This is a genomic window from Pseudoclavibacter sp. RFBB5 (genome assembly GCF_002931555.1).
Lineage (GTDB): Bacteria > Actinomycetota > Actinomycetes > Actinomycetales > Microbacteriaceae > Pseudoclavibacter.
On record NZ_PSTZ01000011.1, the window covers coordinates 55522 to 110921 of the forward strand.

General features: G+C 68.8%; 56 protein-coding genes and 1 pseudogene (2 of these 57 only partly in view). 29 read left to right on the top strand and 28 right to left on the bottom strand.

The annotated features are described in order from the left end of the window. Nucleotides 1-538, top strand: the 3' portion of a protein-coding gene (locus C5B97_RS16565) for an MFS transporter (RefSeq protein ID WP_104313117.1). Its footprint begins 704 nt before the window's first position; only the last 538 of its 1242 coding nucleotides appear in the window; the start codon falls outside the window, past its left edge; its stop codon occupies nt 536-538. A 30-nt stretch (nt 539-568) separates the two neighbouring features. Here C5B97_RS16565 and C5B97_RS16570 read toward each other — a convergent pair whose 3' ends face one another. Beyond that, complete coding sequence (locus C5B97_RS16570) at nt 569-2152, bottom strand: Mur ligase family protein (RefSeq protein ID WP_258068350.1); 1584 nt, start codon at nt 2150-2152, stop codon at nt 569-571. A gap of 242 nt (nt 2153-2394) precedes the next feature. Beyond that, nucleotides 2395-2697, bottom strand: a complete 303-nt coding sequence (locus C5B97_RS16575) for a DUF427 domain-containing protein (protein WP_104313119.1) — start codon at nt 2695-2697, stop codon at nt 2395-2397. A 193-nt stretch (nt 2698-2890) separates the two neighbouring features. On the opposite strand from C5B97_RS16575, the gene glgX reads away from it, so the two are divergent. After that, the gene (gene glgX, locus C5B97_RS16580) at nt 2891-4936 is read left to right on the top strand and encodes a glycogen debranching protein GlgX (RefSeq protein ID WP_104313121.1); all 2046 of its coding nucleotides are present in this window, start codon (nt 2891-2893) and stop codon (nt 4934-4936) included. 3 nt (nt 4937-4939) lie between these two features. Here glgX and C5B97_RS16585 read toward each other — a convergent pair whose 3' ends face one another. Together C5B97_RS16585 and C5B97_RS16590 are read right to left on the bottom strand one after the other, a co-directional pair. Then, the gene (locus C5B97_RS16585; RefSeq protein WP_258068329.1) at nt 4940-6004 is read right to left on the bottom strand and encodes a DUF418 domain-containing protein; all 1065 of its coding nucleotides are present in this window, start codon (nt 6002-6004) and stop codon (nt 4940-4942) included. A gap of 151 nt (nt 6005-6155) precedes the next feature. After that, nucleotides 6156-6455 carry a hypothetical protein gene (locus tag C5B97_RS16590; RefSeq protein ID WP_146080852.1) on the bottom strand — a complete coding sequence of 100 codons (300 nt, stop codon included), beginning with the start codon at nt 6453-6455 and terminating at the stop codon, nt 6156-6158. 130 nt (nt 6456-6585) lie between these two features. Between C5B97_RS16590 and C5B97_RS16595 the strand changes: the two genes are divergently transcribed. The 7 genes from C5B97_RS16595 to C5B97_RS16625 all read left to right on the top strand — a co-directional run bounded on the left by C5B97_RS16595 (nt 6586) and on the right by C5B97_RS16625 (nt 9772). Next, nucleotides 6586-7188: an alpha/beta hydrolase gene (locus C5B97_RS16595; protein ID WP_181027057.1), complete on the top strand. Its 603-nt coding sequence runs from the start codon at nt 6586-6588 to the stop codon at nt 7186-7188. Nucleotides 7189-7302: 114 nt separating this feature from the next. Beyond that, nucleotides 7303-7770, top strand: a complete 468-nt coding sequence (locus C5B97_RS16600; RefSeq protein ID WP_104313127.1) for an Asp23/Gls24 family envelope stress response protein — start codon at nt 7303-7305, stop codon at nt 7768-7770. Then, nucleotides 7767-7967 carry a DUF2273 domain-containing protein gene (locus tag C5B97_RS16605; protein WP_104313129.1) on the top strand — a complete coding sequence of 67 codons (201 nt, stop codon included), beginning with the start codon at nt 7767-7769 and terminating at the stop codon, nt 7965-7967. Before C5B97_RS16600 ends, C5B97_RS16605 begins: the two co-directional genes overlap by 4 nt. After that, nucleotides 7964-8344, top strand: coding sequence for a hypothetical protein (locus tag C5B97_RS16610; protein ID WP_104313131.1), 381 nt, complete (start codon nt 7964-7966; stop codon nt 8342-8344). Before C5B97_RS16605 ends, C5B97_RS16610 begins: the two co-directional genes overlap by 4 nt. Beyond that, on the top strand, nt 8341-8922 hold the full coding sequence (locus C5B97_RS16615) for a DUF6286 domain-containing protein (protein ID WP_104313133.1): 582 nt from the start codon (nt 8341-8343) through the stop codon (nt 8920-8922). Before C5B97_RS16610 ends, C5B97_RS16615 begins: the two co-directional genes overlap by 4 nt. Then, a complete protein-coding gene (locus C5B97_RS16620; protein ID WP_104313135.1) occupies nt 8919-9524 on the top strand; it encodes a hypothetical protein in 606 nt (201 codons plus the stop codon). The genes C5B97_RS16615 and C5B97_RS16620 overlap by 4 nt, the downstream gene beginning before the upstream one ends. A gap of 74 nt (nt 9525-9598) precedes the next feature. Beyond that, complete coding sequence (locus C5B97_RS16625) at nt 9599-9772, top strand: CsbD family protein (RefSeq protein ID WP_104313137.1); 174 nt, start codon at nt 9599-9601, stop codon at nt 9770-9772. 78 nt (nt 9773-9850) lie between these two features. On the opposite strand, the gene C5B97_RS16630 is transcribed toward C5B97_RS16625, so the two are convergent. Continuing rightward, nucleotides 9851-10330, bottom strand: coding sequence for a CinA family protein (locus tag C5B97_RS16630; RefSeq protein ID WP_104313139.1), 480 nt, complete (start codon nt 10328-10330; stop codon nt 9851-9853). Nucleotides 10331-10487: 157 nt separating this feature from the next. On the opposite strand from C5B97_RS16630, the pseudogene C5B97_RS18295 reads away from it, so the two are divergent. Continuing rightward, nucleotides 10488-10901 (top strand): annotated as a pseudogene (locus C5B97_RS18295) (XRE family transcriptional regulator); the annotation flags it as partial. A 47-nt stretch (nt 10902-10948) separates the two neighbouring features. Further along, a complete protein-coding gene (locus C5B97_RS16640) occupies nt 10949-13186 on the top strand; it encodes a beta-glucosidase (RefSeq protein WP_104313142.1) in 2238 nt (745 codons plus the stop codon). A gap of 76 nt (nt 13187-13262) precedes the next feature. Here C5B97_RS16640 and C5B97_RS16645 read toward each other — a convergent pair whose 3' ends face one another. Beyond that, nucleotides 13263-13865 carry a TetR/AcrR family transcriptional regulator gene (locus C5B97_RS16645; RefSeq protein ID WP_104313145.1) on the bottom strand — a complete coding sequence of 201 codons (603 nt, stop codon included), beginning with the start codon at nt 13863-13865 and terminating at the stop codon, nt 13263-13265. A 152-nt stretch (nt 13866-14017) separates the two neighbouring features. Here C5B97_RS16645 and C5B97_RS16650 point away from each other — a divergent pair, with 152 nt between their 5' ends. Beyond that, complete coding sequence (locus C5B97_RS16650) at nt 14018-14731, top strand: SDR family oxidoreductase (protein ID WP_104313147.1); 714 nt, start codon at nt 14018-14020, stop codon at nt 14729-14731. 90 nt (nt 14732-14821) lie between these two features. On the opposite strand, the gene C5B97_RS16655 is transcribed toward C5B97_RS16650, so the two are convergent. The 5 genes from C5B97_RS16655 to C5B97_RS16675 form a co-directional block, all read right to left on the bottom strand. Continuing rightward, nucleotides 14822-15682 carry an alpha/beta fold hydrolase gene (locus tag C5B97_RS16655; protein ID WP_104313149.1) on the bottom strand — a complete coding sequence of 287 codons (861 nt, stop codon included), beginning with the start codon at nt 15680-15682 and terminating at the stop codon, nt 14822-14824. A 46-nt stretch (nt 15683-15728) separates the two neighbouring features. Next, complete coding sequence (locus C5B97_RS16660) at nt 15729-16724, bottom strand: NADP-dependent oxidoreductase (RefSeq protein WP_104313152.1); 996 nt, start codon at nt 16722-16724, stop codon at nt 15729-15731. Between the two features lie 138 nt (nt 16725-16862). Beyond that, nucleotides 16863-17207 carry a hypothetical protein gene (locus C5B97_RS16665; RefSeq protein ID WP_146080853.1) on the bottom strand — a complete coding sequence of 115 codons (345 nt, stop codon included), beginning with the start codon at nt 17205-17207 and terminating at the stop codon, nt 16863-16865. A gap of 106 nt (nt 17208-17313) precedes the next feature. Continuing rightward, nucleotides 17314-17952, bottom strand: coding sequence for a hypothetical protein (locus C5B97_RS16670; RefSeq protein WP_146080854.1), 639 nt, complete (start codon nt 17950-17952; stop codon nt 17314-17316). Between the two features lie 74 nt (nt 17953-18026). Next, a complete protein-coding gene (locus C5B97_RS16675; protein WP_146080855.1) occupies nt 18027-18542 on the bottom strand; it encodes a hypothetical protein in 516 nt (171 codons plus the stop codon). A 90-nt stretch (nt 18543-18632) separates the two neighbouring features. Between C5B97_RS16675 and C5B97_RS16680 the strand changes: the two genes are divergently transcribed. After that, complete coding sequence (locus C5B97_RS16680; protein WP_104313160.1) at nt 18633-19568, top strand: SDR family oxidoreductase; 936 nt, start codon at nt 18633-18635, stop codon at nt 19566-19568. Nucleotides 19569-19577: 9 nt separating this feature from the next. Continuing rightward, entirely contained in the window at nt 19578-20423 is an 846-nt protein-coding gene (locus C5B97_RS16685; protein ID WP_104313162.1) for a helix-turn-helix transcriptional regulator, read from the top strand. Between the two features lie 33 nt (nt 20424-20456). Here C5B97_RS16685 and C5B97_RS16690 read toward each other — a convergent pair whose 3' ends face one another. Genes C5B97_RS16690 through C5B97_RS16715 form a run of 6 tightly spaced genes read right to left on the bottom strand, consistent with a single transcriptional unit; the run spans nt 20457 to nt 26250 of the window. Further along, nucleotides 20457-21107 (bottom strand): class II aldolase/adducin family protein, encoded by a 651-nt coding sequence (locus tag C5B97_RS16690; protein ID WP_104313164.1) that lies wholly within the window; start codon nt 21105-21107, stop codon nt 20457-20459. Next, entirely contained in the window at nt 21104-22354 is a 1251-nt protein-coding gene (gene otnK / locus C5B97_RS16695) for a 3-oxo-tetronate kinase (RefSeq protein ID WP_219819827.1), read from the bottom strand. The genes C5B97_RS16690 and otnK overlap by 4 nt, the downstream gene beginning before the upstream one ends. A gap of 2 nt (nt 22355-22356) precedes the next feature. Then, nucleotides 22357-23373: a TRAP transporter substrate-binding protein gene (locus tag C5B97_RS16700; protein WP_181027058.1), complete on the bottom strand. Its 1017-nt coding sequence runs from the start codon at nt 23371-23373 to the stop codon at nt 22357-22359. 44 nt (nt 23374-23417) lie between these two features. Further along, the gene (locus C5B97_RS16705; protein ID WP_104313168.1) at nt 23418-24674 is read right to left on the bottom strand and encodes a TRAP transporter large permease; all 1257 of its coding nucleotides are present in this window, start codon (nt 24672-24674) and stop codon (nt 23418-23420) included. Further along, nucleotides 24674-25255, bottom strand: coding sequence for a TRAP transporter small permease (locus tag C5B97_RS16710; RefSeq protein WP_104313170.1), 582 nt, complete (start codon nt 25253-25255; stop codon nt 24674-24676). Before C5B97_RS16710 ends, C5B97_RS16705 begins: the two co-directional genes overlap by 1 nt. Continuing rightward, nucleotides 25252-26250, bottom strand: a complete 999-nt coding sequence (locus C5B97_RS16715; protein WP_104313172.1) for a zinc-binding dehydrogenase — start codon at nt 26248-26250, stop codon at nt 25252-25254. Before C5B97_RS16715 ends, C5B97_RS16710 begins: the two co-directional genes overlap by 4 nt. Before the next feature lie 176 nt (nt 26251-26426). Here C5B97_RS16715 and C5B97_RS16720 point away from each other — a divergent pair, with 176 nt between their 5' ends. Then, nucleotides 26427-27170: a FadR/GntR family transcriptional regulator gene (locus tag C5B97_RS16720; protein WP_181027060.1), complete on the top strand. Its 744-nt coding sequence runs from the start codon at nt 26427-26429 to the stop codon at nt 27168-27170. Between the two features lie 114 nt (nt 27171-27284). Beyond that, nucleotides 27285-28055 carry an SDR family NAD(P)-dependent oxidoreductase gene (locus C5B97_RS16725; RefSeq protein WP_104313175.1) on the top strand — a complete coding sequence of 257 codons (771 nt, stop codon included), beginning with the start codon at nt 27285-27287 and terminating at the stop codon, nt 28053-28055. Nucleotides 28056-28236: 181 nt separating this feature from the next. On the opposite strand, the gene C5B97_RS16730 is transcribed toward C5B97_RS16725, so the two are convergent. The 5 genes from C5B97_RS16730 to dnaK form a co-directional block, all read right to left on the bottom strand. Continuing rightward, nucleotides 28237-28776: a hypothetical protein gene (locus tag C5B97_RS16730; RefSeq protein WP_104313177.1), complete on the bottom strand. Its 540-nt coding sequence runs from the start codon at nt 28774-28776 to the stop codon at nt 28237-28239. A gap of 19 nt (nt 28777-28795) precedes the next feature. After that, the gene (locus tag C5B97_RS16735) at nt 28796-29308 is read right to left on the bottom strand and encodes a heat shock protein transcriptional repressor HspR (RefSeq protein WP_104313179.1); all 513 of its coding nucleotides are present in this window, start codon (nt 29306-29308) and stop codon (nt 28796-28798) included. A gap of 8 nt (nt 29309-29316) precedes the next feature. After that, nucleotides 29317-30327 (bottom strand): DnaJ C-terminal domain-containing protein, encoded by a 1011-nt coding sequence (locus C5B97_RS16740; protein WP_104254235.1) that lies wholly within the window; start codon nt 30325-30327, stop codon nt 29317-29319. Between the two features lie 114 nt (nt 30328-30441). Then, on the bottom strand, nt 30442-31152 hold the full coding sequence (locus C5B97_RS16745; RefSeq protein ID WP_104313181.1) for a nucleotide exchange factor GrpE: 711 nt from the start codon (nt 31150-31152) through the stop codon (nt 30442-30444). Nucleotides 31153-31154: 2 nt separating this feature from the next. Then, nucleotides 31155-33020 (bottom strand): molecular chaperone DnaK, encoded by a 1866-nt coding sequence (gene dnaK / locus C5B97_RS16750; protein WP_104313183.1) that lies wholly within the window; start codon nt 33018-33020, stop codon nt 31155-31157. Between the two features lie 363 nt (nt 33021-33383). Here dnaK and C5B97_RS16755 point away from each other — a divergent pair, with 363 nt between their 5' ends. After that, entirely contained in the window at nt 33384-35009 is a 1626-nt protein-coding gene (locus tag C5B97_RS16755; protein WP_104313185.1) for an ABC transporter substrate-binding protein, read from the top strand. Nucleotides 35010-35139: 130 nt separating this feature from the next. On the opposite strand, the gene C5B97_RS16760 is transcribed toward C5B97_RS16755, so the two are convergent. Next, a complete protein-coding gene (locus C5B97_RS16760) occupies nt 35140-36003 on the bottom strand; it encodes a hypothetical protein (protein WP_146080856.1) in 864 nt (287 codons plus the stop codon). Nucleotides 36004-36175: 172 nt separating this feature from the next. On the opposite strand from C5B97_RS16760, the gene C5B97_RS16765 reads away from it, so the two are divergent. The 8 genes from C5B97_RS16765 to C5B97_RS16800 all read left to right on the top strand — a co-directional run bounded on the left by C5B97_RS16765 (nt 36176) and on the right by C5B97_RS16800 (nt 44971). After that, nucleotides 36176-37630 (top strand): MFS transporter, encoded by a 1455-nt coding sequence (locus C5B97_RS16765; protein WP_104313189.1) that lies wholly within the window; start codon nt 36176-36178, stop codon nt 37628-37630. Between the two features lie 77 nt (nt 37631-37707). Then, a complete protein-coding gene (locus C5B97_RS16770; protein WP_104313191.1) occupies nt 37708-38769 on the top strand; it encodes an aldo/keto reductase in 1062 nt (353 codons plus the stop codon). Between the two features lie 145 nt (nt 38770-38914). After that, nucleotides 38915-40294 (top strand): hemolysin family protein, encoded by a 1380-nt coding sequence (locus tag C5B97_RS16775; protein ID WP_104313193.1) that lies wholly within the window; start codon nt 38915-38917, stop codon nt 40292-40294. Then, nucleotides 40287-41330, top strand: a complete 1044-nt coding sequence (locus C5B97_RS16780; RefSeq protein ID WP_104313195.1) for a hemolysin family protein — start codon at nt 40287-40289, stop codon at nt 41328-41330. The genes C5B97_RS16775 and C5B97_RS16780 overlap by 8 nt, the downstream gene beginning before the upstream one ends. A gap of 123 nt (nt 41331-41453) precedes the next feature. After that, nucleotides 41454-42482 (top strand): CPBP family intramembrane glutamic endopeptidase, encoded by a 1029-nt coding sequence (locus C5B97_RS16785; protein WP_104313197.1) that lies wholly within the window; start codon nt 41454-41456, stop codon nt 42480-42482. Nucleotides 42483-42581: 99 nt separating this feature from the next. Further along, the gene (locus tag C5B97_RS16790; RefSeq protein ID WP_104313199.1) at nt 42582-43655 is read left to right on the top strand and encodes a YbdK family carboxylate-amine ligase; all 1074 of its coding nucleotides are present in this window, start codon (nt 42582-42584) and stop codon (nt 43653-43655) included. Between the two features lie 35 nt (nt 43656-43690). Continuing rightward, nucleotides 43691-44155 (top strand): DoxX family membrane protein, encoded by a 465-nt coding sequence (locus C5B97_RS16795; protein ID WP_104313201.1) that lies wholly within the window; start codon nt 43691-43693, stop codon nt 44153-44155. Between the two features lie 9 nt (nt 44156-44164). Beyond that, nucleotides 44165-44971 (top strand): IclR family transcriptional regulator, encoded by an 807-nt coding sequence (locus C5B97_RS16800; protein ID WP_104313203.1) that lies wholly within the window; start codon nt 44165-44167, stop codon nt 44969-44971. Between the two features lie 24 nt (nt 44972-44995). Here C5B97_RS16800 and C5B97_RS16805 read toward each other — a convergent pair whose 3' ends face one another. The 3 genes from C5B97_RS16805 to C5B97_RS16815 are packed head-to-tail and all read right to left on the bottom strand — an operon-like array spanning nt 44996 to nt 48692. After that, nucleotides 44996-45934, bottom strand: a complete 939-nt coding sequence (locus C5B97_RS16805; protein ID WP_104313205.1) for a hydroxymethylglutaryl-CoA lyase — start codon at nt 45932-45934, stop codon at nt 44996-44998. Next, nucleotides 45931-47202: a CaiB/BaiF CoA-transferase family protein gene (locus C5B97_RS16810; RefSeq protein WP_104313208.1), complete on the bottom strand. Its 1272-nt coding sequence runs from the start codon at nt 47200-47202 to the stop codon at nt 45931-45933. Before C5B97_RS16810 ends, C5B97_RS16805 begins: the two co-directional genes overlap by 4 nt. 41 nt (nt 47203-47243) lie before the next feature. Further along, nucleotides 47244-48692, bottom strand: coding sequence for a GntP family permease (locus C5B97_RS16815; protein ID WP_104313211.1), 1449 nt, complete (start codon nt 48690-48692; stop codon nt 47244-47246). 132 nt (nt 48693-48824) lie between these two features. Here C5B97_RS16815 and C5B97_RS16820 point away from each other — a divergent pair, with 132 nt between their 5' ends. Further along, a complete protein-coding gene (locus C5B97_RS16820) occupies nt 48825-49769 on the top strand; it encodes an NAD(P)-dependent oxidoreductase (protein WP_219819828.1) in 945 nt (314 codons plus the stop codon). 38 nt (nt 49770-49807) lie between these two features. Here the strand turns inward: C5B97_RS16820 and C5B97_RS16825 are convergent, their stop codons facing one another. Beyond that, nucleotides 49808-51475 (bottom strand): methyltransferase, encoded by a 1668-nt coding sequence (locus C5B97_RS16825; RefSeq protein ID WP_104313213.1) that lies wholly within the window; start codon nt 51473-51475, stop codon nt 49808-49810. Between the two features lie 3 nt (nt 51476-51478). Beyond that, nucleotides 51479-52567: an LLM class flavin-dependent oxidoreductase gene (locus C5B97_RS16830; protein ID WP_104313477.1), complete on the bottom strand. Its 1089-nt coding sequence runs from the start codon at nt 52565-52567 to the stop codon at nt 51479-51481. Between the two features lie 166 nt (nt 52568-52733). Here C5B97_RS16830 and C5B97_RS16835 point away from each other — a divergent pair, with 166 nt between their 5' ends. The 3 genes in view from C5B97_RS16835 to C5B97_RS16845 are tightly spaced (at most 50 nt apart) and all read left to right on the top strand, a layout consistent with a single transcriptional unit that may run on beyond the window. Then, entirely contained in the window at nt 52734-53816 is a 1083-nt protein-coding gene (locus C5B97_RS16835; RefSeq protein ID WP_104313215.1) for a serine protease, read from the top strand. Continuing rightward, on the top strand, nt 53816-54721 hold the full coding sequence (locus C5B97_RS16840; protein ID WP_104313217.1) for a hypothetical protein: 906 nt from the start codon (nt 53816-53818) through the stop codon (nt 54719-54721). The genes C5B97_RS16835 and C5B97_RS16840 overlap by 1 nt, the downstream gene beginning before the upstream one ends. Nucleotides 54722-54771: 50 nt before the next feature. After that, a protein-coding gene (locus tag C5B97_RS16845; RefSeq protein WP_104313220.1) for a DUF4333 domain-containing protein crosses the window boundary here: on the top strand, nt 54772-55400 show its 5' portion. Its footprint extends 370 nt past the window's final position; only the first 629 of its 999 coding nucleotides appear in the window; the start codon lies at nt 54772-54774; the stop codon falls past the right edge of the window.

Below are 55400 nucleotides of genomic sequence, written 5' to 3' on the forward strand. Positions count from 1 at the left end.
GCTCGCCCACAGCACCATCTACACCTACGTTGCTCCATATCTTCGCGAGACAGCGACCGGAATCACGCCGGACCTCATGCTGCTCGTCTATGGAGTCGCCTCGCTCGTCGGCGTGGCCGTGACGGGCCTGCTCCTCGACCGACACCCGCGGGCGCTGCTGCACCTGAGCGTCCTGGCCTTCGTCGCGGCGGGCGTGGTGCTGCTCGCGGGGCGGGCCTCGGTACCGGCGTTGCTTGCCGCCGCAGCCCTCTGGGGTGTCAGCTTCGGAGGTGCCTCGCCCCAGCTCCAGAGCGCGCTCACTCGCGCCGGTGGAGAGAACTCCGACGTCGCGAACTCCTTCCTCCCCGTCGCCTTCAACCTCGCGATCTTCGGAGCGGGGATACTGGGCGCCGGACTGCTGGGGGCGTACGGCGCGATGTCGCTTCCCGGCGCGATGATCGTTCTCGGCGCGGTTGCCCTGATCTTGACGTTCTCGGGCCGGCGCTCGGCCTTCTTGCCGTCGACGCCTCGATCAGGCGGGATCCGAGATGCGAGGTGATCGGGCAAACGTCTCGGCGATGCCCGAGCGTCAGCTCACGGTCGGCCAGCCAGCATCGTCGAGCGCCCGCCGTGCGTCTTCGCGGGGTGAGTACGGCAGCCGCTCGGCTCCGATGATGCGGTAGTCGGTGAGGCCGGGGCCGGCCCAGAGGATCGTGTCTCCTTGTCCACTCCTGGCGATGGCGGTGCGGATCGCGGCCGCCGGGTCCGGGATCTCGAGGACCTCGGCGCGGTCGTCGGCGCGTGCGGCTCCCGCCAGGAGTGCTGCACGAATCGCTGACGGGTCCTCGTGGCGGGGATGATGGTCGGTGACGATGAGCACGTCCGAGTGCAGCGAGCTCATGCGTCCCATCAGCTCGCGCTTGCTCGGGTCGCGGTCGCCGTCGGCACCCATCACCATCGTGAGAGTGCCCGGCGTCACCTTGCGCAGTCCGGTCAGCGTGTGCTCGAACGCCGCCCCGTTGTGCGAGAAGTCGAGGAGAACGAGCGGCCCGGTCGCGCCGGAGACGCGCACGCCCCGCCCGGGCACCTCGACCTGGAGCCCGTCCGCGGCGAGTGCGTCGCGGATCGCGTCGAGGCGGTAGCCGGCCTCCACGAGCATCGCGATGGCAAGGCCCGCGTTGGCCGCCATGTGACGCCCGATCAGGGAGACTCTGCTGCGCAGCTGCTGTCCGTCCGGCGCCGTGAGCTCGAAGCCGGTGGACTCCGCGCTCGAGTCGGTGACTCGCAGCCGCCAGGCCGCGTTGACACCTGGATGCGAGGAGATGGTGGTCACCGGAACGCGCGCCTCGGCGGCGAGGCGCTGCCCGTACGGGGTATCGACGGAGACGACGGCCCGCCTCGTATGCGCGGGCGTGAACAGCGCGGCCTTGGCTGCGAAGTACGCGTCCATGCTCGGGTACTCGTCGAGGTGGTCGTGGCTGAGGTTCGTGAATCCGACGACGTCGAACAGCACGTGGTCGACCCGTGCGCGGCTCACACCATGGGCGCTCACCTCGACGGCGATCGCCTCAGCGCCCTCCTCGCGCATCGCCGCGAGGAGGGCCTGCAGTTCCGGTGCTTCCGGGGTGGTGAGGCGACTCGCGACGACACGGCCCCGGATGCGCCGCTCGGCGGTGCTGCTCAGCCCGGCGACGACACCGAGCTGCCCGAGCAGGGCGTGCAGCAGGTAGGTGGTGGAGGTCTTGCCGTTCGTGCCGGTGACCCCGAACAGCTGCGGGGGCGCGCGCTCGTCCTGGTACATCCACGACGAGATCGCGGCGAGCTGTGCCCGCAACCGCTCGAGCAGCACGACGGGGAGGCCGGAGGCTGCTGCGAGCTGCGCACCGGACTGGTCCGTCAGCACCGCAACTGCTCCAGCCGTCGCCGCGTCCGTCGCGAAGCGGGCCCCGTGCGCGTGGCGCCCGGGGAGGGCGACGAACAGGTCGCCGGGTGCGACGTCGAGGGATGCGACGGCAAGCCCGCCCAGCGGCACGGTCGCCTCGAGGTCGGCATCCTCGGCCGGGCTGAGGTGCTCTCCGCCGAACTCTTCGATCAGTTCGTCGAGCGTGCGACGCCCCAGCGCGGCGGGTCGGAGCAGCTTCGGTCGGACCGTCGCCGCGTCGTCCCGCACCATCACCGTGCCCGACTGTCGTTGCCGCGTGACCCCACGCCTCCGTGCCGGCGGTAGGCGAGGAGCGCCGCTCCGGCGCCGAGAAGGCCGATGCCCAAGCGCCGTGCCTGCGCGGATCTCCAGCCGTCCGTGACCGATGGGATGGGGGAAAAGCGATTCGGGCTCGACACCTTCCCGAAGCTACGCGGCGGCTCCGACGTCCCGCACGGCCTTGACTTCCCAGGCAGACTCCGTCTCGGAGTCGGTCAGCCGATGCTGACCTGCGACTTGTCGAAGGCGACGTAGCCGGCGAAGTCGTGCCCGACCTTCTCGGCCGCGCCCGCGAACGGCTCCGGGTAGCTCCAGGCGGCGTCGCGGTGCGTCTCGCCATCCGTCACCACGTCCCAGTACTGTGCGTGCCCCTTCCACGGGCACGTGTACTGCGTCGCGCTCTCGGTGAATGCCCCTGACGTCAGCGACGACGGCGGGAAGTAGTGGTTGCCTTCGATGCCGACGAGCTCGGACTCGGGCGCTTCGGCGATGACGGTTCCGTTGACAGTTGCCTTCATGATGCTTCCTCCGATGGGTAGCGAGTGGGGAGACGGGAAGCGTCGCCCCACAGGCTGGGAGAACGGTGATGCCTGTGGATGAGCGCCGCGCATACCTGGGAGAACGTCGGCAGAGCCACGGGCCGATTGCCCTACTCTCAACGGCGGGGTTCCGCGCCGGGGCTCCGCTCCCCCGCCACTGGAAGGCCTTCCGTTGTCGCACTCCGATCGCTCCCGCCCGTATCCGCTCGGCTTCAGCACCGTCGCCGGCCGCTCGAACTTCGCCGTCTACTCCGAGACCGCCGACGCCGTATACGTGTGCACGTTCGACGGGTCGGGCGCCGAGACGCGCACCCTGCTCGAGGAGCGCACGGGCCACGTGTTCCACGGTTTCGTCGACGCGCTGCAGGTCGGCTCCCGCTACGGGATCCGCGTCGACGGCCCGTGGGCGCCGGAACAGGGCCTCCGGCACAACGTGAACAAGCTTCTCCTCGACCCCCACGCCAGCGCGATCGAGGGCCAGTACAACTGGTCGCAGGCCGTGTTCGGCCACGACATGAACGAGCCCGAGCAGCGCGATGACACCGACTCGGCGGGCTCCGTGCCCCTGAGCGTCGTCACCGATCCGAGCTTCGACTGGGGTGACGACGCCTCGCCGCGCGTCCCGCTCGACCAGACCGTCATCTACGAGGTGCACGTGAAGGGGTTCACGCAGCTCCACCCGGAGGTGCCGGAGGAGATCCGCGGAACGTACGCCGGCCTCGCTCATCCCGCCGCCATCAAGCACCTCGTCGACCTCGGCGTGACCTCCGTCGAGCTGCTCCCCGTGCAGCAGTTCGTGCAAGACAGTCACCTCGAGGAGAAGGGGCTCCGCAACTACTGGGGCTACAACTCGATCGGGTTCTTCGCGCCGCACGGCGACTACGCCGCGGCGGGTGACGGCGGCGGGCAGGTCGCCGAGTTCAAGGAGCTCGTGAAGGCCCTGCACGCCGCGGGCCTCGAGGTGATCCTCGACGTCGTCTACAACCACACCGCCGAGGGCAACCATCTGGGCCCGACGCTGTCGTTCAAGGGCATCGACAACGCCGCCTACTACCGGCTGGTTGACGGCGACGAGAGCCACTACTTCGACACGACGGGCACCGGCAACAGCGTCAACGTCAGCCATCCGGCGGCGCTCGGCCTCATCATGGACTCGCTGCGCTACTGGGTGACGGAGATGCACGTCGACGGGTTCCGCTTCGACCTCGCCACGACCCTCACCAGGCAGGGCGGCGACGCGGAGCTGCACAGCGCGTTCCTCACGCTCATCCAGCAGGACCCGGTGCTCGCGCCCGTGAAGATGATCGCCGAGCCGTGGGATACGGCCGGCTACCAGGTGGGCGGGTTCCCTGCGGACTGGTCGGAGTGGAACGGCAAGTTCCGCGACGACGCCCGTGACTACTGGAACGGCAGCGACGCAACGCTCGGCACGACGGCGCAGCGCATCCTCGGCTCCCCCGACGTGTACGAGGCGAGCCGCCGCTCGCCTCTGTCGAGCGTGAACTTCATCACCGCGCACGACGGGTTCACGCTCGCCGACCTCACCTCGTACAACGACAAGCACAACGCCGCGAACGGCGAGGACAACCAGGACGGCGAGAGCGACAACCGCTCGGCGAACGGCGGCGCGGAAGGCCCCACCGAGGACGAGGCCGTCAACGAGCGGCGCGGACGCAAGCGCCGCAACCTGCTCGCGACGCTGCTGCTCTCGGCGGGCGTGCCCATGATCCTCGGCGGCGACGAGCTCGGCCGCACGCAGGGCGGCAACAACAACGCCTACTGCCAGGACAACGAGATCTCCTGGTTCGACTGGGAGGCCGTGGACGCCGACCTGCTCGAGTTCACGCGCACGCTCATCTCGCTGCGCGCCGAGCATCCGGCGCTGCGCCCAGTCTGGTTCAGGCAGGCACCGGATACGGGCGCAGACGCCACGGTGGACGTGCTGCGGTCGGATGCGCTTGGCTTCGACGACGCCGACTGGGACAACCCGGAGGCGCGCTCCATCGCGTTCGTGTTCTCGCACACGGGAGCTGACTCCTTCGCCCTGCTGCTGAACGCAGCCGAGAACGCCGTCGAGTTCACCGTCCCGGATGCGCCGCACGGCACCTGGGAGCTGGCGCTCTCCAGCGACAGCGAGCAGCTGGTCAGCGACCCCGTGACGACGCTCATGGTCAAGGAGGGGTCGTTCACGCTGCTGCGCTCGCCCGCCCAGCGCTGACCCTCACTCCCCCCGCGTGGCCTCTCCGGTGTGCACCCTCCGGAGAGGTCCACGTGTGCCCCACGTTCCCCAGCGCCAGAACCATTCGAGTGGGCCCTGCGTGAAGAACCGGAGCCAGAGCGTGCTCGCGACCCACTGGAGCGCGAGGATGCCGACGACGATGCTCAGCAGCAGGGTCCAGGAAGTGCTGCGGGGCAGGTTGAAGAGCAGGCCAGCAGCGAGCATCAGCGGAGCGGCGGCGACGTAGTTGGTGAGTGCCATCTTGCCGAGCGGCGCGAACGCGAGCTGGAGGCCGCGGGCGGCGCGGGTCGTCATGAGCAGCGACAGCAGTGCGACGTAGGCGCCGGCCATCGCGAATCCGGCGAGCCCGGATGCGAGGTCGAAGCCCGACATCTTTATGTCGCCCGCCTGCCACAGCGCGAGCGGGATCGAGGCAACGGTGAAGGCGAGCAGCGCGACGACTGAGCCGGCGCGGGACCGCCCGATCCCCTGCACGATGCCGTAGCGGGTGAGGGCCGCTCCAAGAAGGAAGACGCCCGGGATCAGCGTGAGGCCGCCACCTGTGAGCGCGAAGCTCGCGCCGATGAGGACCGCGGCGCCCACGGCAACGGCCCAGCGCGGCAGCCAGGTGCTGGGGAGCAGCACGATGAGGCCGGCGATCGCGTACGGCCACAGCGCCGAGCCGCTCTGCAGGAGCTCGAAGGGGATGCCGATGGCCAGCAGGAGCAGGAGTCGCCTGAGCAGGACCAGCCTTGGCCGTGGGGAGCGGCGCTTCGCCGATTCGAAGAAGAGCGCGAAGCCGATGCCGAAGAGCAGGGAGAAGATCGGGAAGAAGCGCTGCTGCACGAACAGCTGCAGCCACCCGCTCGGGTCGCCGAGGTTGGTGGGCTGGGGAATGCCGGTGTCGTAGCCGAAGTGCACAAGCGGGGCGATGTTGACGAACAGGATGCCGCAGAGGGCGACGCCGCGGATGACGTCGAGGGCAGCGATCCGCTTGCCGGATGCAGGCAGGGCAGCAGATGCGTCGGGCGCGGCGGAGATGCGCTCGGGGGAAGAGAGGGAGGTCAAGACGGGCCTTTCGCGGCGCGGCCCGGATCTCGGGATTGGCGCGACGACCCATCATCAGCCGGGAACTCGGCGGCTCGCGTCCTGCGCTGGAAGGACCCGCGTCATCCGCTGGGCTGACGGGACCACAGCTGCCCGGCTCCCAAGCCGGCCCCTACTCTTCGACCCAGGGCCGGGTGAGAACGGCGTCCATCTCACCGCGTACAACCTCGGCGAAGATCAGGAGAGCCTCGTTCCGGGGCACATCGGAGAGCACAAGCTCGGGGTCGTGTGGTCGTGCGGCGTGCGCGAGCACCACGGTCCCGGACGAGTAGGCGGTGACGAACCAGCCGTACGGGTCACCGGCACCGACGTCCGGCTCATCGTCACTCGCACCGTCGAGTTCGGGGAGGAGGGCCGGCAGATCCTCGACTCGAGCGGGATCCGACGAGCCGTCGAGGTGCATCACTCTCATGCCGGGCAGAATACGACCCCGCGATGGGTGCCCCCTCGGCGCGAGCGCCCGCCTGCGACATCGACAACGATTCGGACGCCGCTCGACTCGATCACGCCGGCTCGCAACTCCTGCCCCTAGCCTGCGTGCCATGGCACCCGCATCCACTGACCCCGTCCACCTCCCGGCCCGCGTGATCATCGTCCACGGCTTCCGCGCGAACGTCGACGCGCACTGGTTCCCGTGGTTACGGGAAGCCCTCGCCGACCGGGGCATCGAGGCGACGAGCGTCGAACTTCCGCTGCCGGAGGCGCCGAACGCCGCCGACTGGCAGCGCGAGGTCGCGCTCGCGTTGGGAACCCCCGACGAGCGGACCTGGATCGTGGGCCATTCGCTCGGCGCCGTGACGGCGCTCCGCGCGCTGGCGGCGCAACTCGGTGACTGGCGTCTCGGCGGCGTCGTCTTCGTGTCCGGCTTCACCGGCACGCTTGACACGCTCCCCGACCTCGACGAGTACCTCGCCGACGACGTGGATGCGGAACGCGTCGCCGACCGCATCAACACTCGCGTCGTCATCCGCTCGGACAACGACACCCTCGTGCCTCCCGGCGCATCCGATGCCCTCGCGCGCCGACTCTTCGCCGAGGTCCGCGTGCAACCGGGCGCCGGGCACTTCCTCGAAGCGACCGGCGTGACCTCGCTGCCGGTCGTCCTCGACGCGCTCCTCCAGGCCCGCCCCGCGCCCCGAACCTGAGCGATTCCTGAAAACGCAAAACGAGTTTGTGACACATCGGGGGTCGCCTGCGTCTCACCTGTACAAGCCCACACGGTGCACCGGCACCAGGCAGAGACCAGAAAGAAGAGCATCATGGCGAACACGACACCCACCACCGCTACCGCCCCCAAGACGGCTCAGACGTCCAGCAGCGTCGTCCCCACGAACACCTCGGGCGGACGCGGCACGACGACGATCGTCGACAGCGTCGTCGCTCGCGTCGCAGGGATCGCCGCTCGTGACGCTCGCGGCGTCTACGACCTCGGCGGCGGCGCGGCCCGCGCCATCGGCGCCATCCGCAACGCGATCAACGCGACGGACCAGAGCCAGGGCATCAACGTGGAGGTCGGCGAGAAGCAGGTCGCGGTCGACGTGACCATCGTCGCCGAGTACCCCGTCTCGCTGCAGGACGTGGCCGACGGCGTCCGCGCCGACGTGATCCGCGCCATCGAGACCATCGTTGGCCTCGAGGTCACCGAGGTCAACGTCACGGTCAACGACGTGCACCTCCCCTCCGAAGACGACAGCAACGACAAGACGGAAGAAGCGCGAGTCCAGTGAACACGGCATCCCTCACCCGAACCGGCATCCTCATCGGCGCGGTCCTCGCGCTCACCTGGATCATCCTCGGCTTCTGGGCGTTCTTCTTCGTCGCCATCGCGATGATCATCGGCGGCGTCATCGGACGCATCCTCGAAGGAAAGCTCGACGCGACCGCCCTCGTTGACGTCATCCGAGGACGGAACACCTCCTCATGAGCGCCGCCGCGACCACACTCAGCGGCGCGGCGCAGCGAGGCACAACACGACTCACCGCGAAGGCCCTGACTCGTCTTGCGTCAGCTGTCGCCGGTGACGCGCTCGGGGTCGACGCTGGCAGCGTCAGCGTCGACCTCGACGACCACAACGGCAAGCTCGCGTTGCGCGTGAGGACCCCCATCCGGGTTCCCTCGCTCGCCCGAATCCGCGAGCAGCCGAGCGCGCTCGAGCGCAGCGGCGGCCCACTCCTCGAGCGAGTCGAGACCGCGAAGACCACCATCCGTGACCGCGTGCAGACCCTCAGCGGGTCCCAGGTCGGCCTCGTCACCATCCGCGTGACCGGGCTCAACATCAAGGCAGAGGAGCGAGTCAGATGAGCACCAACACCTCCCTGTACTCGCGCCTCTCCCGGCGAGAGACGCACTCGCCCCGCTCGGCGCTCGCGATCACCCTCACCGTGCTCCTCATCCTCGTCGCGGCCTGGATCGGCACCGAGATCGTGCTATCGCTGCTCGCCCTCCCGGCGCTGCTCGTCGCACCGGCGGACATGTTCGCCTCGGCGCTCGGCGTGCTCGAGCAGCCCGCCCAGTACGTCGGCATCGCCGGCGTGGTCGTCGCGATCATCGGCCTCGTGCTGCTCATCGCAGGCCTCGCCCCCGGACGACGAGCCAGGCACACGCTCACCTCCACCCGCACCGCGACGGTCGCGGACAACGCGGTCATCGCGTCCGCCCTCGCCCGCCACGCGGCGCACGCCGGCAACGTGAGCCCGGACAACGTCACCGTGTCGGTGTCCCACCGACGCGCCGACGTGCACCTCACCCCCGCATCCGGGCTCCCGGTCGACGCGTCCGCCATCACGGCCGCCGTCAACCAGCAGCTCGAACGGTACGAGCTGAACCCCCGCGTCACCGCCAAGGTGCGCGTCGCAGAGAACGGGAAGGTCGGCGCATGAACAGCACCAACCGAGGCCTGAACCGGCTCCTCATCACCGCCACAGGCCTCCTCCTCCTCATCATCGGCGCCGCCGCATCCATCGGCGCATGGCTGCCCGGAGCGAAAGACACCTGGACTCCCATCTCCGAAGGCGTGAACACGCAGACCAGCAGCTGGCTCCAGCAGACCCCGTTCCCGGGCGCTGACTTCAGCTGGCTCCTCATCGCCGTCGTCGCGATCCTCGCGATCGCCATCATCCTGCTCCTGGTGTTCGCCCTCCGCCAGGGACAGGGACGGACCGGCACGATCGTCAGCGACCGCACGCCGGACACCGGGCGCACCATCGTGGACGTGTCGGTTGCCCGCGACGCCCTCTCGGATGCGCTCGACGCCCGCGACGAGTTCCTCACGACAAGCGTCTCCGCGTACGACGTGAAACGCACCCCTGTGCTGAAGGTGTCGGCCACGTGCCGACGCGGCGTCTCACCTCGAGACGCGACGGAGATCGTCGAGCAGAACCTCGAGGCCCTGGATGCACTCCTCGGCCGGCAGGTGCCCGTGCTGCTCCAGCTCAGCGGCGGCTTCCGCGCCCGAGTGCAGCAGTCGACGCGCCTCCAGTAGGACTCACCACCACAACTCCCCACCGCGGCACCGCGATTCGACGGCACCGCAACCCCCAACAGAAAGGAACTGCCATGAGCGCAGGAGACAAGATCAAGAACGCAGCTGAAGAGTTCGGCGGCAAGGCCAAGGAAGCAGTTGGCAAGGTCACCGACAACGAGCAGCTCATCGCCGAAGGCAAGGCCGACCAGGCCAAGGCCAACGTGAAGCAGGCGGGCGAAGACGTCAAGGACGCCTTCAAGAAGTAGCTCACACCAGCACAGCGAAGCGGCAGTCGACCTTCGGGTCGGCTGCCGCTTCGTCGTGCGCCGTCGTTTCGGTGCTGGCTAGTGCTTCCCGCCGGTCAGGAGCTGTTGCAGTCGTTCCAGCACCTGACGGACGGTCTGGTCGAGGATCTCGGCGGGCTCCCCGTCGAAGTCGTGACGTTCGCTGCCCACGACACCGTCGACACTCCATCCCAGGAACACGGTGCCTTCCGGTTCGCCCTCTTCCGGTCCGGGGCCGCCCGCACCGGTCGTCGCGATGGAGATGTCGGACTCAAGCAGCCGTGCCACGCCGACCGCGAGTTCCTCGGCGCACCGGGCCGAGACGACCGGGCCGGGCGTCACGCCGAGGACGCGCTGCTTCACCTCCGTCTGGTAAGCGACGACCCCGCCGCGCAACCACGTCTTCGTGTCAGGTCCGCTGCCGAGCGTGGAGGCGACCCTCCCGCAGGTCAGAGACTCGGCCACACTCAGCGTGCGGCCCGTCTCCGCGAGTCGTTCGGCGATGGTCTCGATGAGGTTCTCGTCACTGAGCTGTGCCATTGCAGCATCGTAGGAACGCGTGCTGAACGGCGGCGGAGTACCTGGTGAGCGTGTCCGCAGAGCGACGCCGGAGTCCTGCCCGGGGCTGGCTGAGCAGTTACGCGCGGTCGATCGGGATCCAGGTGTCCGGTGAGCCGGCGCTCCGACCGCAGGGAGGACCGGCGCCGTCGAGGGGCAGATCGTCTGCAGACGATGGGGTGCGCGGCGGGCGACGGAGATCGAGCACCGCACCACCGAGTTCTGGCAGTACACGGACACCCCTGCCGGCACGTTCTGGAGCACCATCCCGACCGGCAAGTCGGCCGAGGGGGTCTTTTCGATCACCTTCGGGGTGCCGTTCGACGACGCCAAGTACTTCCGCGGGCGCGACACCGACAACCGCCAGGTCTCGCGCTGTCCCGACGAGACCTGCTGCCGGCGACCCGACCCGGCGCTCGCGGCCCGCTGGGCGGGACGCGCGTGGCCGAGCGCGCGACTGCACGCGCAGATCCTCGCATCCCTCCCAGCGGGCCGCTTCCCAGGCGTCGACGACAGCGAGATCTACGCTTATCTGGAACGGCACGCGCCCTGATCTCCGGGCCGCGAGCACTCCCCCGCACGACCGATCGGAGCATCACGATGACCCACGCCGAGCACCTCGACGATCTGACCATCGAGGAGAAGGCGTCCCTGACGAGTGGTGGCAGCTTCTGGTCGACGAAGGCGGTCGATCGAGTTGGCGTCCCGGCGGTGACGCTGACGGATGGCCCGCACGGCGTGCGCTTGCAGCGTGAGGGTGGCGACCACCTCGGGCTCGCTGACAGCGTGCCCGCCACCTGCTTCCCGCCCGCCGTGGCGCTCGGCGCGAGCTGGGATGCGGACCTCGCACGCCGGGTCGGAGTCGCGCTCGGCGAGGAGGCAAAGGCGGAGGGCGTCGGCGTGCTGCTCGGCCCCGGCATCAACATCAAGCGCTCCCCGCTCTGCGGCCGCAACTTCGAGTACTTCTCGGAGGACCCGCTCGTGAGCGGCGTCATGGGCTCAGCACTCGTGGGCGGGCTGCAGAGCCAGGGCGTCGGCTCCTCGCTCAAGCACTTCGCCGCGAACAACCAGGAGACCGACCGGCTGCGGATCAGCGCTGACGTCGACGAGCGCCCGCTGCGCGAGATCTACCTGCGCGCCTTCCAGCGCGTCGTCACCGAGCAGCAGCCGTGGACGGTCATGTGCTCGTACAACAAGATCAACGGCGTCTACGCCTCCGAGAACCACTGGCTCCTCACGACCGTGCTGCGGGAGGAGTGGGGCTACGAGGGCCTCGTCGTCTCCGACTGGGGCGCCGTCGACAACCGGGTCACCGGCGTCGCCGCCGGGCTCGACCTCGAGATGCCGTCCAGCGGCGGACGCACGGATGCTCAGCTCGTGGATGCGGTGCGCTCCGGCGACCTCGACGAGCAGCACGTGACCACGGCCGCCCGCCGTGCGCTTGAGCTCGTCGACAAGATCGTCGCGGGCGCAGACGAGTCTGCGAGCTACGACGCCGACGAGCACCACGCGCTCGCCCGCGAGGCGGCTGGACGCAGCATCGTGCTGCTCAAGAACGACGGCGACCTCCTGCCCCTCGACCTCGGCTCCGACGACACCCTCGCGGTCATCGGCGAGTTCGCGCGCACGCCCCGCTACCAGGGCGCCGGCAGCTCGCTCATCAACCCGACCCGCCTCGACGACGCCCTCACCGAGCTGAGCCGGGTCGCCGGCGACCGGGTGCGGTTCGCGCCCGGTTTCACGCTCGACGACTCCGGAGACACCGAAGCGCTGCGAGCGGATGCGGTCAAGACCGCCGCGAGCGCATCCGTCGCCGTGCTCTTCCTCGGCCTCCCCGCGCACGAGGAGTCCGAGGGCTTCGACCGTGAGCACATCGACCTCCCCGCCGACCAACTCGAGCTCCTCGCCGCGGTGCAGGCCGCGAACGAGAACGTCGTCGTCGTGCTCTCCAACGGCGGCATCGTGCGCACCTCGACCTGGCAGCACCTCGCGCCTGCCATCGTCGAGGGCTGGCTGCTCGGCCAGGCCGGCGGCGGCGCGACCTCCGACGTGCTCTTCGGCGTCGTCAACCCCTCTGGGCGCCTCGCCGAGACCATCCCGGTGCGCCTCGATGACTCCCCGGCCCACCTCGGGTTCCCCGGCGCGTTCGGCCACGTCCGCTACGGCGAGGACATCTTCGTCGGCTACCGCGGCTACGACGCGCGAAGCACCGAGGTCTCGTTCCCGTTCGGCCACGGCCTCTCGTACACGAGCTTCGCCTACGACAACCTCGCCGTCGAAGTCCAGGACGGCGGCCTGCGCATCCAGGTGGAGGTCGCGAACACGGGCAGCCGGGACGGGCGTGAGGTCGTGCAGGTCTACACGGGCCTCCCGGGCTCCGCTGTACCGCGCGCGATTCGCTCGCTGACCGCGTTCTCGGTCGTGGAGGTCGCGGCCGGCTCGACGGCAGCCGTCACCATCGAGGTTCCGCGCTCTGAGCTCGCTTACTTCCACCCGGTCGCCGGGCAATGGACGGTGGAAGGCGGCGAATACCGCATCGAGGTGGGTGCCTCGAGCCGCGACATCCGCGCCTCGACGCGGGTGTCGGTCGCGGGTGACGAGCTCGCGCTCACCCTCGACGAGACGTCGACGATCGCCGAATGGCTGGACGACGAGCGTGGAGGCCCGCTGCTCCGCTCCGCCCTCCTCGAAGGGGACAGCGGACTGGCCGGGATGCTGGCCGACCCGGAGATGCTCAAGATGATCGGGTCCATGCCGCTCGGGCGCGTCGCTGCGTTCCCAGGAAGCCCCCTCGACGAGTCGGCGCTCGGCGAGCTCGTGGCGAGCGCGAAGCGCTAGACGCAGCACACTGTGCCGGTTCGGGAGCTCCCGGACCGGCACGCCGGGTCGGGACGGGCCAGTCAGGTCAGTCGGGTCAGGCGGGCAGCACCACGCTGACCTGCGCCCGCACCTGCTCGACGATCTCGTCGTCCGACAGCGAGGCGTTGACCGACGCCGCCATGGTGGTGAACATGATCGCGGAGACGACCTGCGCGAGTGCGCGCGCGGTGTCGGCCGTCGCCGCGGTCTCGCGGTCGATGACGTCAGCGACGAGGTCCTGCGTCTGGCTCGTCAGTTTCAGCGCCTCGGCGTGCCGCGGCTCCTGGGGATCACCGAAGACCATCTCGCGCAGGTAGGTGCGGCCGTTCTCGGCCTGCTTGCGGTTGCACGCCACGACGGGGCGAAGCACGGCAAGCACGCCGTCGAGGGCCCCAGTCGCTTCAGCTGAGGCCGCGCGGCCCTCTTCGAGCGCGGTCTCGTACATGGAGTTCTGCACGAGCAGCAGCAGCTCGCCTTTGGTCTTGGCGTAGAGGAAGAGCGTGCCGGTGCCGATGTCGGCCCGGTCAGCGATCTCCTGCGTTGTGACGTCGTCGACCCCGCGCTCGGCGAAGAGCTCGCCAGCCGCCGCCGTGATGCGCTCGAGCTTGTCGAGCTTGTTCCGCTCGCGGCGTCCCAATGGCCGGCCGTCGGTGGTCATCGGATCTCCTCCGGGAATAGACATTGAGCAGACTCAGTTATGAGTTTAGTCGCTATCGACTGAGGACCGGTGCTCACGCCGATTCTTCCACGCCGCCCCAGGACCTCGTCATCATCACTGACCAGACGACCCGAGCAACAGAAAGACCACCTATGCCCTCACTCAACGGAGCAGTTGTCCTCGTCACCGGCGCGAACGGGGGCATCGGCACGAACTTCGTGCGCGAGGCTCTCGCCCGCGGCGCATCCAGGGTCTACGCCACCGCCCGCACGCCGCGCAGCTGGGACGACGCGCGGATCGTGCCGCTCACCCTCGACGTCACCGACTCGGCATCCATCGCCGCAGTCGTCGACGCGGCGCCGGACGTGACCGTGCTCATCAACAACGCGGGTGCCTCGGTCTCGTCCCCGGGCATCCTGTCCCACAGCGATGAAGAGATTCGGGCGAACGTCGCGACCAACTTCCTCGGACCCGTCTTCCTCGCGCGCGCCTACGCGCCACTTCTCGCGAACCGTGAGGGTGCCGCCATCATCGACGTGCATTCAGCCCTCAGCTGGTACGCGGTCAATGGCATCTACAGCGCCACGAAGGCTGCGCTCTGGTCCGCGACGAACTCGTTGCGCCTCGAGTTGCTCCCCGCCGGCGTCCACGTCGTCGGCGTCCACGTGGGCTGGGTCGACACGGCCATGGCCGCGCACACGGACGACCCGAAGACCGACCCGGCCGCGCTGGTCTCCAAGGTCTTCGACGCGACCGAGGCCGGCGAGTACGAGCTGCTCGCCGACGAGACGTCCGTGCAGTTGAAGGCCGGGCTCAGCGCCCCGCTCGAGGCGGTCTACCCGCAGCTCGGTGGGTCAAGCAGCTAGCAGCAGACCCCCGGATACAGAGTGGCGCGACTCCCAGAGCTCTCTGGAAGCCGCGCCATTCCTGCGTGCATCTGACCAGGCCCCCCAGCGCTACCGGGTGAGGAACTCGACGGCGACCGGCGCGAACTGGTGGTGGTACTGGAAGATGCCGCCGTGGCCCGAGTCGGAGTAGATGACGAGCTCGGAGCCGGAGATGCGCCTGTGCAGGTCGTTGGAGAGCACCGATGGCACCATGCGGTCGTTGTCACCGTTGGCGATGAGGGTCGACTGCCTGACCTTCGAGAGGTCGGAGGGCGCGGAACGGCCGTAGCGCTGGATGGCCCCCAGCTGCGTCTGGAACGCCTTCAGGCTGATCGACGTGTCGCGGTCGACCGTGCGCTCGGACAGCCGGGCGACGAACGCTTTCGCGGCCCGCTTGCCGCGATCGTCGCGGTTGAAGAAGAGGAACTCCTTGATGTCGGAGCGGGTGAGGATCGAGCGGACGAGGTCGAGGTAGGTGACACCGACGACCTTGTCCATGTCCTTGCCGCCGCGCGGACCGGTGCCCGTGAGCACGAGCCGGCGCACGAGGTCGGGGTGCTTGACGACGAGGTCCTGCGCGATCATCCCTCCCATGGAGAAGGAGAAGATGTCGATTCTGTCGTAGCCGAGGGCGGTGATGAACTCGTACGCGTGGTCGGCGGCTTCCTCGATGGTTCTCGGGACGGCTCCCGTTGAGGCGCCGACGCCCCGCTGGTCGAAGGTGATGACGTGGCGCTTCTGTGCGATGGGGTCGACGATGCGGGGGTCCCAGTTGTCGAGCGTGGCCGCGAGGTGCACGAAGAAGATGACGGGGATGTCTTCCCTCGGGCCCAGCTCACGGTAGGCGTAGCTGATGCCGCCCACGGTGATGCTCTTCGCCGGGGCGAGCGCGTACGAGGTGACGACGGGCTCATTGGATGCGGTGCTCATGGTGTTCTCTCTTGAATCTCGACGAAGGCGGTGCGGACGGCACTCGCTACGGGATACTGACGACCGTTTTGCCGCGAATGCCGCCGCCTCCCAGCGACTCGAGCGCCTGCACAGTCCCGTCAAAGGGGAAGACTCGTCCCACGACGGGTTTGATCGCTCCGCTCTCGACGAGCGCCGAGATCTCCCGCAGCTGCTCACCACTCGCTCTCATGAAGAGGAAGCGGTACTCGACGCCGAGGCGTTTCGCCTGCTTGCGCACCTTGCCGCTGAGCCCGGCAATCGCGAGGCGCAGCACGGGGTTCAGGCCCGCGCTTCGGGCAAAGTCCGGGGTGGGCGGACCTGAGATCCCGACGGCGATCCCGCCTGGCTTCAGGATGCGGAGCGACTTCTCGAGGTTCTCGCCGCCGAGGCTGTCGAGCACGAAGTCGTAGCCGCTGAGCAGCTGCTCGAAGTCCTCGTTGCGGTAGTCGATCGTGTCGTCAGCGCCGAGGCCACGGACGAACTCGGCGTTGGCCGCGCTCGCCGTGGTGGCGACCTCGGCACCGAGGTGCTTGGCGAGCTGGATCGCGATGGACCCGACGCCGCCTGCTCCGGCGTGGATCAGGACCTTCTGCCCGGGCTGCACCCGACCGATCTCGACGAGCGCCTGCCAGGCGGTGAGGGCGACGAGCGGGAGCGAGCCCGCCTCATCCATGGAGATGGACGACGGCTTCGGCGCCACATCCGCCTCATCGATGGCGATGCGCTCGGCGAACGTGCCGATGCGGTGGTCGCGGGGTCTCGCGTAGACCTCGTCGCCAGGCCGGAACGCGCGGACGGCGCCGCCGACGCGGAGGACCGTTCCGGCGACGTCGTGGCCGAGGGTCAGCGGCAGCTTGTACGGCAGGATCTGCGTGAACTCGCCGATGCGGATCTTCTCGTCGAGCTGATTCACGCCGGCGGCCTGCACCTGGACAAGCACATCGTGGTCGCCGACGACCGGTTCGGCGACGTCAGCCTCGCGCAGCGGCGTCTTGTACTTGGAGAGGGTGAACGCTCGCATGGGTGAGGCTCCGGATTCGAGATCGCGTCGGTGAATCGCTCGACATCTGCCGAGCGTACTCAATCCTGAGTCGACTCAGTTATTTTGTCAAGAGCTTCGTCCGAGGCGGCGATCGACAGACACCTGCGCACGAACCCCCTAGAGACGCCCGCCCCTCCGCGCCACGACGATCAGCACGACGACCGCCACGCACATCGTTCCGAGCACCGTCGCGGCGACCAGGACAGCCATGGCGAGCGTCCCACCCGTGGCGATGGCCCCAACCCCGATCGCGGTGCCCGCCTGCAGTGCGTAGGCGATGACGTAGAGCAGCGACAGGCTCGCGCCTCGGTGATGCGCGGGCGCGAGCCGGTTGATGAGGCCGAGCCCGCCCGTGAATGCGAGTGCGTAGGCGACGCCTCCGACGAGGCACCAACCGAAGAACAGCGGCAAGGAGCCGAACACGCTCGCCGCGGCCATGAGCACAAGACTGAGCAGAGTCACGATGGCGCCGGCCAGCACGGATGCCTGCGCCGAGATCCGGGAGAGGAGCAGGCCCGTGACGCCGATCGTCGCCGAGGAGCAGGCCCTCCCGCTGGGCCACCCGGTCTCACCGGTCTCGCCGCTCCCCTCCCGCTCGCGCCGTGCGCACCGCGGAGGCCCAGGCTTCCGCGTCGATGAGCAGCAGTTGCGCGTTGAGGTCACCCCGCGGACGAGAAGGAGCGGGCACCGCGACGGCACCGGGGACACCTCCCTGAGCCTTCTCGAGACGCAGCTGCCGCATCACGAGGTTGTACCTGGTCACGTAGGGCTCGGTGGAGGTGAATCCGGGATAGTGCTCGTTGTGCGCGGCGGCGTAGGTCGCTTGGAAGACGCGTTCCATTCGGATCTGAAGGGACTCCTCAACGCTCATCGGCCAGCACTCGATGCCTTCGATGTCCGCGAGCAGCGAGACGTCGTCCCGATGCAGAGCCAGTTCGGCCGGCCTCGCCGCTGCTGCCTCTCCGTACTGGACTCGCCAGCCATCATCCACCCGCGCGATCCGTATTGGTGCCAGCCACGGAGTCGCCTCTGGCTCGCTCAACTTCGCCCGGTCTCGGGCCACCGCGGCAGGCACTGGGGGTCGCCGACCGTACCCATGGGGTGCCGTCGGCGGCCAGAAGAACTCCATCGGCTGGTCCTCATCGACCCAGGGGTCCGTGACCGCCCAACCCCGCGCGAGCAGCGCGACCTGGACCTCCTGGCCCATCTGCCGCACCGTTTCACGCAAGTTGCCCGCGTCCCCGTCAAAAAGACCCATCGCACTCCACCGCCCCGTTCATGTCAGCTTTGATCCCACTCCTTGACGACGACGATCGTCCCCGGCGCCAGCGCCCGCAACTCCGCAACCCGGGTCGCCGTGTCGACCGGGCCACCTTCCAGCGTGAGCTCTCGGATCGCCTGACGCTCAGCTCGCAGGTAGAGATCGATGAGCCCCTCAACGGCGAGCTCGTACCGCGTCGGATAGCCATCACCGCCGTGGGAGAGGACCGCCTCCCGCTCAGCAAGTCCTCGCCACGGATGCGGTGCATCGCACCTGCACGTGCCGCCCAAGTCACGCCCCTCACACGCCGAGTTGTCCTGGACCGAAACCATGTCCTGACTGCTCCAACCAGGCAGGCTGCGCTGAGTGCCGTCAGCATCCGTCCAGTGCAGGTAGGTGTGAACCCCGAGCATGGTCGCTCCTTTCGATTGGCTGTCGCCAGTATGTTCCCAGCCGCCGACATTCTGAGCTCGGCGCTGTGCGCTCATCCAGGGATCGGGAATCCCTGGATGAGCGAGTCCTGAATCGAAGAACATCGAAGCATCACACTGGTTCCAGCAACCAGACTGCAGATTCGCTTCATCACCACTCGCGAGCTTGGCGCCCGCACAATTCAGGAGAATCCCGTGCCGAAGAACATCGACATCCAGGTCCCGTCCCTCAACGGCAAGCTCGCCCTCGTCACGGGCGCTAGCGACGGCATCGGCTTCCACATCGCTGGCCGCCTCGCCCGCGCTGGCGCCGAAGTGATCATGCCCGTGCGCAACCGCGACAAGGGCGAGAAGGCCGTCGCGCGCATCCGGGCCTCGAACCCGAGCGCGAAGCTCGAGCTGCGCGACCTCGACCTCTCATCGCTGACATCGGTCGCCGCCCTCACGGGGGAGCTCGTCACCGAGAGACGCCCCATCAACATCCTCATCAACAACGCCGGGGTCATGACGCCGCCAGAGCGTCGCGCGACGAGCGACGGCTTCGAGCTGCAGTTCGGCACCAACCACCTCGGCCACTTCGCGCTCACCACCGGCCTCCTCCCCCGTCTCAAGGAGGGCAGAGCGCACGTCACCACGCAGATCAGCGTCGCCGCCAACCAGGGCGCTGTGAACTGGGACGACCTCAACTGGGAGCGCAGCTACAGCAGCATGCGCTCGTACAGCTCGTCGAAGATCGCCACCGGCCTGCTCGGGATGCACCTGCACCGCCTCAGCGAGGCGAACGACTGGGGCATCACGAGCAACCTCTCGCACCCCGGCATCTCCCCCACGAACCTCCTCGCGGCGCAGCCCGGCATGGGCCGCGCCAGCGACACCACCGAGGTGAAGGTCATCCGCGTGCTCTCGCGCATCGGCCTCGCTGGCACCCCGCAGAGCGCCGCCCTCCCCGCGATCCTCGCGGCCACCAGCCCGGAGGCGAAGGGTGGGCGCCTGTATGGGCCGAAGGGACCCGGCCACATCGGCGGCCGCCCCGCCGAGCAGAAGCTCTACTCGCGAGTCACGAGCGAGGCGGATGCGCGCCGCCTGTGGGAGCTGTCCGAGCAGCTCGTCGCCGAGCACGCGACCCGTTAGCCTCGCGTCATGGACAGAGCCCAGCTTGCCGACTTCCTCCGCAGCCGCCGCGAGGCGCTGCAGCCGGACGACGTCGGCCTGGCGAAGGGGCCCCGCCGGCGCACGGCGGGCCTGCGGCGCGAGGAGGTCGCGGCGCTCAGCGACATGTCGGTCGACTACTACAGCCGACTCGAGCAGAGCCGCGGCCCGCAGCCGTCCGAGCAGATGCTCGCCGCGATCGCCCGCGGTCTGCGCCTCACCGTGGCGGAGCGCGACCACCTCTTCCACCTCGCCGGCCACCAGCCGCCGAAGCGCACGATCAGCGGCGAGCACGTCGCGCCGGGGCTCATGCGCATCCTCGACCGGCTCGCCGACACCCCAGCCCAGGTCATGACGGCCATGGGCGAGACGCTCGTGCAGACGCCAGCGGCGCGGGCGCTGTTCGGCGACGAGACCCGCTTCACCGGCAACGCCCGCAGCGTCGTCTACCGCTGGTTCACCGACCCCGGCGCCCGCCACGTCTACCCGGAAAGCGACCATGACAAGCTGTCGCGCGCCTTCGCCGCGGATGCCCGTGGCTTCGCGGCCCAGCAGGGTCCTGACTCTCGCGCCCAGCGGGTCATCGACGCCCTCCTCGCGGTAAGCCCGGAGTTCGCCGAGATCTGGGCCGACCACGAGATCAATGCGATGCACGAGCTCGAGAAGCGCGTGCAGCATCCCGAGACCGGGGTGATCACCGTGCAGTGCCAGTTCCTCGTCGACCCCACGCAGGGCCAGACCCTGCTGGTGCTCACGGCGACGCCCGGCACCGAGAGCTACGACAGGCTGCAGCTGCTCTCCGTGCTCGGCACCCAGCGCCTGACCGCGGACGCCTGACGCCCAGGTCGGGGACCCCGCGGCCGCTTCGACTCAGCCGTCACCCCACGGCTGCCCGTAGCGATCGACGAGTTCCTGCACCTCGTCGTCGGTGAGCGGGCGCAGGTCTTCCCGCCCTCCGACCAGAAGCCGGGTGCGCGCGGCTTCCTCGATCTCGATGGCGCGGTCGACCGCCTGCGCCACCGTGATTCCACTGACGATGGATCCGTGATTCTGCAGCAGCGCGCCATGGAACGAGAGCGCACCCGCCCGCACGGCCGCGGCCTGCGCCGGGTCCCCCGGCGCCGCATACGGCACGAGCGGCACGTTGCCCACGCGCATCAGGAGGTACGGCGTGATCGGCTGGAGGGCGCTGTGCGCGCGCCAAGGCGCGAGGCAGGACGCAGCCACCGCGTTCGGCGAGTGGAGATGGACGACGCACGTCGCAGCGGGGTTCCGCGCGTACATGGCGAGGTGCAGGGGTGCTTCCTTCGTCGCCGTCGGCCCCTGCGGATCGAGAGGCTCACCGTCGACGCTCACACGCGCGAACGCGGCCCGTTCGAGGGTGCCGAGCGTCGTACCGCTCGCGCTCATCCAGATCTCGTTCCCTAACCGCACCGACACGTTGCCGGAGCTCCCCGGTGAGAGCCCCATCTCCGCGAGAAGACGCCCCGCTTCGATCAGCTCATCGACGAGATCGCTCATGCGAGCCTCTCCCAAGCGCTGGAGAAGAGATCGACGTCGCCGAAGTTCCCGGACTTCAGCACCAGGTTCAGCTCCGGCGCCGACCGACGGCGCGCGCGGAGCCAGGAGACGCCCGGGCTGAGGAGTTGCCCGACCTCGAGCACGGAGACCCCCAGCCCCTGAGCGACGCTGCCGGAGGTCTCACCCCCTGCGACGATGAACTGCGAGGCGCCGGCATCTGCCAGGCGGGGCGCGAGACGCGAGTAGAGGGTCTCGATGAGCTCCGATGCACGAGGCGAGGCAGCCCGTCCCGCCGCCACGTCGCGGGCGTCACCGACCGAGTACAGCATGACCGGCCGGTCCGGGTCATCCGCCCAGCGCTCGACGAACCAGTCGAGGAGGCGCTGCTCTTCCCCAGCCATGTCGTCGACCAGCGTGCGAACATCGAGCTTCCGGCTCGACATGGTGCGACGCGCATCCTGCACCTGCGCCTGCGTCGCAGTGGATGCGCTGCCCGCGAGCACGACGCGCCTGCCCGGGATAGCCGCGAGATCGCTTGGGGCCACCTGCTTCGCTTCGACCCCGAGCGCCAGCCCGGACCCGCCGGTGACGAGCGGATCGCCACCCGTCGCCGTCGCGATGGTTCGGAGGTCGGCGCCGTCGATCGAGTCGACGACGACGTACCGCGCACCACTTGCGTCCGCCGCATCGATGGCCGCGCGCAGCGCAACCGACCCGCGCCGGACGACATCGATGTGGACCTCCGCCACAGCGTGTGACGTCTGCGCGGCGAGGAGCGTCGAGACGCGTGAGTCCCACATGGGATTCAGCGGATGATCTCTCATCGAACTGCGGTCGAGCGGATCGTTCCCGACGAACAGATGCCCCTTGTACACGGTGCGACCCGCGTCCGGGAAGCCAGGGACGACAACCGCGGTCCTCGCCCCCGTCTCCTCAAGCAGTGCGTCGGCGATGGGGCCGATGTTGCCCTCAGGCGTCGAGTCGAACGTCGAGCAGTACTTGTCGTAGACCTGCGTGCACCCGAGCTCCCGCAGCACAGCAGCGGCCTCGCGCACCGTAGCGACAGCCTCCTCCGCTGGTACCGACCGGATCTTCAGGGCGATCACGACGGCGGCGTGCGTGCGAAGCGCATCGAGCCCATCGGCCTCCGGGACGCCGAGCACCACGGCAGTCGAGAGCCCACGTGAGCGCCAGTTGCCGGCCAGGTCGGTGGCCCCGGTGAAATCATCGGCAATCGCTCCCAGCACGGTCAGCCCCTCGCCTCGGCACTCGCGCGGATCTTCTCGACCCACTCCACCACCTGCGGATCGACGTGCTCGAGCACGTCGCTCGTCGCATCCGCCCACTCCGCTCGGTCGATCTCGTGGAACTCAACGCCGTTCTCTTCGAGGAAGGCGATGTTCGCGTCGCGCTCCTCGATGGAGGTCTGCTCGTACCAGTCAGAGACATCGGCGATCTCCGCGTCGACGATGTCGCGCAACTCAGCCGGCCAGCCCTGATAGGTCTCGGCCCAGACCTGGAAGTGGAAGTTGCCGTAGATGTGATTCGTCAGCGTGACGTTCGGCGCGACCTCGTAGAAGGAGTTGAACCGCACCACGTCGATGGGGTTCTCCTGCCCCTCCACCGCCCCCTGTTCGATGGCGGTGAACACCTCGCTCAACGCGAGCGGGGTCGGGCTGGCGCCGAGCGACTCCCACGTGTCCAGGTACGTCTGCTGCGTGGGAACACGGAGCTTCAGGCCCTGCGTGTCGGCGAGCTCGGCAACGGGTCGCTGGGTGTTGAGCACGCGCGCCCCTCGATACATCTGGCCGAGAAGCTGGAAGCCTGTGTCCTCGCGAATGGAGTCGAGGATCTCGTCGCCGAGCTCCCCCTCCCACACGTCGAGGAACTGCGCCTCGTCCTCGTAGAGGAACGGCACGCCTTCGATGGCTGCCAGATCCGTGTAGCGCTCGAGAGATCCCACGGATTCGATGACGATGTCGACTGCCCCGTACTCGAGGCCCTCCTGCATGTCTTCCCAGCTGCCCAGCTGCGAGGCGGGATACACCTCGATCTCGATGCGCCCGTCGGACGACTCCGCGACCTGCTCCGACAGCATGTTCGCAGCGCGATCCTGGAGGCTGCCGGCACCGTACGAGTGTCCGAGGCGCAGCAGCAGCTCCGGCTCGGAGGCCGAGGGGGCGACGGTGCATCCGCTGAGGATGAGGGCGGCACCGGCGAGGGCGACCGCACCTCGACGAAGCGACGCGCTGATTCCTTTACTCACGAGGGGAACTCCTTTGGTGGTGGATGTCGCTGCACGCATCGGGATCAGTACCAACCGAGCGCGAACGGCGCGTAGGTGACGATGAACAGCAGCAGGATCGACACGCCGAGCCACGGCAGCATGTCCTTCATCGCCTTCTCGGCGGATATGCCTGCGATGCGGCTCGTGATGAGCAGGTTGATGCCGACAGGTGGCGTGATCAGGCCGATCGCGAGGTTGATGACCACGATGAGCCCGAAGTGCACGGGGTCGACCCCGACGGCCGTCATGATCGGCAGGAGCACCGGCGTGAAGATGATGATTGCAGCGTTGCCCTCCACCACGGTACCGACGAGCAGGAGCAGGACGTTCGCGACGAGGAGGATCACGAAGATGTTGTCGGTGATCCCCAGGACCGCCGCTGCGAGGATCTCGGGGGTGCCGCCGGTGACGAGCGCCCACGAGTACGCCTGTGCCATGGCGATGATGAGCATGATCGCAGCTACGAGCATCGCAGTCTCCCGCATCGCCGTCACGATGCGAGCCCACGTCAGCCCCCGGTACACGAAGAACCCGATGATCGCGGCGACCGTCACCGCCACCGCGCCTCCCTCCGTGGCCGTGAAGACACCGAGGCGGATACCTCCGAGCACGACGACGGGGATGAGGAGCGCGGGAATCGCCTTGAGGAAGGCCCTTCCGAGACCGCGCAGGTCGGTCGACTTCTCAGCTGGATATCCCTTCTTGCGCGCGATGAGCCAGCCCGTGATCAGGTAGACCACGCCGAATGCGAGACCGATGTACAGACCGTGGAAGAACAGATCGCCGATCGAGACCTCGGCGGCCACGGCATAGATGATCATCGTGATGCTCGGTGGGAGCACGAGGGCGATGATCGACGCGGCGGCGGTCACCGACGCCGCGTCACCGGGCGAGTAGCCGCGGCGAAGCATCTGCGGGATGAGGAGACGCCCGACGGCCGACGCATCAGCCACGGCCGAGCCCGACATGCCACCGAATGTGACGTTCGTGAGCACGTTCACCGCCGAGAGCCCGCCTCGGATGCGCCCGACGAGCGCGTAGGCGAAGTCGATGAGTCGCTGCGTCGTGCCACCTGCGTTCATGATGGCGCCAGCCAGTACGAAGAGAGGCACGGCTAGCAGAGGGAAGGAGCGCATACCGGCGATGAAGCGCTGGGCCCCCACTTCAGGTGGGACACCCTCGACTGCCAGGCTGACGAACGACGCGAGGCCGACGGAGATCCCCACCGGGACGCCGATAGCGAGGAGCAGGAGGAGCAGTCCTCCGAGAATCACGGGCATCAGACGTCCTTGTCTTCTGGGGTCTTGGCTTCGTCGACGCTCGTCTCCGCGGTGAGGACCGCCACGACGTCGATGGGCTCGTCGAAGTCGCCACGCAGGGCCGCGACTAGCTTCTCGAACGAGAAGAGGAACGAGAGGCCCATGCCGATGGGGACCGTGAGGTACATCGCCAACAGGGTCACATCCATGCCGGAGGCGATGGTGAGGCCGGTCATGAGCTGCCGGGCCCCTGTGGGCAGCATCATCGCCGCATACACCGTGACCAGCGCGAAGAGGGCTGCGGTCAGGACGTAGGCGACGACGACGAAGGTGCGCCGCACCTTGCCGTGCATGCGATCGACGACGAGCGTGACCGCGATGTGCTCACTGTGCCGCACGGCGACGGGGATGGCCGCCATGACGCACCACACGAACATGAGGGTCGCGAACTCCTCAGACCACACCGTGGGGCTGTTGAGCACGTACCTCATGAACACCTGGAACACGAGGACGAGGCTGATGAGCGTGACCGCAACGGCGGCGATCGTGAGGAGTACACGCTCGATGCCCGTGAAGATCCGGCCGACGACGCCGCCGATCACGGGACCATCACCAGCTTCACGATGTCACCGGGGCCGTCTGCGGCCATCCTGGTGGTGATCTCGGCTCCCTCTTCCAGGGACGTCGTCCGCGAGACGATGGCGTCGGCCAGACCGGGGTGCCGGTCGAGGACGTCCAGCGCGGTCGAGAAGTCCGCCTTCGTGTACATGGCTGTGCCGAGGAGGGCGATCTCGCGAACCTGCAGCTCGCCCACGGGAACCGGCACGGGCTTACCGAAGACGGCGACCTGCACGATGGCGCCTCCAGGTGCGACAGCCGCGAAGGCCCGCTCGAGGAGAGCCGGCACGCCAGCCGCCACGAAGACCGCGTCGTAGCTGTGGGACTCCAGGTCGACGTCCGGAACGTGCACTCCGGTCGCCCCGAGGGACTCGAGCATCGGATGCACATGGGTGCGCGGCTCGATCACATCGAGCGTCTCCGCACCGGAGTCACGGAGCACGCGAGCGACGAGCGCACCGATGGTTCCGCCGCCGAGGACGAGCGACCGCGTGCGGGCCCGCTCTCCCAGCTGGGCGACCGCGTGGGCCGCGACCGCGATGGGTTCGGCGAGAGCGAGGTGCTCATCGGCGATGCCGTCCGGTGCAGGGATGATGGTGGTCGCGGGGACGGCGGTGAACTCCGCGAAGGAGCCGTCCCACGCGGCGATGCCGAGCATCTGCTTGCTCGCGCAGAGGTGGTAGCGGTTGCTTGCGCAGAGTGCGCACTCGCCGCAGGAGCGCTGAGGGTCGATGACAACGCGATCTCCGATTGTGAGTCCGTCGACGCCGGATCCGACCTCGGCGACGCGCCCGCCCGCCTCGTGGCCTGAGATGAGCGGTGGGATGCGGAACGGATGCGTGCCGCGCAGCGCAGCCAGGTCGGAGCCGCACACGCCGGTGGAGGTCACCTGCACCACCACCTCGCCTGGTCGGGCTTGGGGTTTCGGAATGTCGACCACCTGGGCTTTCCCAGATTCGTCGAAACGGATAGCGCGCATTCGGCTGCTCTTCCCCGCGACTCACGGCCGCGTTGCTTCGCGTGCGGGTAGGTGCTTGCGGTGCGAATCCAGCACTGGATGGCACGCGACAAGCTGACTGATTGCATCCTATCATACCAGTTGGGCCGCAGCTCTGGTGCGGCAGAATGGAAACCACACCTACGAAGGGAGCGCTGATGCCTGAGGCAGCCAGCACACAGCGCACACCGCAGACAGGGATCGTTCGCCAGAAGCGGCTCTCCGACCAGGTAGCGGACGCGATCAAGGACGACATCCTGGAGCGTGGGCTGGAGCCCGGCGACAAGCTCCCGTCCGAACGCGAGCTCTGCGAGACCTACGGCGTCTCACGCACCGTCATCCGAGAGGCAGTCCAGGCGCTCACCGCGAAGAGCATAGTGATCGCGACTCCCGGCTCCGGACTCACCGTCGCCCGCGCGAGCATCGACGACGTCGGCCAGATGCTGCAGATGTTCCTCCGAAACGGACCGGACGTCCCCTACCTGCAGCTGCACGAGGTGCGCGCGACGCTCGAGGTCTCCGTCGCGGGGCTCGCAGCCGAGCGCATCGACGACACCGGCATCAGCGCGCTCGCCGACCTCTGCGAACAGCTGCCCTCGTTCTCCGACGACATCGCCGCCGCCTCGCGCAACGACTACGACTTCCACCGCGGGCTCGCCGTAGCCACCGGGAATGACTTCTTCGTCACGCTCTACGACGTCCTCGGAGAGGGACTCATGCAGACCCGCATCGCCACCTTCTCCTTCGACCCCAGGCGCATCGACGTCGTGGCTCGGGCCCATGCGGCGATCGTCGCGCGTCTCGCAGCCCACGACTCCGATGGCGCGAGCAAGGCCATGGTGGATCACCTCGGCGAGGTGCGCGAGACCTGGATCCTGCACCAGTCGCATCCGTCACCCTGACCGCAGCACCAGTCGCTGTGTGACTACACAGCGATTATGGATGCGCGCTTCCTAGCCTTCGTTGGATCCCCGGGCGGCCAGCCACGCGGGCCCAGACGACAAAGGAGTTGCGATATGACAGATTTCAGCGGACGTTCAGTCCTCATCACCGGTGGAGCGGGCGGCATCGGCGCTGCGACCGCAGAGGAGTTCCTCAAGCTGGGGGCCCGCGTGGCTCTGGTCGACCTGTTCGCCGAGCCGCTCGAGGCCACGCGCGAGCGCCTCGCGGCACACGGGGACGTCATCACGATCACTGCGGACGTCACCAATGAGGCAGACGTCGAGCGCTACGTCGCCGAGACCGTCGAGGCGTTCGGCACCATCGACGTGTTCTTCAACAACGCCGGCATCGAGGGCGCCGTCGGCCCGCTCACGGAGGCGAGCGTCGACAACTACGAGAAGGTGTTCGCCGTCAACGTCCGCGGAGTCTTCCTCGGCATGAAGCACGTGCTCAAGGTCATGACCGAGCGCGGCAGCGGCAGCATCATCAACACCTCCTCGGAGGCAGGCCTCGACGGGTCGCCAGGCGTCTCCGCGTACGTCGCGTCGAAGCACGCTGTCGTCGGCTTCACGAAGTCGGCCGCGCTCGAGGTCGCGGCGACCGGGGTTCGGGTCAACAGCATCCACCCGTCCGGCGTGAACACGCAGATGGTGCGGCGCCTCGAGGAAGGATTCGGCGGCGGCGACACCGAGGCCGCGAAGGCAGGCTTCCAGGCGGCGATCCCGATGGGCCGCTACGCGGAGCCGCTCGATATCGCGCGCGTCGTCGTGTTCCTCGGCTCGGACGAGGCGTCGTTCGTGACCGGCGCGCAGTGGCGCGTCGACGGCGGCAACGGCGCCCGCTGACCAGAGCATCCTCCGCGCCGCGCGCGGGCGAAGGCAGACTCACGCAGTCAGAGTTGTGGCCCGGTGCTGCTCCCGAGAACGGGAACAGCATCGGGCCACAACTCTGTGGTGCTCGCGGCTCACCGGGTCGCCTCTCCCGAGGCGCGGCACAGCCCGCGGCACCCGCGCCTCCCGCCGCCCCTCAGGCGAGACTCGTCAGCACGAACAGCGTCGCGCGCAGCGGCGAGAGCGCGATCGCGACGGCGAGGTCCTGGGGCGTGCACCCGCCCTCGAGCCGATGCGACGTGAACGACGCCCCGCTTGTCACGACCGGCGCCCCATTGCGGGAGACCTGAACGCTCGAGAGGCCGACGCCGCGCATCGTCCACTCGGTGCCGTCGACGCCGCCGATGCGAGCCCGCACCGTGCGCGAGCGGCGAGTGAGCTGAAGGTCGAATCGCCGAGCATGCGGCTGCGTCACCTCGCCGGCGATACCGCCGACGACGAGCTGCATCGGGAACCGGAATGCGCCCTCGGGTGCGACCCAGGCCGCCCCGCGGTGGTGCGTCTCGTCGGCGATGAGCTCGGCGGTCGGGAGCCCGTCGCCGGAGGCCGTCGCGCGCCAGGGGTCGGCCGAGTACACGAGCGTGGCCGTGCCGAAGGGGGTCGCAGCCCGCCACACCTCTTCCGGTGACCGGTGGGTGATCGGGAACCGCTGGGACCGGAATGCACGGATGCTCACGGCGCGTTCCTCGGCGTGCCTAGTCGTTCGCGGGCTTCTTCGCGGTGGGGCGACGCCTGCGCACGGGGCGTGGGCGCTCCTCGGCTTCGCGTTCCGCCTCGTGCACGCGAGCCGGCCGCCAGACGACAACCTCGGTGCGGCGTGCCGTGCGGCGCCCATGTGCGAGCGGCACGACGTCGCCGCGCTCACCAGCCGCGAAGACGCGACCACCGAGCCGGGTGAGGCGCTCGTCGGCGAGCTCCGCCTCGAGCGCACGCACGCGGCGGCGCAGCCCGAGCACCTCACGCTGCAGCTCGAGCACGCGGGCGATGCCCTCGAGGCTCACGCCCTCGTTCGAGAGCACTGCGATCTCCCGCAGCTGCGCCACGTCGCGCAGCGAATAGCGCCGCACGCGGCCCGCAGTACGCTGCGGCGTGACCAGACCCATCCGGTCGTATTGCCGCAGGGTCTGCGGGTGCATGTTCGCGAGCTCGGCGGCCATGGCGATCGCGAAGATCGGGGCGTCCTCGTCGAGGTCGGAGGGGAGTGCCATGAGCGCCCCTACCTGCCTTGGCGGGCGAGGCGGAGGAGATCCTCGCGCGGGCTCTCGTCACCGGATGCGGCGACGAAGTCAGCGAGGGCCTTCTCCTGCGCACTTGAGAGATGGTTCGGGACCGCGACCTCCAGGTGCACGAGCAGATCGCCCTTGCCCTTCTTCGTCTCGATGCCGCGGCCTTTGACGCGCAGCGTCTTGCCGTTCGGGGTGCCGGGCGCGACCTTCACGCGCACGGTGCCGCCGTCGACCGTGGGTACCTCGATGGTCGCGCCGAGCACTGCCTCCGCGAAGGAGACGGGCACGGTGACCTCGAGGTTGAGCCCCGAGCGGGTGAAGACGGGGTCCGGGCGAACCGTCACCGTGAGGATCAGGTCTCCCGCTTCGCCGCCGTTGGGGCTCTGGCCGCCCTTGCCGCGGAGTCGGATCTTCTGCCCGTCCTCGACGCCGGCCGGAACGCGCACCTTCACGACGCGTCCGTCCTGCCCCTGCAGCTCCACGGTGTCGCCCTTGATGGCGGTCATGAAACCGAGGGTCGTGGATGCGCTCTGGTCGCGGCCCTTCTGCGGTCCGGTCTGGAACCCGGCGGGGCGACCTGCGCCGCCGCCGAAGCTGCCGGCGCCGAATCCGCCGCCGCCTCCGCCGAACATGGAGCCGAGGAGGTCCTCGAAGTCCGCATTCGACGCGCCTCGGCGCGCACCGCCGCCGTTGAACATCCCGCCGAACACGTCCTCGAAGCCCGCGCCTCCGGGGCCGCCTGGGCCCTGCTGGAAGCGGGCGCCGGAGCCCATCGCGCGCATCTGGTCGTACTCTGCGCGGTGCTCTGGGTCGGAGATCACGGAGTAGGCCTCGGAGATCTCCTTGAACTTCGCCTCAGCAGCGGTGTCGCCCGGGTGCGAGTCAGGGTGGTACTGACGCGCGAGCTTCCGATACTGCTTCTTGAGGTCTTTTTCGTCTACGTCCTTCGATACGCCGAGCACCGCGTAGAAGTCCTTGTCAAACCAATCCTGACTGGCCATATGGTCCTTCTGTTCCTAGGAATGAGCATGTCTTCTGGATGAACACGAGAGGGGGCCCGCGTCTGCGGTGCCCCCTGCCGTGTTCGATCGGTGCGGGTGCGCCGATCGCGGTGCTTACGAAGCGGGTACGAACACCGCTGCCTTCGCGACGCGGACCACGCGGTCGCCGACCGTGTAGCCGCGCTCGACAACATCGGCGATGGTGTCGGTGGTGACGCTCGGGTTCGGGAGCTGCGCGATCGCCTCGTACCGCTGCGGGTCGAAGGCCTCGCCGGCCTCGCCGTAGGCGGTGAGGCCGAGGCGCTCGACCGCCGTGCGGAGCTTGTTGGCGATGACGGCCATGGGCGTGTCCTCGACGAGGTCGCCGTGCTTCTGGGCACGGTCGAAGTCGTCGAGCACCGGGAGGAGGGAGCGGAGCACTTCAGCCTTGGTGGCGTCGTATGCCTCGCTCTTCTCACGGTCGGTGCGGCGGCGGTAGTTGGCGTACTCCGCCTGGACGCGCTGCAGGTCCTGGAGGCGCTCCTGGGCGAGATCGCTCTCGCCAGGCGTGCCCTCGGTTGGTGCGTCTTCCGCGCCTTCCCCGCTGAGGAGCTTCTCGAGGTCCTCAACGCTCAGACCTTCAGCCGCGGCTTCAGCAGCCTCGCCGGTCGCCGGGTCGGTGTCGTCCGGGATGGACTCCGCCGACTCGGCACCAGCAGCCTTGCCGAGGTCGCGAACTTCGCCAGTCTCCGGGTCGATCCGACGCTTGTCGTTGATGATCGGCTCGTTTGCTTCTCCCGAGTTCTCGGGACCGCGTGCTTCTGACTCGTTTCGCTCTTCAGCCATGACTACTTGTTGTCCTTGTCGTCCTCGTCATCCACGACCTCGGCGTCGACGATGTCATCGTCGGCCGCCTGGTCTCCGGCGGGTGCGTCAGCCGTGGGGGCTTCCGCTGCCTGCTCAGCCTGGGCTGCGGCGTAGATTGCCTCGCCGAGCTTCGTCTGGCTGGTGTTGAGCTTGTCGAGCGCCGACTTCACTGCCGCGTCGTCGTCGCCTGCGAGAGCCGTCTTGAGGGCGTCGACGTCGCCCTGGACCTCGTTCTTGACGTCGGCGGGGAGCTTGTCGTCGTTCTCGGTGAGCACCTTCTCGACCTGGTAGACCGTGGTCTCGGCGATGTTGCGCTGCTCAGCGCCTTCGCGACGCTTCTTGTCCTCTTCCGCGTGCTCTTCCGCCTCGCGGACCATGCGCTCGATGTCTTCCTTGCCGAGGCTGGAGCCGCCGGTGATCGTCATCGACTGCTCCTTGCCCGTGCCCTTGTCCTTTGCAGAGACGTGCACGATGCCGTTGGCGTCGATGTCGAACGTGACCTCGATCTGCGGCATGCCACGGGGGGCCGGTGCGATGCCGGTGAGCTCGAAGGTGCCGAGGTTCTTGTTGTCGCGGGTGAACTCACGCTCGCCCTGGAAGACCTGGATCTGCACGGACGGCTGGTTGTCGTCGGCCGTCGTGAAGGTCTCGCTGCGCTTGGTGGGGATGGCCGTGTTGCGCTCGATGAGCTTGGTCATGATGCCACCCTTGGTCTCGATGCCGAGGGAGAGCGGGGTGACGTCGATGAGGAGGACGTCCTTGCGCTCGCCCTTCAGCACGCCAGCCTGGAGTGCTGCGCCGACGGCGACGACCTCGTCAGGGTTGACACCCTTGTTGGCGTCCTTGCCGCTGAGCTTCTTGACGAGCTCTGCGACTGCGGGCATGCGGGTGGAGCCACCGACGAGGACGACGTGGTCGATCTGGTCGACGTTGATGCCGGCTTCGCGGATGACGTCTTCGAACGGCTTGCGGGTGCGCTCCAGGAGGTCCTTGGTGAGGTCCTCGAACTTGGCGCGGGTGATGCTCGTGTCGAGGTTCGCGGGGCCGTTCTCCGTGAGGGAGAGGTAGGGGAGCTGGATGCTGGCGCTCGTGGAGCTGGAGAGCTCCTTCTTCGCCTGCTCGGCCGCTTCCTTCAGACGCTGGAGGGCGATCTTGTCGTTCGCGACGTCGACGCCGGTCTGCGACTTGAACTCCGTGATGAGGTACTTGACGAGGCGGTCGTCCCAGTCGTCGCCACCGAGGCGGTTGTCGCCGGCGGTGGAGCGGACCTGGATCGTCGAGAAGTCGTCGTCCTTGCCCACTTCGAGGAGGGAGACGTCGAAGGTTCCGCCACCGAGGTCGAAGACGAGGATGAGCTCGTCCTCCTTGCCCTTGTCGAGGCCGTATGCGAGCGCGGCTGCGGTGGGCTCGTTGATGATGCGGAGCACGTTGAGGCCGGCGATCTCGCCGGCTTCCTTCGTGGCCTGGCGCTCGGCGTCGTTGAAGTAGGCGGGGACGGTGATGACCGCGTCAGTCACCTTGTCGCCCAGGTACTGCTCGGCGTCGCGCTTGAGCTTGCCGAGGATGCGCGCGGAGATCTCCTGCGCGGTGTACTTCTTGTCGTCGATGCCCTGGGTCCAGGTGGTTCCCATGTGGCGCTTGACGGAGCCGATGGTGCGGTCGACGTTGGTGACTGCCTGGCGCTTGGCGGTCTCGCCGACGAGCACGTCGCCGTCCTTCGTGAAGGCGACGATGGACGGGGTGGTGCGGAAGCCCTCGGCGTTTGCGATGACCTTCGGCTCGCCACCCTCGAGGACTGCGACGCAGGAGTTCGTGGTTCCGAGGTCGATTCCAACAGCACGTGACATGTGTGGTTCTCCTTTTGTAGAGCTGCTTGTGTGAGTCTGAGTCGGCCCGAGTTGCTGTCTCGATCGTGTGCGTCGAGACAGATGCAGACCTGAGCCGTATGCACTCAAGTTTACTCATCGGGCTCCGACCGTCAAGCTCAGTGGCTGAGAGTTGAGTGTGAGCGACTCAAGTCTGGTGGCCGTCACGTGGGGCAACTTTTCTGCGCGGAACGTCACCGAGCGACCGCCCAGCACCCACCGTTACGCGATTCCTGGACGCCGCCCGAGCTTCCTGCGACGCTCTCGCCAGCCCGCCACTCCGAGCGCGCCGCCTCCGGGCTCCCAGTGCATCCAACCCGTGCATGCATCCACGACAGGACCGTCATGACCAGACGCCGCTCCATCTTCTCCGCCGCCGTCATCGGCGCCGCCCTCACCTCCCTCCTGCTCAGCGGATGCGCGACCGGGCAGAGCACCGCGAGCGCGGGTTCCGACACCCCCAGGCAGGGCGGTGACCTCGTGCACGCCGTCACCGCCATCGCCGACGGCTGGCAGCAGCAGCAGTCCAACAACTGGCACAAGAGCCAGGTGTGGACGCAGCTCGTCGAGACGCTCGTCTACGTCGACAGCACCGGCGAGGTGCACCCGTGGCTCGCCGAGTCGTGGGAGGAGAGCGAGGACGGACTCCAGTACACGCTGAAGCTGCGCGACGACGTGACCTTCTCGGACGGCACGCCGCTCAACGCAGACGTCGTCGCGAAGAACCTCGAGGTGCTGGGCCTCGGCGACGAGAGCAAGGGCATCACCCGCTCGCCCATCGTGCCCGGCGAGTTCGCGAGCGCCGAAGCCGTCGACGACACGACCGTGCTCGTGACCCTCAGCTCCCCCAACCGCGGGTTCATCCCGAGCCTCGGCTTCTTCGCCGCAGGCATCCTCGGCGAGAGCACGATCGACCTGCCCCTCGAGGAGCAGGCGAAGCTCGAGAACGTCGTCGGCACGGGCCCCTTCGTCTTCGAGTCGCAGGTGCCGGAGCGCGAGATCGTCGTCACGAAGCGCGACGACTACAACTGGGCGAGCGAGGCGTTCGCCCACGAGGGCCCCGCCTACCTCGACTCCATCACCTTCAACGTGCTCGAGGAGGACTCCGCCCGCCAGGGCGCCCTCGAGGCCGGCCAGGTCGACTCGGTGCACTTCGTGCAGCCGAGCGAGGAGCAGCGCCTCACGGACGAGGGCTTCAACGTCATCTACGGCGAGTACCTCGGCACGCCCATCAACTTCGTGCTGCGCCCCAACGCAGAGATCACGGACGACGTGAAGGTACGCCAGGCCATCCAGCACGGCGTGAATCGCGAGGAGATCGTCGACACGGTCTTCAACTCCAACTGGAAGCCCGCCACCTCCTCGGTGCAGGCCGCGACGCCCGGCTGGGTCGACCTGAGCGAGAATCTCGCCTTCGACCAGGACCTCTCGAACACGCTGCTCGACGAATCCGGCTGGACAGAGACGGACAGTGACGGCTACCGGGTGAAGGACGGCACGCGCCTCACGATCCCCGCGTACACGTCCCCGTTCGTCAACGGTTCAGGCCAGATCCTCGAGCTCGCGAAGCAGCAGCTCAAAGCCGTCGGCATCGAGCTGGAGATCCGCCAGTCGGATGCGAGCACCTACAGCGACATCTTCGCCGCGGGAGGAACACCCATCTTCCCTGTCGCCAACTCCTTCCTCGATGCGACGACCCTGCGCCAGTACTGGGGCCAGGACTACACGAACCAGTTCCAGCTGAAGAACGGCGAGATCGAGGAGCAGCTGCTCGGCGTCTCGGAGACCGCGAACGGCACCGACGAGCGCGCCGCGAACCTCGCCGAGCTGCAGGAGACGGTCCTCGAGGAGGCCTACACGGTGCCGCTGGTCGACAACTCCCAGGTGTTCGTCACGAGCCCCAACGTGTCCGGCATCGAGACCAACGCCGTCGGCCGCCCGTACTTCTACGACACCTGGCTCGGGCAGTAGGCCGCGCGTCGGCGGCCCGAAGCGGGAAAGCACATCCGTCCGCGTCAAACTTCGGTGACTATTCGGCCTCTTCCGTCCGTCTCGAGCGCGTTCGGCCGCAGTTGTCACCGAAGTTTGGCGGCTGTCCGCCTCACGGCTCGTGGAACGTCACCGGGAAGTCCGCGATGTGCAGGCCGGATGCGCCGATCCTGCTCTCGATCGCGGCGTGCTGGGCGGCGGGCGCGGTGACGTTCACGTGGTCTCGGCCACCCATCGGCGCGCTCCCGCCGTCTGCCCAGAAGGCCTCGACCTCGTGATCTTCGGCGAGGTCGGTGAGTAGCGCGAGGTAGGGCTCCTGCTGCCCGGGCAGGATCGTGGCACCGAGCGTCGTGGAGTTGATCTCGACCTCCCTGTCGGGGTCCAAGCCCGCGGCGGCAAGCAGCGCCCCGACGTTCTGGACGAGCGGCAGCAGGTGGAGGTAGCCGTCCCTGGTCTCCTCGATGGAGACGAGGGCGAAGCGCCCGTTCTCCCAGATCGCCGGCTGCACGGCCATGCCGGGCGCGACCTCGTCGAGCTCGTCGACGAGCGACACGGCGTCGAAGCCGAAGTCAGGGCAGGTGCCTCCTGACAGCGCTCGCCCAGAGGAGTCGGTCTGGCTGTGCAGCGACATCACGCCGCCCGCGGCGGCGGGCACCTCGAGCGACCAGCTGACACCCTCGGGATGCGCCGACGCGCAGAGCTCGTCGAGCAGGGCGGGTAGGTGCTCCTGCTCGACGTCGAGCTCGATCCGCGAGATGGGGTCGACGAAGATCGGCGCTTCAACCCACCGTTGTCCCGATACCTCGGTCACGCCCGGGATCGCCTCGACCTGTTCGACGAGGGCATCGAACTCCGCACTCGGACGGTCGAAGCGGGTCTCGTTGACCATCCAGCTGAAGAGCGTCGCGGCGCCGAGCAGGACGCCGAAGAGCGCGATCACGAGGGCGGCGAGCCACACCCGAGTCCTGAGTCGCATGTGCTGCCTCCCGTCCGCAGCCGCGCGCACGCTCCGACCGCTTTCCGGGCCAGGGTGCCACGCGCAGGTCACAGTGCGGTTCACGGCAGACGAACGGCGAGCGAACTCAACCGGCCAGGACCTCGCGCAGGCTGTTCCCCTCCGCGCCGCCTCACGCGCATAGAATCCGCGCATGGCACACCCCGGCCGCGCCGACGAAGGCGCACCCTCCCCCAGCGACCCGACTCCGAGCGGGCGGGTCGAGACCGTCGACGGCGGCGCCGCCGTCACGCCGAAGGAGCTGAAGAAGCGCGCGACCGCCTGGGCGCTGTGGGACGTCGGCAACTCCGCCTTCCAGGCCGTCGTCGTCACCTTCGTCTTCGCCACGTACCTAGCGAGCGATCTCTTCATCGACCCGCAGGTCGCGGCGCTGGGCGAGGTGAACCCGCTCGACCCGCAGTATCTGGCCGCTCAGGCCGCATCCACCAACGTCATCGCCAACCTGAGCACGATTGCGGGCCTGCTCGTCGCCCTCATCGCACCCGTGCTCGGGCAGCGCTCCGACGGGTCGGGGAGGCGAAAGCTGTGGCTGGGCATCTTCACCGGCATCACCGTGCTCATCATGCTGTCCATGTTCTTCATCCAGCCCGGCGAGGAGTACCTGTTCTGGGGCGCGCTGCTGCTCGCAGTCGGCACGATCTTCGCCGAGCTGAGCGGCGTCAACTACAACGCGATGCTGTCGCAGGTGTCGACGCCCAAGAACGTGGGCCGCATCTCGGGCATCGGCTGGGGCCTCGGCTACCTGGGCAGCATCGTGCTGCTGGTGCTGCTGCTCGTGCTGTTCATCCAGTCGTTCGGCGCGGAAGGCCGGAACGGCGTCCTCGGGGTGCCGAGCGGGGCGGATGGGGGCGCGCTCGACATCCGCTTCGCGATCGTGCTCGCCGCTGTCTGGTACGTGGTCTTCGCGTTGCCCGTCATGTTCAAGGTGCCCGAGATCCCGAAGGACGAGACCCGCCGAAAGGTGAGCTTCTTCGCGTCGTATGGCGTGCTGTTCCGCGTCATCGGGAAGCTCGCGAAGAGCGACCCGAAGCTCCTCCTCTTCCTCGCCGCGAGCGCCGTGTTCCGCGACGGGCTGCAGGCGATCTTCGCGTTCGGCGCGATCCTCGCGGCACAGGTGTACGGCTTCGCGCCCAGCGAGGTCATCTACTTCGCGGTCGCCGCGAACCTCGTCGCCGGCCTCGGCACGCTCGCCGCTGGCTGGTTCGACGACCGCTTCGGCCCGAAGCTCGTGATCATGGCGTCGCTCGTCTCGCTCACGGCGTTCTCGGTCGTGCTCCTCTTCCTCCCATCCGAGAAGACGGTGTTCTGGATCTTCGGCCTCGCACTCTGCCTCTTCGTGGGTCCTGCGCAGGCCGCGAGCCGCTCCTACCTGTCCCGCGCGACCCCTCCCGGCCGCGAGGGCGAGCTGTTCGGCCTCTACGCCACCACGAACCGGGTCGCGAGCTTCATCACCCCCGCCCTGTTCAGCCTCTTCGTGTTCCTCTCCGGCAACCCGAAGATGGGCATCATCGGCATCGGCATCGTCCTCGCCGTGGGATTCCTCATGATGCTGCCCGTGCCGAGCAAGGTGAAGCAGGCGAGCGCGTAGCGGCCCGCTCTGCAACTGTTACCCCCAAGGCCGGGCTCGCTGGCGGAATGTCGGTGGTGCGGACGACACTTGATGCCATGACGCACGAGACGAACGGCACCGCAGCGCAGCTCCCCACGACCCTCCTCGGCGATGGCCTCGTGACGACCGTGCAGGGGTACGGCGCCATGAGCCTCAGCGACGCGTACGGTCCCATCGACGACGAGCAGGCCCTGCGCACGCTGCAGCACGCGGTAGATGCGGGCATCACGTTCATCGACACGGCCAACATCTACGGCGACGGCCGCAGCGAGCGCACCATCGCCAAGATCTTCCCGGGGCAGCGCGAGCGCATCCAGCTCGCCACGAAGTTCGGCATCACGAAGGGCGACGGCGTCGGAAAGCGCGGCGTGCGCGGCGACCGCGAGCACGTCCGCGAGCAGGTCGAGCTCTCCCTCAAGCGCCTCGGCACCGACTACATCGACCTCTACTACCAGCACCGAGTCGACCCCAACGTGCCCATCGAGGACACGGTCGGCTTCGTCGCCGAGCTCGTCGCCGAGGGCAAGGTGCGGCACATCGGCCTGAGCGAGCCGACGGGGGCCGAGATCATCCGCGCCGCCGCCGTGCACCCCATCGCGGCCATCCAGAGCGAGTACAGCATCTTCAGCCGCGATCTCGAGCACCACGTCATCCCCGCCATCCGCGAGGTCGGCGCCGGCTTCGTGCCCTACTCCCCCGTCAGCCGCGGCCTGCTCACCGACTCGTGGGCCGAACTCACCGCCGAGAAGCCCAACGTGCGCGCCAACTTCCCCCGCTTCTTCGCAGAGAACCTGCCAGCGAACCGCGCCCTCGCCGGCGAGGTCGCGGCCGTCGCGCAGCAGCTCACCGAGCAGCACGACCGCCATGTCTCCGTCGCTGAGGTCGCCCTCGCCTGGGTCTCCGCGAAGTCGGCGGAGTTCGGGGTACGGGTCTCCCCGATCCCGGGAACCCGCAGCCCCGAGCGCATCGACGAGAACCTGCGGGCCATCGGCCTCGACCTGGCCGGCGAGCAGCTGCTCCGACTCGACTCGATCGCCGAGCGCGTCGTCGGGAACCGCTCGGCAGATCCCGCCTGGACGTCCCAGGGCCGCGAAGAGGCGGCGCTCGCGGCATCCTGATCCGGGCTTATCCCCAGCTTTCCGAGTTGCAGGCAAACGAAGTGCAACTAGAATCTCCCCTCATGGAAGACCCTCCCAGTCATAGTCCCAAGCCTCTTGACGTTCCGGCCGCCTCTTCGGCCGCCACAGTCTGGAGGCACCACGCATGAACGAATGGGTGATGCTCGGCATCGGCCTCGTTCTCACAGTAGGAACCGGGTTGTTCGTCGCGAGTGAATTCGCGCTCGTCAACCTCGACCGAAACGATCTCGAAAACCGGCAGAGCCGCGGAGAGAAACGACTCGGGCCAACCATCAAGGCCCTGAAGATCACGTCGACACACCTCTCCAGCGCGCAGCTCGGAATCACGCTCACGACCCTGCTCACGGGATACACGTTCGAGCCGGCCGTCAGCTCCCTCCTCGCAGAGCCCCTCGAGGGCCTCGGGGTGGCCGAGGGCCTCGTGCCCGTCGTCGGAGCCATCGTCGGCATCGTCCTAGCGACGCTGTTCTCGATGATCATCGGCGAGCTCGTCCCCAAGAACTTCGCGCTCGCCCTCCCACGGGCGACAGCGAAGATCGTCATCCCGTTCCAGGCGCTCTTCACGACGGTGTTCAAGCCCGTGATCCTGCTCCTGAACAACACGGCGAACGCCATCATCCGCTCCATGGGCATCGAGCCCAAGGAGGAGCTCTCCGGTGCCAGAAGCGCCGACGAGCTCTCCTACCTCATCCGGCACTCCGCGCTCTCCGGGCTCCTCGAGGAAGACGACGCAGCACTGCTGCGACGCACCCTCAAGTTCTCCGAGCACGACGCGTCCGACGTCATGACACCCCGCGTGCGCATGGCGAGCATCGAAGTCGACGACACGGCGCAGGCGATCATCGCCCTCGCCATCGAGACCGGGTTCTCCCGGTTCCCCGTCGTCGACGGGACGCCCGACAACATCACGGGCTTCGTGCACGCGAAGCAGGCGTTCGCGGTGCCCGTCGAGACACACGATGAGGTCACGGCCGGCCAGCTGCAGACCGAGGCGCTGCGCGTGCCGGAGTCGATGGGCGCCTCCGCCCTGCTGACCCTGCTGCGCGCCGAGCGACACCAAGTCGCCGTCGTCGTGGATGAACACGGCGGCACCGCAGGCATCGTCACCCTCGAGGACCTCGTCGAGGAGATCGTCGGCGAACTCGAAGACGAACACGACCGGCACCAGACCGGGTTCATCCGGCGCGGCCGCTCGGTCACGTTCGACGCCTCCTGGCGTCCCGACGAGGTGCTCGACCGCCTCGCGATCGAAGTTCCGGAGGACGGCGACTACGACACCGTCGGCGGCTTCATCACCGACACCCTCGAGCGCCTTCCCGAACTGGGCGATGAGGTCGAGATCGAGGCCGGCACCCTGCGCGTCGAGCGCATCGACGGCACCCGCATCGTGCGGGTCCGCTACCTGCCGAACGAGCCAGACGGAGACCAGAGCCTCATGAGCAATCAGGAGCTCGCTCACGACAGAGCGCACGAGCGAGTCAAGGAGGCGATGATCAATGAGTGAGTACCTGCCAGGAATCCTGTGGCTGTTCGTCCTCCTCATCGGCAACGCCTTCTTCGTCGGCGCCGAGTTCGCGGTCATCTCCGCGAAGCGGTCGCAGATCGAGCCCCTTGCTGAGCGGGGCAGCCGCGCCGCCAAGACGACCCTCTGGGCGATGGAGCACGCAACGCTCATGCTGGCGACCAGCCAGCTCGGCATCACCGTCTGCTCGCTGCTCATCCTGAACGTCTCCGAGCCGGCCATCCACCACCTCCTCGAGATCCCTCTCGGGCTCACCGCGCTGTCGGCCGAGCTCATCAGCGTGATCGCGTTCGCGGTGGCGCTTGTGCTCGTCACGTTCCTCCACGTCGTGTTCGGCGAGATGATCCCAAAGAACCTCGCGTTCTCGGTGCCGGACCGCGCCTCCCTCATGCTCGCCCCGCCGCTCGTCGTGGTCTCCAAGATCTTCAACCCGATCATCTGGAGCCTCAACACGATCGCGAACGGCGTGCTGCGCCTCTTCAAGGTCGAGCCGAAGGACGAAGCGACGAGCACGTACACGCTCGAGGAAGTGGCCGGAATCGTCGAGCAGTCGACCCGCGAGGGAACACTGAACGACGCGTCGGGCACGCTCGCGGGCGCGTTCGAGTTCACCGAGAAGCGGGTCAGCGACGTGGATGTGCCGATCGCCGAGATGGTGCTCCTGCCTGCGGGCGCGCGCCCCATCGACGTGCAGAAGGCCGTCGCCGAGCACGGCTTCTCGCGCTACGTCGTCACCGACGAGCGCGGTGAGCCGACGAGCTACATCCACATGAAGGACGTCATGGACCTCATGGCCCCGGACGTGTTCACGGCCCCGATCCCGCAGAAGCGACTGCGGAGCCTCGTCTCCGTGTCGCGGGATGCGGAACTCGAGGACGCAATGGCGGTGCTCCGTGACCGCGGGGCGCACGTCGCGAAGGCCCTCGACTCCGAGGGCAACGTGACCGGCCTCCTGTTCCTCGAGGACGTCCTCGAGGTGCTCGTCGGCGAGGTCAACGCGACCGCCGCTGCGAACTAGCCGACACGGTCGAGACCAGCTCGAGGATGCCCCCGCCCGGAAACGGGCGGGGGCATCCTTGGTTTCCGGGTGCAGCTGTATGCGCATCCGGCACCTGCCTGTCGTCGCTCGTTGACAGTGCACATGGCGAAACGAGAGGGTGGTGAGGTGCAGCCCACCCCACAGACCGCCCAGACCACCACCACTGCGAGCGGGCGGGAGAAGCTCTCGGTCGGCGTCTTCCTCGCTCTGGCCTTCGGCCTGCCGTGGCTCGTGACCCTGCCCCTGTGGTTGGGCGACGGTCTCGCGAACCCGTGGTTCCCGGTCATCTCGATCGCCATGATGATGACGCCAGCCATCGCGGCGCTCGTCGCGGTCTTCGCCATCGAGCGTCCGGCGAGGCCATGGCGTGCGCTCGGGATCGTGCCGCTGAAGCCCGTCGGACGGCTCATCGCCTACCTTGCGCTCGCCGTCGTCGTCCCGGTGGCGCTCGTGTTCGTCGCGCTGCCCATCGGCGCCCTGTTCGGCGTCTACGCGATGGACCTCGTGAACTTCTCCGGCTTCCAGGCGATGCTCGACGAGCAGCTCGCAGCCGAGGGGGTCGGCAATCTGGAGCTCCCCATCCCGGTCGCCGTGCTCGTGCTGCTGCAGCTCGCGAGCATCCCGCTCGGGGCGTTCCTCAACCTGATCCCCGCCCTCGGCGAGGAGCTGGGCTGGCGCGGCTGGCTGCTCCCGAAGCTCCTCCGGTTGGGTACCGTTCCCGCGCTCCTCATCTCGGGGGTCATCTGGGGCGTCTGGCACGCGCCGCTGATCCTGCTCGGCTACAACTACGTGGATGCGCCGGGCTGGCTCGCGCTGGCCATGATGACGGGGATGTGCATCCTGGTCGGGGCCGTGTTCGCGTGGCTGCGCATCCGCTCGGAGTCGGTGTGGCCGGCGGCCCTCGCGCACGGGGCGTTCAACGCCGCCGCCGGCTCGTACCTGCTCTTCGCTGCGGCGGGCGAAGAGGTCGACACGACGCAGGCCACGATCCTCGGCTGGACGGGGTGGATCGTGCCGCTGATCTTCGTCGGCGTGCTGCTCGCGACGAAGCAGTTCGCGCCGCCGAAGCCCGCCGAAGTGCTCGCAGGCCGTCGTGGGCCGCAGCCGACGGCCGCTTCGTCAACTCCCTGACGAAGTTCAGGCCACCTCTGCTTTGATGCCGCCACGAGGATGCATCCGCGGTGAGCTCACGCGAATCGCCAAGCGGATGTCTGGGGGAAGGGGACATCGATGGAGACATTCGGCATCGAGGAGGAGGCGATGCTCGTCGAACCGCGCACGCTCGAGCCGAGGCCAGCCTCCGCACAAGTGCTCGAGGGGCTCCGCCACGATGGGCGCCTTCGCTCCCTCGTCACCCGCGAGTTCCTCAACTCGCAGGTCGAGTACTGCTCGCCCGTGCTCCGGTCGGCGCGGGAGGCGCACACGCACCTCAACGCCTACCGAGCGGCACTCAACTCGGCCGCCGATCATGCCAGGGTCGCGCCCTGGCACGGGGCGGTGCCGTTTGTCCCCGGTGAGCCGCACGCAACCGAGACAGCCAGGTACGGGGAGCTCGCGAGCGAGTACCGGGGCCTCGTGCGGGAGCACCAGATCAACGCCATCCACGTGCACGTGGGGATCTCCTCACGTGAAGAGGGTGTGCGGATCATGAACGCCGTGCGCGGCTGGACGCCGGTGCTGCTCGCGTTGAGCACCAATTCGCCGCACTGGCGTGGAGAGGATTCTGGGTTCGACAGCTGGCGCACCATCCAGATGCGGCGGTGGACCACTCACGACTGCCCTCCGGTGTTCGTCGATGCCGAGGACTATCGGCAACGAATGGAACGTCTTGTCGGGGTTGGAGGAACGATCGATGCTGGCTCGGTGGCGTGGAACATGCGTCTCTCCGCGAACCACCCGACGATCGAGTTCCGGGTCTTCGACGCGCAGCTCGAGACGCGCGAGACGGTGCTGCTTGCGTTGATCTGCCGGGCCTTGGTCACGGCGACTGAGGACGGCGAGGCCGGTGGCGCCCTCGCCGACCTGCCTCCCGAGCTGCTCGAGGCGTCGCTCTGGCAGGCCGCCCGTGATGGGATCGACGCACGGCTCCTGAACCCGGTGACGGGCGAGCTGGCGGGGGCCCGCGCGGTCGCGGATGCCCTGCTCTCCCACGTCGGTCCTGCCGCGGATGCGTTCGGGGACGGCGACGAGATCCGCTCGGGCGTTGACCGTCTCTTCCGCTTCGGGACGGGAGCCGCGCGGCAACGGCAGACATACCAGGAAGGCGGCATCGAAGCTCTGCGTGCCCTCCACGCGGCCGTCTGAGCGGATCGGCCACGCCGAGGGAGCAGACTGGGTGGATGCCTCCGACCACTCCCCCTGCCAAGGTTCAGCGCACCTCGCTCCCGAGGACGATCGCGCGCGTCGTCCTCGGTGGGTTCCTGCTGTTTGCCGGCATCGCGCATCTGAGCTTCGCCCGCGAGGACTTCCAGGCGCAGGTGCCGACCTGGCTGCCGCTCGATGCGGACTTCGTGGTGCTCGCATCCGGTGTCGTCGAGGTGCTGCTCGGGCTGGCGCTCATCGCGGCCTGGCGATGGCGGGTCGCGGTCGGCTTCACCGTCGCGGCGTTCTTCGTTGCCGTCTTCCCCGGCAACATCTCCCAGTACGTGACGGGGACGGATGCGTTCGGGCTCGACACCGACGCGGCCCGGCTCATCCGCCTCCCGTTCCAGGTGCTGCTCATCGGGCTGGCGATCTGGTCGACCGGCGCGTGGCGCGACCGTCGCGAACTGCTCGAGCCGTTCCGCCGGGGACGGATGCTCTAGATTTCTCCTATGACAGATCCCGGCAGCGCAGCCTCGCCCGCCACCGGAAACTCCGGGGTCGCCCCGCTGCTCGTGCTCGGCAAGATCACCGACATCCTCGATAGCTTCACGCTCGAGTCGCCGTCGCTGTCACTCGCGGAGATCAGGTCGAGGACCGGGCTCCCGACCTCGACCACGCAGCGTCTCGTCACGAACCTCGTCGCGCAGGGCTTCCTCGACCGCGACGACGATCGCTTCCGAATCGGGCTGAAGATGGCGTACTGGTCGGCGCCTGCCGTGCGAGGCATCAAGGCCATCGACCTGCTCGCGCCATTGCTCCGCGAGCTGCGACAGGCGACCGGGGAGAGCGCGACGCTGTTCAGGGCGGACGACGACTACCGCGTCTGCATCGCCGTCGACGAGACCCGCCACGAGCTGAAGCAGGATGTGCACGTCGGCAAGGTCGCGCCGCTCACGGTCGGTTCCGCGGGACGGGTCCTTCTCGCCTGGAACGATGACCTGCGCGAGAGCATCCTCGCCCACCCCATCCCGGACCTCGCGGCGAGCACCATCACCGACCCGGCCGAGCTGCGAGGGGTGCTCGATCAGACGCGACGGGACGGGTTCGCGATCACGCGCAACGAGCGCATCGACGGGCTCGTCGGCCTTGCGGCCCCGGTGTTCGAGCCGAGCGGGCGGGTGCGCATGGCCATGGGCGTGAGCGGGCCCGCCGCGCGCATCAAGCCGCACATGCTCGAGGAGTGGGCCCCGATGCTCGTCGAGACGGCCGAACGCGCGACTCGCCTGATCGGCGGGCGCGCCCCCGCCACCGACTGACAGCGGGCGCTCGGCTGGCAGCCGTCAGAGCGAGGCCGGCACGACCCATTCGAACGCGGGAGCCTTCGAACGGGCACCCTGGCGCGCCTTCGAGCGGTTGGGCTCGCCGAGGTCGTCGAGCAGCGCCTCCGACTCGCGGACGATCTGGGCGAACGCCGCCGGAGTGAGCCACTCGGGGCGCATCGCGAAGAGCAGGTCCTCCGTGGCCGTGTTGCCGCTGGCGCCCGGAGCGAAGGGGCAGCCGCCGAGGCCGCCAAGCGCGCCGTCGACGACTGCCGCGCCCGCGAGCACGGCCGCGATCGAGTTCGTGACGCCGGCGCCCCACGTGTCGTGGCCGTGGAAGACGATCTCGCGCTGCGGCGTCTCGGTGGCCACGCGCGAGATGAGCGACGACACCTGTCCGGGGTGCGCCTGCCCGAGGGTGTCGCAGATCACGATGTCCGCAGCACCCTCGGCGCGGGGATCGTTGGCGATCTGTATGACCCGGTCTGGGTCGACCTGCCCATCGAACGGGCAGGTGAAGGAGGTGGCGAGGCACAGCTGGATGCGCCCGCCGGCCTCACGGGTGAGGGCGACGGCGTCCGGCATGGCGGCGAGGCTCGTGTCCGTGGTGCGGCCGATGTTCGCCTGGTTGTGGGCGTCGGAGACGGAGAGGCAGTACTGGAAGTTCTTCGCGCCGGCTGCCGCGGCCTTCTCGATGTGCCGCGGGGTCGCGACCCACACCCAGCTGCGCTCGAGCTCCTCCGGCGTGAGCGCCTCGATCACCTCGAGCGTGTTGGCCATGGGCGGGACGAGGTCGCCGCGCGCCATCGAGCCGATCTCGAGCTCTGGCACGCCGGCGGCGAGGAGCTCGCGAGCGAGGGCGACCTTGCGGTCCGTCGACAGCAGCTTGCCGGTGAGCTGCAGGCCGTCCCGCAGCGTGACGTCGCGCAGGCGTGCATCGGTGATCGGGTTCTGGCTCATCGTGTCTCCACCTTGCTGTCGTCGTCGAGCTGGGTCTTGGTGTCGTCGAGCTGCCCCCGCGGCGCGAGGCCGGCGTAGGCGGCGAGCACCGCCTCGGTGTCCTGTCCAAGCTGGGGCGCGAGGGTGCGGATGGGGAGGGACGCGCCGCCGAGGACCGGGACGATGCCGGGGAACCCGACCCCCTCGACCGTCTGCTCGCCGTCGGCCACGTCGAACTTCTGGATCATGTCGCGGGCCGCGTACTGCGGGCTCTCGCTGATGTCCTCGGCCGTGTAGATGGGGCCGGATGGGACGCCCGCGTCGTCGAGGATGTCGAGGACCTCGTCGGCCGGCATCGTCGCCGTCCACGCGCCGATCGCCGCGTCGAGCTCGTCGCGGCGCTCCCAGCGGAGGTTGTTCGTCGCGAGCCCAGGGTCGCCCGCGAGGTCGTGGCGGCCGATGATGCCCATGAAACGCACGAAGATCGCATCCGCGTTGCCGGCGATGACGACGCTCTTCCCGTCCGCGCACACGTAGGCGTTCGTGGGGGCGATCCCCTCCATTCGTCCGCCGACCCGCTCGCGGACCACGCCGTGAGCCTGGTAGTCGGGGATGAGGGACTCCATCATCGAGAACATGGCCTCGTTGAGGGCCACGTCGATGACCCGCTCCTCGAGCGGAGCTGGCCCGAGGCCGGCACCACGGCGCTGCTCGCGCTGGAACATCGCCATCATCACGCCGTAGGCGGCGTACACGCCCGCGATGGAGTCGCCGATGGAGACGCCGACACGCACCGGGGCGCGGTCCGGGTCGCCGACGAGGTTCCTGAACCCGCCCATCGCCTCGGCGACCGCCGCGAACCCGGGTCTGCTCGAGAGCGGGCCCGTCTGCCCGAACGCGGAGATACGGCCGATGACGATGCCGGGGTTGATCTCGTCGAGCACGTCGGGACCGATGCCCCACCGCTCGATCGTGCCGGGCCGGAAGTTCTCGAGGATGACGTCGCAGTCGGCGGCGAGCGCGCGCACCGCATCCCTCCCCTCCTCCGTGCGGAGGTCGAGCGTGATCGACTTCTTGTTGCGGTTGATGGTGTGGAACAGCATCGACGTCGTCGAACCGGGGTGCAGGCGCCATGAGCGCAGCTCGTCTCCCGTTCCGGGGCGTTCGACCTTGATGACCTCGGCGCCGAAGTCGGCGAGCATCCGCCCTGCCGTGGGGGCCGCGATGAAGTTCCCGAGCTCGAGCACGCGGACTCCCTTGAGCGGGGCGATGTTGGCGTTGGTGTGCATGTCGGTCCTTTCCGGACTGGTGATCGGTCGGAGCGTGCGGGTCAGATGAAGATGCTGAGGACAAGCGTCACCAGCAGCGCGACGATCGAGGCGACGGAGACACCGACGGTGCACGTCTTCAGTGTGCCTCGTGTCGTCTGGCCGAGCAGCGACTGGAGGAGCCAGAACGTGTTGCTCGTGACGTGCACGGCGAACAGGGAGCCGGCACCGGCAGCGAGGGCGATGAGGATCGGGTCGAGCCCGATCACCGAGGCGATGGGAGCGAGGATGCCTGCCGCGGTGATCGCGGAGATCGTGACCGAGCCGACGGCGACGTGCAGCACGGCGGCGATGGCCCAGACGATGAGGAGCGGCGCGAAGCTGTGCGCGCCGAACGCCTGCCCGAGGATGTCGCCGAGCCCGGTCGCCGCGACGGTCGCGGCGAGCGCGCCGCCGACGCCCGTGAGGATGAGGATCTGGCCGCTTTCACGGAAGCCCGCGACGACCGACTTCTCGACGGCCTTGACGCCGACCGTGAGCCTGCCGATGACGCTCGTGCCGAGCACCGCGAGGAGCAGGGCGAAGACCGGGTCGGTGATGAGGACCAGCGCGTCGATCTCGATGCCGGCGATCTGCAGGATCGCGCCGGTGGCGATGAGCGCCAGGCAGAGCAGCAGCGGGGAGAAGAGCAGGATCAGCTTGGGCTCGGAGCTGGTGGTGCGCTCGGCGACCGCGACGCCGCGGGGCACTCCGCCGACCTTGCTGAGTCGGTCGCCGACGGGGATGTTCTCGGTCTTGAGCGGTCCGACGGGCTCGGGGGAACCGTCGATGCTGTCGTCCGCCGCGTCTTCTCCCTCGACGGGCTGCGTCTCGTCGAGCTTCTCCTTCCAGAAGCCGATGCGGAACAGCAGCGTCATGATGAAGATCGAGATGACGATGGTCGGCACGATCACGATGAGGCCGAAGAGCAGCATCTGGCCGAGGGGAACGCCGAGCACGCCGGCGAGCGCGAGGGCGGCGACGCCCGGCACCATGAAGACGATGCCGCACTCGAGGCCGATGGCGAGGGCGGTCGCGATGCGCGGTGTGCCGTGCTTGCCGATGAGCGGCGCCATCTTGCGGGCCAGCGGCGCGGAGATGACGAGGAGCACGTCGAGGAAGATCGACTGGAGCACGGTGCCGATCGTGAGCCCCATGGCGTACGGGAGCCCCTTGGGGCCGAAGATGCGCAGCAGGTGCGAGACGAGCCGCTGGATGGCGTTCATCTCGCTGAGCATCGAGCCGAGCAGCACGCCGAAGGTGATGAGGAGGCCGACCTCTGCCATGATCTCGCCGAAGCCGCCGGTGATGGTCCCGATCGTGTCGGTCGGCGAGTTCCCCGTCGCGAGCCCGAGGTAGAGGGAGCCGATGACCAGCGCGACCGCAGGGTTCAGGCGGAAGCGGGTGATGAGCACGACGACGCCGAGGATGGCGATCGCGGTGTGGATGATGGTGATGATCTCTGACGTCATTGTCGTCCAATCGAGGTGGGTCTCGCGCGGTGCCCCGGCCGGTTCGAGGGGAAGCGGATGGGGGCTTGGCCTGGGTCCGCATCCGGCTTACATTATGTGCATGAACTCATTATGTAAGCAAGGGTCCACATCGTGATCCAGGAATCGAGGGTCAGTATCTCGGTGCCGACACCGGCACTCGCAGCGGACATCGCGCAGCTCGACCTCGCCGACCGCGTGGAGTGCATCACCTGGGACCTGGCGACGCCGTCACCCTCTGCGCACATCGAGCTCGTGGTCCTCCCTTACCAGCAGGACCCCCACCTCGTCGCGAACCTCGGGGCAACGACAACCCAGCTCGTCCAGGCGCAGACCATCGGCTACGAGGACATCGTCGCGCACCTGCCGCCCGGGCACACGGTCGCCAACGCGCGCTCCGTGCACGAGGCCTCGACGGCGGAGCTCGCGCTCGGCCTCGCGCTCGCCTCGCTGCGACGCTTCCCGGAGTACTCGATCGCGGCCCAGGGCGGGCGGTGGCAGCAGCTCCCCGGTCAGAGCCTCGCCGACCGCACCGTCGCCATCGTGGGCTACGGCGGCGTCGGTCAGGCCATCGAGAAGCGCCTCGACGGCTTCGAGGCGCGAGTGCTCCGCTTCGCGCGCACCGCACGCGCCGGCGGCCCGGGCGGGGCGCGCCTCGTGCACCCCATCTCGAGCCTGCGTGGCCTGCTGCCGGAGATCGACGTCGTGATCCTCACGGTTCCCCTCACGGAAGAGACCAGGCACCTCGTCGACGACGCCTTCCTCGCGGCCATGCGACCCGGCGCGCTGCTCGTGAACGTCGCGCGGGGCCCGGTCGTCGACACGGACGCGCTCGTCCGCGCGCTCGAGACCGGCCACATCCGCGCCGCCCTCGACGTCACCGACCCGGAGCCGCTCCCGCCAGAGCACCCGCTGTGGGGGCTCGACGGCGTGCTTATCACGCCGCACGTCGGGGGCGCCTCCTCGGCCATGCACCCTCGCATAGTCGCGCTCATCGCACGGCAGCTCCGTGCGCTCCTGAACGGGGAGACGCCCGAGAACATCGTGGCGTCGAGATGACGCGCAGCTGACCGCCGAGCGCCGCGCCGGCTCCGCCCCTAGCGCCAGCGCGGCGCGAGGAAGCCGAGCGCGACGAGCTCGCGCACGTCGGGGACCAGGCTCTCGCGCAGCGCCTCCTCCTCGACGTCGACGAGCGAGGCGATGGCGGTGACGATCTGCGAGCCGACGAGCTCGCCGTCGCACACCGACACGAAGCCCGTGAGCTCGGTCGACATCGACATCGTGCGGCGGAACCCGGCGCCCTGGCGGAGCATGATGATGCTCGGGTCCTCGTCGCCCGGTCGCGAGTGGCGCTCCTCGGTGACGTCGCCGGCGACGATGAGCGGCTCGTCGAAGAGCTCGGCGTCGTCGAGGCCGCGCAGCCAGGTGATGGCCTCGAAGCCGTCGCGGATGTGCTCGGCAAGCGGGTGGCCGAGGGCGTGCGTGAGGTGCTCGAAGCGGCGAAGCGGGCCGCCGACGGCCCCCTCGTGCGTGCGGCGGAGGAAGAACATGCCCATGCCGATGCGCTCCACATCGCGGCTCGCGAAGTCCTGCAGGTAGCGGCGGAACGCGTGCTGCCAGCTCGACAGCTCTGCGTTCTCGGCCGCGTCCTTCAACCACATGTCGGCGTACTCGACGGGCGTCGCGTCCTCGCGCTGCACGACCCACAGGTCGACGTCGCCCGCTGGCCATGTCTCGATGCGCGAGTGCCAGGTCGCGTCGCCCTCGCGCACCTCCCAGTTGCCGAGCATGCACGCGACGCCACCGGGTGCGAGCACCGTGCCGAGCTCGCGGACGAGCCCCTCGACGATGCTGTCGCCAGGCTTGCCTCCGTCGCGGTACGTGTACTGGTCGCTGCCCTCCTCACCCTCGCGGCGGGGCGTGATGACAAACGGCGGGTTCGAGACGAACAGGTCGAACTGCTCGCCGGCGACGGGCTCGAGCATGTTGCCGAGGCGCAGGCTCACGCGGTCGTCGAGGCCGCCTGGCGCGATGCCGAGGGCCGCGGCGTTGAGCAGCAGGTTGAACTTCGCGAATGCGAGGGCGCGCTCGGAGATGTCGGTCGCCACGACGTGGCGCGTGTGCGCGAGCAGGTGCATGGTCTGCACCCCCATGCCGACACCGAGGTCGAGCGCGCGGGCCACCGGCTCGCGCGGGGTGAGCTGCGCGAGCAGGGTCGTCGCCGGCCCGATGCCGACGACGTGGTCGCGGCGCAGTGGCCGGTCGCGGCCGAGCTGCACCCCACCGAGGTCGGAGGCGACCCACATCTCGACGTCGCCGTTCACACCCTCGCTCGCGTACGGGCGCACATCGACAAGCGCGGTCACGAGCTCGTCGGCGAGCTCCTCGCCGCTCGCATCCCCCGGCGCCACACGCGGCAGGCGTTCGACGAGCCGGGCCGCCAGTAGCTCTTCGAGGGCCGGCACGTCGCCCACCTCCACTGGCTCGGCGAGCACGAACAGGCGGATGAGCGCTGCGAGCGCGTCGTCTGGCTCACGCGACAGCGCGAACGAGGCGGGCTCGAGCAGGTCCCGGTGCAGCGCATCCGCCGCCTCCGCGCCGAGGCGCGACTCGACGCCGTCGACCGTGAAGCCGACCTCGGCGAACGTCACCGCGAGCGCGCGGAGGAGCGCCTCGTCGGTGCTGTCGGGAGCGTCGCTCGGGTCGTCGAAGGTGAAGGCGTCTCGAGAAGAGGCTGAGCTGGCATGGCGCGCGTGGGAAGTCACCCGTCAATTATGCGGATGCGCACCGACAGTCGCGCGCGACGCCCGATCAGCCAAGTCGCGCGACTCCCAGGCAGCGGGGTCCCTGAGCTCGGCGAGCGCCTCGATGGTGCGGATGCGCACCTCGACGTCGTGCGTCGTGGCGGCCAGGAGCACTTCGTCCGCGCCCGTCCGCTCGACGAGCCGGTCGATGCCATCAGCCACCATCTCGGGGGTTCCGACCAGTTGCGTGCCGGTCGTCGCGTCGAAGAGCGAGCGGTCCTGCATGCGCGCGGCGTACGCCGCGGCGCCGTCTGGCGTGAGGACACGGGTGGGTCGGCCGAAGCGGATCTGATGCATCGCGGCCCGGCTCGGGAGCGCGAGGCGAGTGGCCTCCTCGACGGTGTCGGCGGAGATCGCGGAGACCGACACCATGAAGTGCGGCTCTGCCAGCACCGGAGACGGCACGAAATGCTCGCGGTAGTGGTCTGCCGCGGCCTTCGGGTCGGCGTGCATCGCGAAGTGGTGGGCGAAGGTGTACGGCAGACCGAAGGCGGCGGCGAGCTCGGCCCCGTAGAGGCTCGAGCCGAGCAGCCAGATCTCGGGGTGGGTGGCGGCGCCCGGCGTCACGCGGAGACGGTTGAGCACCTCGCGATCGTGCTCGTCGCGCACATCGCCGAGGAATCCCATCAGCTCGAGCACGTCGTTCGGGAACTCGTCGACGCGGTCACGCGACAGATCGCGGCGCAGGGCGGCGGCCGTGAACGGGTCGGTGCCGGGGGCACGCCCCAATCCGAGGTCGATGCGCCCGGGGTAGACGGACTCGAGGGCCGCGAACTGCTCGGCGACCACGAAGGGGGCGTGGTTGGGCAGCATCACGCCACCCGACCCGAGGCGGATGCGGCTGGTCCCCGCTCCGAGGGCCGCCAGCAGCACCGGAGGGGTGGTCGAGGCGACGAGCTCCGTGTTGTGGTGCTCGGCGACCCAGTACCGGTGGTACCCCAGCTCGTCGGCACGCTGCACGAGGCGACGTGATGCGGCGATCGCGTCGGCGCTCGTCTGCCCCTCGGAGACCGGGATGAGGTCGAGCACGGAGAGCTTGGTCGTTCCTGGCATGGCAAGGGCAACGTGCGCCATCCCGCCGCTATTCCTGGACGACTTCGGCAGCCTCCAGGGGAGAACTCCCCGTCACCTGGGTTTTCGGCCAGTTCGCGGCCTGACTGTCGGTGGCCCTGCGTAGCATGACCAGGAACGGCATACCCAGCGTGCCGAAGGAGACCCCATGATTCGACATCGTCGCCGACCGCGGGCGCTGCTCGCGAGCATCGGCGCGCTTGCCGCGGTCGTGTTGCTCGCGGGGTGCTCCGTGAGCGCAACTGCCGTCCCGTCTGCCAACGGCTACGACGCGGTGGACGCCCCCATCGAGGGGGGAACGGTCAGCCTGCGCGACTCGTTCGAGTCGTCGCCCCAGGAGTCCCACGACTTCTGGTCGGACCCCGACATGTTCAAGAACGCCGAGGGCTTCGACTACACCTCTCCAGACAACGGCATCACGGTGGGCGTCGGCGACCCCGCGACGGGCGCGTTCGTCGCTCCGACGACGGCGGTGCCCGCAGCGGAGTCGCCGAACGGCTACGGCGACGTCACCGAGGCTGTGCCGTTCGACCGGGCCGGGCTCGGCGCATCCACCTTCGGTCGCCTCTACATGTCGTTCGCGAGCGGCCTCGCCGTCTGCTCGGCGACGGTCGTGAACTCGGGCGAGCGCAACATCGTCGTCACCGCGGCGCACTGCCTCGTCGACTTCGAGAGCAACAAGGCCGTCGCGACCAACGTCGTCTTCATCCCCGGCGACCGCGGCGACGGCGCCGAGCAGCCATACGGGCGCTGGGCGGCCACCGACTACAGCATCCCGCAGCACTTCCTCGACAACGCCAACTACGGCGACCAGGGCGTGTACGGCGACGGATGGAACAACGACTTCGCGTTCCTCGTCATGGAGGAGAAAGACGGGCAACGCATCCAGGACGTGACGGGCGGCCAGGGCATCGCGTTCGGCGTGCCCGCCAAGGCGATCACGCAGGTCGGCTACCCGAGCGCGAGCCCCTACGACGGGTCGGAGGAGTACATGTGCGCCTCCAGCCAGTGGAAGGAAGGCTCGGCAGGTGGCTACACGCACATGTGCAGCATGACGCCGGGAGGATCCGGCGGGGCCTGGCTCGTCTACTACGACAAGGTCGTCGGCGCCGGTTACGTCGCCGCGACGTCGTCGACCGTCCTCTCGTCCGCGAATCCCCCGTTCCGCTGGGAGGGTTCGGTCCTCGGCCAGACCGCACTCTCGCTGTACGACGAGCTCGGGGGGTCCTGATGCGCACGCAGCGGCTGGTGGCGGGCGCGACGGCGCTGCTCGTCGGGCTGGTGCTGACGGGATGCGCGACGACGACGCCCACGGCGGTCGCGAACCACGAGGCGAAACTCGAGTACCACGCCGACACGGGCGCTGAGCTGCTCGGCGACTCGCTCGTCGAGGGTCTCGCCGGGGTCGAGAACTTCTCGGCGACCGCCTACACGCACGGCAAGGCCTCGACGGGGGCGACGCTCAGCACGCAGCACGAGACGACCGTGGTCGGCGCGTCCTACGTCACGAAGGAATCGACGGCCGAGCCGGGAACGTCGATCGACGAGGTCCACATGGCCGGCAGCGGGTTCACGTACTACCTCTTCGGCAGCGCGTACACGACGGTCGTGGCGACGCCGTGGGCTCGGCTGCCGATGGGCGACCTCGACCGGGCGAACGACCCTCAGCGCACGTGCATCCTCGGCACCGTCATCTTCATGTGCAATCTCGTCGAGGCGTGGCAGCTCTCGAAGGAGAGCAACGGCGAGGAGCTGCCCGAGAAGCTCGAGGTCTCCGCTGACGGCAGCAAGCACTTCACGTCCGCGGTCACCTTCGACTCCCTGGAAGCGGCGGGGCTGTACACGCTGGGCGACGACCTGCGCTCGCAGTTGAGCGAGGACGAGCTCGGCACGCTCCTCCCCCTGCACGTGTGGGTGGGCACCGACGGCATCATCCAGAAGATCGAGGTCAACGGCACGATGGACGCGGCGTCCCTCGACGTGGAGGTGCAGTTCGGCTTCGAGATCACGGGAACGCCGACCGCCGACGATCTGCCGGACGACCCGGCGTCGCTCGCGCCGCAATACGTGACGAACGTCACCGCAGACCAGGCCAGTGCCTTCTGGGACGCCATCGGAAACGCAAGGACCGGCTAGGGGTTGGCCGGGTTCATGAACGCAGCAGCAAGCAAGCTGGAGGCAGCACGATGACCTTCCCACCGCAGGGCGGCCCGCAGCGGCCGTACGATCCGCGCAACCCAGGCGACCCGCGGAACCAGCAGGACCCTCGCACCCAGCAGGACCCTCGCACCCAAGAGGGCCCTCGCACCCAAGACCCTGGGCAGGGTCGGCCGAACGGGCAGGACGCCGCAACCGGGCACGGGGCGCCCAACCCCCAGACCCCACAGCAGGGCCAGTACGGGCAGCAGTCGCAACAGAATCAGCACGGCTCGTACGGTTCCGGACAGCACGGCCAACACGGCGCGACCAACACTGCGGGGCCGGGCCGGGGCAACGAGCAGGGCCGGCCCGACCAGCAGTACTCACAGCCAGGTCAGCAGTATCCGCAGGCCGGGTACTCGGCCGCTTCGGCCATGCCTCCCGGCGGCGCGGGCACGGGAACTGCGACCGGCGCGGGCTCCAGGACCGGCTACGGCGTACCCTCGGCGACCAACTCCGGCTACGGCGCACCGTCGGCGACGAGTTCCGGCTATGCCACACCGAACACGGGGTACGGCGTTCCTGGCGGTGGATACGGCTCCTCGAACGGAGCTCCGTCAACCGGGATTCCTCCGACTCAGGGCTTTGGCTATCAGCAGCCGACGCGTTACCCGAC

What these genes read in the sequence shown, in the direction of transcription:
- C5B97_RS16760 (WP_146080856.1), bottom strand. Translation starts at nt 36,003, where the DNA reads ATGCGACTCAGGACTCGGGTGTGGCTCGCCGCCCTCGTGATCGCGCTC.
- C5B97_RS16575 (WP_104313119.1), bottom strand. Translation starts at nt 2,697, where the DNA reads ATGAAGGCAACTGTCAACGGAACCGTCATCGCCGAAGCGCCCGAGTCC.
- C5B97_RS16660 (WP_104313152.1), bottom strand. Translation starts at nt 16,724, where the DNA reads ATGCGAGCGTTCACCCTCTCCAAGTACAAGACGCCGCTGCGCGAGGCT.
- C5B97_RS16800 (WP_104313203.1), top strand. Translation starts at nt 44,165, where the DNA reads ATGACAGATCCCGGCAGCGCAGCCTCGCCCGCCACCGGAAACTCCGGG.
- C5B97_RS16630 (WP_104313139.1), bottom strand. Translation starts at nt 10,330, where the DNA reads ATGGCACAGCTCAGTGACGAGAACCTCATCGAGACCATCGCCGAACGA.
- C5B97_RS16745 (WP_104313181.1), bottom strand. Translation starts at nt 31,152, where the DNA reads ATGGCTGAAGAGCGAAACGAGTCAGAAGCACGCGGTCCCGAGAACTCG.
- C5B97_RS16830 (WP_104313477.1), bottom strand. Translation starts at nt 52,567, where the DNA reads ATGCCAGGAACGACCAAGCTCTCCGTGCTCGACCTCATCCCGGTCTCC.
- C5B97_RS16770 (WP_104313191.1), top strand. Translation starts at nt 37,708, where the DNA reads ATGACGCACGAGACGAACGGCACCGCAGCGCAGCTCCCCACGACCCTC.
- C5B97_RS16765 (WP_104313189.1), top strand. Translation starts at nt 36,176, where the DNA reads ATGGCACACCCCGGCCGCGCCGACGAAGGCGCACCCTCCCCCAGCGAC.
- C5B97_RS16835 (WP_104313215.1), top strand. Translation starts at nt 52,734, where the DNA reads ATGATTCGACATCGTCGCCGACCGCGGGCGCTGCTCGCGAGCATCGGC.
- C5B97_RS16810 (WP_104313208.1), bottom strand. Translation starts at nt 47,202, where the DNA reads ATGCACACCAACGCCAACATCGCCCCGCTCAAGGGAGTCCGCGTGCTC.
- C5B97_RS16840 (WP_104313217.1), top strand. Translation starts at nt 53,816, where the DNA reads ATGCGCACGCAGCGGCTGGTGGCGGGCGCGACGGCGCTGCTCGTCGGG.
- C5B97_RS16645 (WP_104313145.1), bottom strand. Translation starts at nt 13,865, where the DNA reads ATGACCACCGACGGCCGGCCATTGGGACGCCGCGAGCGGAACAAGCTC.
- C5B97_RS16595 (WP_181027057.1), top strand. Translation starts at nt 6,586, where the DNA reads ATGGCACCCGCATCCACTGACCCCGTCCACCTCCCGGCCCGCGTGATC.
- C5B97_RS16815 (WP_104313211.1), bottom strand. Translation starts at nt 48,692, where the DNA reads ATGACGTCAGAGATCATCACCATCATCCACACCGCGATCGCCATCCTC.
- C5B97_RS16685 (WP_104313162.1), top strand. Translation starts at nt 19,578, where the DNA reads ATGGACAGAGCCCAGCTTGCCGACTTCCTCCGCAGCCGCCGCGAGGCG.
- C5B97_RS16740 (WP_104254235.1), bottom strand. Translation starts at nt 30,327, where the DNA reads ATGGCCAGTCAGGATTGGTTTGACAAGGACTTCTACGCGGTGCTCGGC.
- C5B97_RS16755 (WP_104313185.1), top strand. Translation starts at nt 33,384, where the DNA reads ATGACCAGACGCCGCTCCATCTTCTCCGCCGCCGTCATCGGCGCCGCC.
- C5B97_RS16625 (WP_104313137.1), top strand. Translation starts at nt 9,599, where the DNA reads ATGAGCGCAGGAGACAAGATCAAGAACGCAGCTGAAGAGTTCGGCGGC.
- C5B97_RS16775 (WP_104313193.1), top strand. Translation starts at nt 38,915, where the DNA reads ATGAACGAATGGGTGATGCTCGGCATCGGCCTCGTTCTCACAGTAGGA.
- C5B97_RS16790 (WP_104313199.1), top strand. Translation starts at nt 42,582, where the DNA reads ATGGAGACATTCGGCATCGAGGAGGAGGCGATGCTCGTCGAACCGCGC.
- C5B97_RS16785 (WP_104313197.1), top strand. Translation starts at nt 41,454, where the DNA reads ATGGCGAAACGAGAGGGTGGTGAGGTGCAGCCCACCCCACAGACCGCC.
- C5B97_RS16725 (WP_104313175.1), top strand. Translation starts at nt 27,285, where the DNA reads ATGACAGATTTCAGCGGACGTTCAGTCCTCATCACCGGTGGAGCGGGC.
- C5B97_RS16780 (WP_104313195.1), top strand. Translation starts at nt 40,287, where the DNA reads ATGAGTGAGTACCTGCCAGGAATCCTGTGGCTGTTCGTCCTCCTCATC.
- C5B97_RS16805 (WP_104313205.1), bottom strand. Translation starts at nt 45,934, where the DNA reads ATGAGCCAGAACCCGATCACCGATGCACGCCTGCGCGACGTCACGCTG.
- C5B97_RS16735 (WP_104313179.1), bottom strand. Translation starts at nt 29,308, where the DNA reads ATGGCACTCCCCTCCGACCTCGACGAGGACGCCCCGATCTTCGCGATC.
- dnaK (WP_104313183.1), bottom strand. Translation starts at nt 33,020, where the DNA reads ATGTCACGTGCTGTTGGAATCGACCTCGGAACCACGAACTCCTGCGTC.
- C5B97_RS16600 (WP_104313127.1), top strand. Translation starts at nt 7,303, where the DNA reads ATGGCGAACACGACACCCACCACCGCTACCGCCCCCAAGACGGCTCAG.
- C5B97_RS16590 (WP_146080852.1), bottom strand. Translation starts at nt 6,455, where the DNA reads ATGAGAGTGATGCACCTCGACGGCTCGTCGGATCCCGCTCGAGTCGAG.
- C5B97_RS16720 (WP_181027060.1), top strand. Translation starts at nt 26,427, where the DNA reads ATGCCTGAGGCAGCCAGCACACAGCGCACACCGCAGACAGGGATCGTT.
- C5B97_RS16690 (WP_104313164.1), bottom strand. Translation starts at nt 21,107, where the DNA reads ATGAGCGATCTCGTCGATGAGCTGATCGAAGCGGGGCGTCTTCTCGCG.
- C5B97_RS16615 (WP_104313133.1), top strand. Translation starts at nt 8,341, where the DNA reads ATGAGCACCAACACCTCCCTGTACTCGCGCCTCTCCCGGCGAGAGACG.
- C5B97_RS16705 (WP_104313168.1), bottom strand. Translation starts at nt 24,674, where the DNA reads ATGCCCGTGATTCTCGGAGGACTGCTCCTCCTGCTCCTCGCTATCGGC.
- C5B97_RS16795 (WP_104313201.1), top strand. Translation starts at nt 43,691, where the DNA reads ATGCCTCCGACCACTCCCCCTGCCAAGGTTCAGCGCACCTCGCTCCCG.
- C5B97_RS16655 (WP_104313149.1), bottom strand. Translation starts at nt 15,682, where the DNA reads ATGAGCACCGCATCCAATGAGCCCGTCGTCACCTCGTACGCGCTCGCC.
- C5B97_RS16670 (WP_146080854.1), bottom strand. Translation starts at nt 17,952, where the DNA reads ATGGGCCAGGAGGTCCAGGTCGCGCTGCTCGCGCGGGGTTGGGCGGTC.
- C5B97_RS16620 (WP_104313135.1), top strand. Translation starts at nt 8,919, where the DNA reads ATGAACAGCACCAACCGAGGCCTGAACCGGCTCCTCATCACCGCCACA.
- C5B97_RS16650 (WP_104313147.1), top strand. Translation starts at nt 14,018, where the DNA reads ATGCCCTCACTCAACGGAGCAGTTGTCCTCGTCACCGGCGCGAACGGG.
- C5B97_RS16675 (WP_146080855.1), bottom strand. Translation starts at nt 18,542, where the DNA reads ATGTTCTTCGATTCAGGACTCGCTCATCCAGGGATTCCCGATCCCTGG.
- C5B97_RS16610 (WP_104313131.1), top strand. Translation starts at nt 7,964, where the DNA reads ATGAGCGCCGCCGCGACCACACTCAGCGGCGCGGCGCAGCGAGGCACA.
- C5B97_RS16715 (WP_104313172.1), bottom strand. Translation starts at nt 26,250, where the DNA reads ATGCGCGCTATCCGTTTCGACGAATCTGGGAAAGCCCAGGTGGTCGAC.
- C5B97_RS16640 (WP_104313142.1), top strand. Translation starts at nt 10,949, where the DNA reads ATGACCCACGCCGAGCACCTCGACGATCTGACCATCGAGGAGAAGGCG.
- C5B97_RS16570 (WP_258068350.1), bottom strand. Translation starts at nt 2,152, where the DNA reads ATGGTGCGGGACGACGCGGCGACGGTCCGACCGAAGCTGCTCCGACCC.